Below are 57,671 nucleotides of genomic sequence, written 5' to 3' on the forward strand. Positions count from 1 at the left end.
TGACGTTTTCTTAAACTAAACGCATAATTTTGGTAGGTATAGGCCACCTCAGACATATAGCCTTGAAGTTGATATTTTTCAATGGTGTTTGAGTTCATGTCTGAGACTACATCAACCGTACCATTCTTATAGGCCTTGGAACGACGAGCGTAGGGCAAGTAAATTTTTTCAATTTCATAACCTAAAGGAGTCATTGCCGAATCAAAAATATCGATAATGATACCTGTGTTCGTATCCGCGAGTACCCATGGAGCTAATATTTCACCAAAGGCAACAGTGATTTTTTCCTTGGCTTGTAAGCGAGCGCTGTAAAACAAAGTGACGAAAATGACTAAAGCGCTAATTTGCATAAAAGAATTCAATGGATACCTGCTGTTATTTAGTCACAGTTTGCCTATTATCGGCATTCGCATAAAGCAACAAGACTGAGGCAGAATAGAGCGTAGTAGCTGCCTAACCTGTTTTATCAGTCCCTACCTATATTGGCAGGTTAACGAGTGGATCGCTAACCTGTATTCGACGTAATGTTCTTACTTAATAAACTTAATGGTAAAGTCTTGTGCACTGTGGCGCTCGGGCAGTTGTTCACTTTCTTCGCCCCACACTCGGTTAACGCGACGTCCTCTTTGCACTGCTGGTCGCAGTAAGATGGCCTTAGCCCAACGCTTTACATGAGGGTAAGAGTCAGCATCAAGATACTCAGCGGCCTCGTATACTAAATTAAGTACTAGCGCCCCGTACCAAGGCCAAATCGCAATGTCAGCAATTGAATAATCGTCACCCGCAATGTAGGTGTTATTAGCAAGTTGGCGGTTTAATACATCGAGTTGGCGTTTTACTTCCATGGTAAAACGTTCAATCGGGTATTCCATTTTACTGGGTGCGTAAGCGTAAAAATGACCAAATCCGCCACCAAGATAAGGCGCAGAGCCCATTTGCCAAAAGAGCCAGTTCATGACTTTTGTGCGCTGTATTGTGTCTTTGGGGAGCAGTTGCCCAAATTTTTCAGCGAGGTAAACAAGTATTGAACCTGATTCAAATACATTAATTGCTTGCTCGCCAGACAAATCCAATAAGGCTGGAATTTTAGAGTTGGGGTTAATGTCCACAAAGCCACTTGAAAACTGCTCACCCTCAGAAATTTTGATTAAATACGCATCGTATTCTGCTTCTTTGACACCAAGAGCCAGTAGCTCTTCGAGCATGATGGTGACTTTTTGTCCGTTTGGTGTTGCCATAGAGTACAGTTGCAGAGGATGTTGGCCTCTGGGTAGCGTTTTATCGTGGGTAGGCCCTGCTATGGGGCGATTTATACTGGCCCAATTGCCGCCATTTTTGCTTTTCCATTCCCAGACTTTTGGGGGAACGTAATCTTCTTTATCAGTCATTTTGAGTCTCAACTTGTTGGGATTGCCATCATAAGGGCGCCGCTCACTGCACCCTGAACGTCTATTATTGAGCGCTTGATGGCGCAGTAATCATTGCATCTGAAAAGCTCTGATAAGCGCCTTGAATTTGTTTAGCCATGGCGTCAGGGAACAGGTGAAACTTACCGTCGGCAAGCGCTTTTACAATACCTTCAGATACACTTTCAACGGTATCTGAGGTTTCAAAGCCGGCTTTACTGGCCATGTCGGTGTTAATGGGGCCTGGATGCACGCTAAGTACCTGAACACCAAAGGGCGACAACTCGTCTCTCAAGCCTTGAGTCACAGAATAAGAGGCCGCTTTTGACGCCGAATAGGTGGTGAAAGGCGTGAAGTTAACGATTGATGCCACAGAGTTTAATTGCACAAAGGCGGCAGACTCTTTCGTTTTTAATGCAGGGGCAAAAGCGTTAGCCACGCGGATTAGGCCGAGAACGTTTACCTTAAACTCATGGGCCAAGGCCTCTTCAACGTTATCTGATAAGGGACTTGCAACTTCTAAAACACCCGCATTGTTAACCACAACATCAACATCTGTTGCTTGAGAAGCGGCTAATGTGATTGACTCGGCGTCTCCTGCATCGAGGGTCAATGTCACGACTTTATTGCCATACTGCTCTGATAACTCAGCAGTACTTTTAGGATCCCGGACCGCCAAATATACTTTTTTAGCACCATGGCTAATAAATGACTCCACAATAGCCTTGCCAATACCACGATTAGCACCTGTTACTAGTGCCACTTTGTCTTTGATTAAAAAGCGCATAAGATTTCCTTTTTTACTATTAAGTTAATTAAATTTACTTTGTACCGATCGGTAAAGTTGCGGTGATTGTACCGATCGGTATAATGCTGTCAACTGCTATTTTTAGTGGACACTTAGTATTGTGTTAGTAGAACAGTGGTAAGTTTGACCGGAGTAAGTCACGTGGAGCAGGTAAGTGCCAAGTAACAGCAAGATTAAGTTTGACCGAAGTCAGGCTCTCAAAGCAGCAATGATGGTTTTTTGGAAAAAAGGTTACGGAGGCGCGTCTTTAAGTGACTTGACCGAAGCAATGGGAATTAACAAACCCAGCATGTATGCCACTTTTGGCAATAAAGAAGTCTTGTTTGTGAAGGCAACCGAGCATTATGTTGAAAGTGTTGATCTTGTGCATCGTCAGCAATTATTTGCCGTTGAAAGTGATTTATCAACTCGTCTAAAAGCTTATTTGAGCTCGGTGATTAGTGGCCAATGTTGTGAAAATACCCCGAAAGGGTGTTACATTTCGCTCTGCGTCTCTGAGGCGGAAGGAGAGTGTATCCCTCAAACGGCGGTGGCAAAAATTAAAGAAGTTAGCCAGTTTGCCTATCAAGCGCTAGTCGATGTGTTCACTCATGACGAAGAAGCGAAACAGCGAAACCTTCATGTGGATGCACAACTACATGCTCGATTTTTAATAACGTTTTTAAGTGGCACAGCTGCCATGGCCAGAGCTGGCGCTGGGCAAGAAGCGTTGCTTCCGCTCGTAACCCAGGCCATGAAAGGAATTGGTCTGTGATGAATTGCTGCCACTAATAATGTAGTGTGATGTCACTTGTTTGAGTTTGGACACTATCTGCCTGCATGCGCCAAATAAGGAGCACGCAAATCAGCGAACACGCCCCTTGCGCCAACACGATGGACAAAATCCCTTCAGGTAATAGGGTCGATGCCGCTGAAATGAGGCCAGCTACTGAAAACTGAGTTGCGCCCATGAGCGCCGCTGCTGTACCTCCATTTTTTTCAAAGTAGTCCATATAACATGCTTGAATATTGGGGGATGTAGCACCTAAGGCTCCAATGGTAAATACCATGGCCAGAACAAAAAGAATCAATACTGGCTGGAAGAGGCTAATAGTGATCAACAATAAGATCGCGCCTGCTTGTAAGGTTAAACTTCCTCTTAATATCTGAAAGGCAGAATAGTGATTAAGTAAAAAACGATTACTTAAATTGGCAACTAACATCAGAACAACATTGGCTGAAAATAACAAAGAAAAAGTGCCAGGTGTTACCTCAAAATGCCCCTGATAAATATATGAGGCATGGGCAATAAACAGCATTAAAATTGATGACGTTAAAGAGCCAATAACGATAAATCTCAGGGCTGGTCGATTGGCTATAACCTGTTTATAGCGTTTAATGATATCGATTTTTTCTTTGACTACCGTAGGCGCTTTTTGTTTAAACACGGTTTGGCTCAGTAGCAGCATAGCTACCAAGGCGTAGGCTCCCAGAAAAACAAAAATGTAATGCCACTCGGCCATTACTAAAATTAAACTACCAATATTAGGCGCTACCGCGGGTGCTAATGCCATAAACAAGCCAATCAGGCCAAAAAATTTGGCGGCCTCGGTACCAGATAAACGGTCTCTTACCAGTGCGGGCACGGTCACTGTGGCCGCGCCACCCCCTAATGCTTGCAAGACCCTCAGCAGTAAAAATTCGCTTAGGCTGTTTGCAAACGATAAGAAAATACTGGCAATAGCAAAGAGCGCGATGCCGCTTAGCATGACTTTACTGCGACCAAAACGGTCAGAGAGCGGCCCGCCAAATAATTGCCCTAAGGCTAATACAAAAATATACAGAGAAATCGACAGCGACACTTGGTGCACTGAAACATCAAGGCTTTGCGCGATGACGGGAAAAGCCGGAAGATAGGTGTCAAGGGCGAATGGCCCAAGGGCCATTGCCATCGCGAGCACCGTGGCGGTTTTTACTGAAAGTGTTTTTACTTGCAAAATAGCGGCCTCAAATTAGCATGCTGGTGATTACAGTGGATTACGTTTTTTATCTGCGCCAAAGCGATCTGCATCCATACCTTGTTTCCAATATCCGGTGGCATGCATGGTAAGACGATTAACGTTATATTCAGTTAATAATAAACCTTTTACGGCACGCACTTGGCTTGCTTCTAAGCCCAAAAATACCTGAGTGTCGCTTGGTATATTAGCCACCCATTTTTCTACAAATTCAGTCAGCGTGAGGGACGTTTCATCTTCAACATGCCAGTGCACGTTGAGATGCTTACCAGCGTCCATCTCAATGATGTCTTCCCGAGTAGGGACCGTAACGATGGCCGTTAATTGTGCGCTGGCCGGAATAAATTTTGCGTAGCCATTGACTGCATTCACTGAGGTAAGATCTCCCACTAATAAATAACTGTTCGCGCTAAAATCAGTAAGTTTTGGCTCACCCGGTCCGGCAATACCAATATAATCACCCACTTTAGCTTGGGCTGCCCAATTGGTGGCTGGGCCTGAATGACGATTAATCACAAAATCCAGCACGAGGTGTTTGTTCACGGGGTCAAATTCACGGATGGTATACGAGCGTTTCGTCGCTTCTCGCCAGCTATTATCGCTAAAAGGCTTGCCGTCAGGTGAGAGCACTGCTTTTACATGAATACCATCTTGCTGTAAGGGGAAGTCATGTAGATCATCACCGGTCAAGACAATGCGTTTTAAATGTGGGCTCAGGGTAGTCACTGAAGCCACTGTCGTTGAACGAAATTTTCTAGTAGGGCGTTGTTGCATAATTATTAGCCTCTTGTGTTTGATTGAGTACTGCAAATGCAAGGACAACTTGCATGAAGATAATTTAGTTGATAAAGTCAATTATAAATAAATTGTTGATAAAGTCAACCAATGTGGGTGAATTAACGTGATGGGATTACGAGAAACAATTTTTGGTCTGGCGCAGATTTACCGTGGCCATATTAAAACGGCGGTGAATGCTAATGAGTTGGGCTTAAATGGCATGCATGTGCGTTGTTTACACATTATTGCTAATCAGTCGCACTGCACTGCAAATGCTCTCGTGCAATTACTGGGCAAAGATAAGGCGCAAATCGCTCGTTTAGTGAAGGATATGATTGAGAAAGGATGGTTAGTTAAACAAGCCAGCCCCAGTGATAAACGCAGTCAAATATTAACTTTGTCGGGCAGTGGCTTAGCACTCTTACAAAAAATAAGTCAGCTTGAAAAAGAAATCGAAGCGTCTTTACTCGCGGGTCTATCCAGTCAAGATGTGGCTGATTTCAAACGAATAGCTGGTTTGATGTTAAATAACTTAGCTGCATCATAAGCGAATAATTTGCGTGCTTACACGCACCAACATTGACCACAAAGTAGTACATTGGGTGCGCGAGTTACTTGCCATGCAGGCTAAGGGCATTGTTTTAGGCGCATCGTGACAGGCATAAGTTTTGCTGATTGCTCAGCACATCCTTTTGTTTCGTTACCTTGGAGTTACCCATGCAAGCATTTATCGAAAACATGCCTAAGGCAGAATTACACGTTCACCTTGAGGGCACCCTTGAACCAGAACTCAGTTTCCAGTTGGCGCAAAAAAACAATATTACCTTGGCCTACGCGACACCTGAAGCCCTTGTGGCGGCCTATGACTTCCATGATCTCCCCTCATTTTTGACTATTTATTATGCTGGGATGGGAGTATTGATGACTGAGGAAGATTTTTATCAACTGACGTGGGACTACCTCGCCAAAGCACGCTCACAGCAAACCTTATATGCAGAGTTGTTTTTTGATCCACAAGCGCACACTACCCGAGGAGTGAGCTTTGTAACAGTGATCACCGGTATTCATGAAGCGCAAATAGCGGCCAAAGCACAGCTCGGTATCGACAGCCAGCTTATCATGTGTTTTTTGCGGGACATGAGCGCGGAATCCGCGATGCAGCATTTAACGATGGCCAAGCCTTATGTTGATTGGTTGGTGGGCGTTGGTCTTGATTCAGATGAAAAAAATAATCCTCCTTCAAAGTTTAAAGCGGTATTTGCCGAGGCTCGAGCCATGGGTTTAAAACTCACCATGCATTGTGATGTAAATCAAGACAACACCCTCATTCATATGGCTCAATGCATTGATGAAATTGAGGTTGATCGAATAGACCATGGTATTAACTCTTTAGAAGATCCGGTATTGATTGGCAAAATCAAAGACAAAAAACTCGGATTGACCGTTTGCCCAGTGTCTAATCGCTTTGTGGTGCAATCTCTTACCGCTAAAGAAGTTCAAACGATGCTGGACAATCACATGTTAGTCACTATCAACTCTGATGATCCAGCGTACTTTCGTGCCTATTTGAATGAAAACTTAATAGAGTTACAAAATGAAGGGCAATTTAGCAAAGCGGATATGGCGACCCTCATTGCTAATGCTTTTAACGTAGCGTGGTTACCCTTAGAGCAAAAACAGGCCTACTTATCAATTTTAGCGGATTACGTTGAAAATAATTAAGGCTTTAATGTTGGTCAGTTTATATACAATGAGGGTGGTTAAATAAACAGCTATTGTTCTAGCGGTTTTGGGCAATTAGCTAGGAGGAACTACCATGGTACAAGCGACTACGTTAAGCTCCGCTCCTTCACGATCCTCTGGGTTTCTGTCGTTGACTGTATTGGGCGAATGGTTTATTGCTCACTTTGAAATTGTGGTACTGATACTGTGTGTGATTGGTTATCAGTATTTTGAATTTCAGCGCAGTCAACAGGCGTCCTTAATAGTCCAAGACCCTCAGCATAATGATTTCTTTTTTGTAGACTATTTTGCATTGGACAAGTCATCTGATCCAAAACACCGCTTTATTCCTTTAAAGGTGGTAGACGTTAAGGGGGACAGCGTAACATTTAAAATTGGTAATATTGCGCATTCCACGGCTGTTTCGCCTCGTGACCATATGAAATTTGACCAGGCGATGCAACGGAATTTTTATCGTCAAGGCACACTCACTTACAACAAAAATAGACTGCTTAATTTATTTAAGTCTGGCGTGATATACGATGCTAAACGGCCAAAAAATATCTATATGGACGGCTGGATTGTATTGTCGTTACGAGAGCTTAATAGCCAATAAAATAAGATAAAACCTGGCAATCGTTTAGCCAGCAGTAGCCTGTTTTGTTTGATTGTTACCTCATAAAAAAGGGCGAAGTAATCAAGTTACTTCGCCCTTTTAGTTTTACTTAGTGCATTAAGCGTTATTTAACTTTCATGCCAGGTTTAGCACCGGCGTGCGGCTCAAGTATAAACAAATCTTTTCCACCCGGGCCTGCCGCCAAAACCATGCCTTCTGATAAGCCAAAACGCATTTTACGCGGTGCAAGGTTAGCTACCATCACTGTGTGTTTACCAACCAAGTCTTCTGGCTGATAGGCCGATTTAATGCCTGCAAACACTTGTTTGCTTTCGCCGCCTAAATCAAGCTCTAAACGAAGTAATTTTTCTGCGCCTTCAACGTGTTCCGCTTTGGCAATTAAGGCTACTCGCAAGTCCACTTTAGCAAAGTCTTCAAAACTAATGGTTTCACCAATCGGGTCTTTGGCTAAAGGGCTATTGGGATCCACAGTTTTGGTCGGCTCTAGGTTTTCTTTAGAATCTTCAACCATGGCTGTAATCTTATCCATCTCTACGCGCTGCATCAGGGCTTTAAAGGGGCTAACGCTATGATCGCTCAATACGTTATTTAGGCTATCCCACGTTAGGCTGTCATTCAAAAAGACTTCAGATTGTGCGGCTAAGGTGGGCAATACTGGCTTTAAATACACCACGAGTAGGCGGAATAAATTAATGCCTAATGAACAAACGTCATGGGTAAATTGCAGTTTTTCAGGATCTTTTATCGTTACCCACGGTGCGTTGCTATCAATAAACTGATTAGCTTTATCTGCTAAAGCCATAATTTCACGGATGGCACGACTGAATTGACGTTTCTCAAACGCGTCGCTGATGCTGGTTTGCGCTTGTTGGAATTCTGCAACAAGTGCAGGCTCGAGCACATTGCTCGACAGTTTTCCGTCAAAACGTTTGTTGATAAAACTGGCACAGCGACTGGCAATATTCACTACTTTGCCCACTAAGTCAGAATTTACTTTTTGTGCAAAATCTTCAAAATTTAAATCAATGTCGCTGACTGCATCACTGGATTTAGACGCAAAGTAATAACGTAAATACTCAGGATTTAGATGGTCTAAGTAGGTACGTCCTTTAATGAAAGTCCCTTTTGACTTAGACATTTTTGCGCCGTTAACGGTCACAAAACCATGGACGTTTACGCCAGTTGGTTTTCTAAAACCAGCGCCTTCAAGCATGGCTGGCCAAAACAAACAGTGGAAATAAGTGATGTCTTTACCAATAAAATGATACAGCTCGGCGTCAGAGTCTTTGTTCCAAAACTCATCAAAATTTAAGCCTTCGGTGCGGTCACACAGGTTTTTAAAACTAGCCATATAACCCACTGGGGCATCCACCCACACGTAGAAAAACTTACCGGGGGCATTGGGTATTTCAAACCCAAAATAAGGTGCATCGCGGCTGATATCCCATTGCTGTAAGCCTTTTTCAAACCACTCTTGTAGTTTGTTAGCCATTTCAATTTGAATTGCACCGCTTTTTAACCAGTCTTGCAACATCCCTTCAAACTGTGGTAAATCAAAAAAGTAATGCTCTGAATCACGTAATACCGGTGTGGCTCCAGATACCACCGAGCGAGGATTAATCAGTTCTGTAGGATCATAAGTAGCACTGCATACGTCACAGCTATCCCCGTTTTGATCTTCTGCTTTACAGCTTGGACAGGTGCCCTTTACAAACCGGTCAGGTAAAAACATTTGTTTTTCAGGATCATATAACTGACTAATTGTACGTTGACTAATATAACCAGCGGCATTTAAGCGATTATAAACAAGCTCACACAGCTCTTTGTTTTCGTCTGAGTGAGTGACATAATAATTGTCATAATTAACATTAAAATCGAGCAAGTCTTGATGATGTTCAGCACGAGTTTGCGCCACCATCTGCTCAGGCGTAATACCAAGTTGTTGCGCTTTTAACATCACCGGCGTGCCGTGGGCATCATCAGCACACACGCTGTAACATGTATGACCGCGCATTCGTTGAAATCGGGTCCAAATGTCCGTTTGGATATGCTCTAACAAATGACCTAAGTGAATAGAGCCGTTTGCATAGGGCAAGGCACTGGTGACCAAAATTTTACGAGTGTGATGAGTTTTCGGTTGTGAAAGCATTGGTATAATTGTTTGTCTGTTAATTTAAAAGGTCGCAAATGGTAACGCTTCTACGGCATTATTGCATTACGAAAATCACGTTCTGTGGTTTAAAATCAAAGGTAGTCCATGTTTTTTAAGTCTAAATCTATTAGTGAATCTTTAAGTCAAAATATTCAGCTTTGCTTAACGACGTTTTTTAATTTACCTGATATTGATTTCTCAACGTGTTTAGCACTTGATAACAACACCTTGGTACTTACCTTGCCTTTTGCGGCAATGCAGCAACATTTGGCCCTCAAACAGCAACTTGAAGCTGTTTTGCTTGCTGACAACAGCGCTATTAAGCAGGTCGTTATTCAAACCTCTGTCACCAGTAGCCCAACCTTAGTGACTGGTATTGCCAACGTTAAAAACATCATTGCGGTCGCCTCGGGTAAAGGGGGGGTTGGTAAATCGACCACAACAGTGAATTTAGCCTTTGCGCTGCAAGCAGAGGGTGCCAAAGTAGGGATCTTAGATGCCGATATTTACGGCCCCTCGATTCCTTTGATGCTAGGTAATGCTGAGCTTAAGCCCACCAGCGAAGACCAAAAACGGGTTGACCCGTTAGCGGTACATGGCGTGGTGGCAACGTCTATTGGTTATTTTGTGCCAGCAGAAAATGCCACGGTGTGGCGGGGCCCTATGGCCAGTAAGGCGCTGTTGCAACTCCTTAATGAAACCAACTGGCCAGAACTGGATTACTTAATAGTTGATATGCCGCCCGGCACGGGTGATATTCAGTTAACCTTGGCGCAGCAAATGCCAGTGAGTGCGGCAGTCATTGTTACCACGCCACAAGATTTAGCGTTGGCCGATGCGACTAAAGGCATTGCCATGTTTAATAAAGTCAAAGTGCCAGTATTGGGCATTGTTGAAAACATGAGTTTTCATGTGTGCAGTCAATGTGGTCATCATGAAGCGATTTTTGCTGAACACGGCGCAGAAAAACTTGCCGCTGCATTTACCTTGCCTCTGTTGGGTCAGTTGCCCCTTGATATTAAAATTCGACAGCATGCTGATGGTGGCAAACCTTTGCAATTAAGTGAGCCGCAGCACGCCCTAAGCTTGGCTTATCAACAATTGGCACGAGAAACCACTAAAGCCCTATGGCTAAAGTCATTTAATCAGGTTTAAAGGCTTGAAGTTGGCTTGCTAAGTGGGGCTGAACAACGCAAACTTACGGCCAAAATAAAAGGTGCCGGACAGGTGCATATTTTAACTACAGTAAAACGAGCAACAAACTATGCGTTTATGTGACAAAGACATTTATCGGTACATGCAGGAGGGGAAAATCACCATCAGCCCTGAGCCTGGCTACAGTGAAATCAGCGGTGTGACTGTGGATATTCGTCTGGGTAATAAATTTCGTGTATTTGAAAGCCAGCACGCCCCTTATATCGATTTAAGTGGGCCAAAAGCTGAAGTGCAAGCAGCTTTGAACGATGTCATGAGTGATGAAATTGAAATTGCTGCGGATAAATCTTTTTTCTTGCATCCCGGTGAACTTGCTCTTGCGGTGACCTTAGAATCGGTCACGTTGCCTGCGAATATCGTTGGTTGGTTAGATGGACGATCATCCTTAGCTCGATTGGGCCTGATGGTGCATGTCACTGCACACCGGATTGACCCCGGCTGGTCGGGTAATATTGTACTTGAGTTTTATAACGGGGGCCGTTTACCGTTAGCGCTTAAACCAGGCATGAAAATTGGTGCACTTAGTTTTGAATTGATGTCAGATTTTGCCGATAAACCCTACAACGCAAGGGTTGATGCCAAATACAAAGGGCAATCTGGCGCCACGGCCAGTCGTATCAGTGCCGACGACAAAAGCGCCGATTAAGCGCTTTTAATTCGGTATTTCCAAGGCTTATCTTTTGTATCAACCTATGTTTGGCGACCTTGTTTTGTCATGTTTTCAGGAGTGAACCGTGCAGCCTCATTATTTTATTGGCATTGATGGTGGCGGTACAAAGTGCAAAGCATTACTGCAAAACAGTTCGGGCGACATTATCGGTCAAGGATTAGCGGGTTCGGCGAATCCTGCAACACATTATGGTCTCGCCATTGAATCGATTACTCAAGCCTGTGAGCGGGCTGTGTTAGATGCGCAATTGTCTGCAAGTGCTTTACGCTATTGCCACGTAGCAATGGGCTTAGCCGGGGTGAGTTTGCCTAGCGTCAAAGATAAAATGCTCTTATGGCAACATCCTTTTGCCACGATCAAAATCACCAGCGATTTACATATTGCCTGTTTAGGTGCGCACAACAGCGAAGAGGGCGCTGTCATTATTTGTGGCACAGGGTCTTCTGCATTTATGGTTCATCAGGGCAAACACGTTCAGTTAGGAGGTCACGGTTTTACCACTGGCGATAAAGGTGGCGGTGCTTGGATTGGAGTAAGCGCTACTCGTCTGTGTTTAGAAGCCATGGACGGCTTGTCTGAATCCAGCCCTTTGGTTGATGATTTGAAACAGCAATTGGGCTGTCAAACAAGCAGCGCAGTAGTTGAACAGGTAAATGGTGCCCCTGCGGTATTTTTTGCGGGTTTAGCGCCTTTGGTAATTGCCGCACTTGAACAGCACGATGCCATAGCAGTAAGGGTTATACAGGAGGGGGCGGATTATGTGAGTCGATTGGCCCGACGTTTATTGAGTGAAGGCGCAAAAAAAGTCGCCCTTATTGGTGGTCTCGCACCCCATATCAGCCCATGGTTGGCTAACGATGTTCAACGCTGTTTAGTTCAGCCTTTGTACGAGCCTGCTTTTGGGGCATTGATACTCGCCAAAAAGCGCTAAGCCTTCACGGGCTTATTTTGAGTTTTGCTTAACTAGTAGTGCTTTATAAATCGAAAAATAACAAGGAAGTGCTAACGTAAAACGAAGATTTACTACTGGGAGAAGTTAATGGTCGGTGTGATAGGATTTGAACCTACGACCCCTTCACCCCCAGCGAAGTGCGCTACCAAGCTGCGCTACACACCGACCGAAGACGCGCAGTTTACTTAATTTTATCCGCAATGCAACGGCTAATCGCCTATCTAGGTTCAAATGTCTAAATGTTGAACAAAATACAGCACATTAAAGCTTATCAGAAAAGGATTCCTAGTTTGTATGCCGCGTAAATTAAGCTCAGCTTGTTGTTTTGCAGGACAAATGTTAAAAATCATTCATAAGTCGATTTAGGGTATCCCTATGAAATCTGAGCAACAAAGCCCTCATTTAAATCAAGAACAAGCCATGCGGTATAGTCGGCAAATCATGCTGCCAGGATTTGATTTGGAGGGCCAAGAAAAACTTCTTGCTAGTCGTATCTTACTTATCGGTGCCGGTGGCTTGGGTTGCGCTGCGGCACAATACTTGGCAGCCGCTGGCATAGGGCATATCACCATCGTTGATGATGATAAGGTAGAGCTCAGTAATTTACAGCGACAAGTCTTGCATTCAGAAGCGACCCTTGGGGTCAATAAAAGTAAGTCAGCGCAAGCCGCCCTTAAACGTCTGAATCCGCTGTTATCAGTCGATACTTTCGTTAAACGTATGGATGATGCAAAACTCAGTGAGCAAATTAATCTGCACGACCTTGTGTTGGATTGTTGCGACAACCTCGAGACCCGCCAGCAGTTAAACCAACTGTGTTTCACCGCTAAAGTGCCACTGGTATCGGGCGCAGCGATTCGTATGGAAGGGCAGGTGTGTAGCTTTACCCAGCGCGCAGAACACGCTTGTTATCAATGTCTAAGTGCCAGCTTTGGTGAGCAGAACTTAAGCTGCATGGAAGCGGGAATAATGTCGCCGGTGGTGGGCATCATTGGCGCCATGCAAGCGCTTGAAGGGATCAAAATTCTAAGTGGTTTTGGTGAGGCTTTAACCAATAAATTATTAATGTTTGACGCCATGACCAGTGAATGGCGCAGGTTCACGCTAATGAAACATCCTCGCTGTGCGGTATGTGCTGCTACATAAGCTACAAGCCTAACGAAATTGATTTAGGCTTGCTTGGTACGCGTAGTGTGCTTTATTCAATTTGCTTTCTAGCAGTGTTTGATTCAGCTCAAAAGACTGACATAAACGTGGTAGCGAAGTGAAATCATTACGTAACTTCATATTCACGATACTGAGTAAAATATGCACATCCATAGACTGTATTTGTTGATTTGTAAGCATCAAGCACCCTTAAACGGTCTGCACGTCATCATGTATTTTTAGGTTTTTATCCGCCCAAATTTTTTCGTGAATAACGTATGCTACGGTGTTAATGGCTGGCTCAACCATGGCAATTAAACCGCCAATAAGTGGGCTGCCAGTCAGCAGCCATGCCACCGAAAAAGCCACGGTAAAATGGGTGATTGCGAAAGTCAGTGTCTTCATTCCAATTTGCATGTTGCTTTTTGCGCCTCTTGATCATGTATCTGAAGTAAGCAGTGTAGCGTGTTGGGATTAGAAATAAATTGAATAGATTAGATTTTTCTAATCGTTTTTATTGATTTATCAATGGATACTGGATGTAGAAGCTGAAATACGATTATAAAAAATACACTCTCAAGTAGCAGGTAAAGCGCGTTTACTCACCCAAACAGAACAGCAAGAAGCGTCGACCTGATAGCTGTTCTGTACCTTATCAGGTCGACTTTTTCTGCGTTTAAACCTTATTTACTACGTTGTAATTTCTCAAATAAATAAGTGTGTTGCAGGGCTAAGCGTTTAGCCGTTTCTTTTAAATTAGCCGCGGCTGAATGGCCACCGTCGATGTTTTCATAATACAAAAAGGCATGGCCTTGGTCTTCCATGCGCTTTGCTGCTTTACGAGCATGGGCAGGATGGACGCGGTCGTCTTTGGTTGATGTGATAAAAAACACCTCAGGGTAGTTCGCCTCAGGATCAATATTATGATAAGGCGAGATACTGCGTAAAAAGGCCCCTTCAATTGCATCATCTGGATCGCCATATTCGCCCATCCATGAAGCACCAGCTAACAAGGTGTGATAGCGCATCATATCAAGTAGAGGCACGGCACAAACCACAGCATTAAAAAGGTCAGGGCGCTGGGTATACATAACTCCCATCAACAAGCCGCCGTTTGAGCCACCTTCAATACCAAGATGTTGAGGTGAAGTGACGTTTTTAGCGATAAGATCTTCCGCTACAGCAATAAAATCATCGTAGATGTTTTGACGTTTGGTTTTTAAACCCGCTTGATGCCACTTAGGTCCGTATTCACCACCACCACGAATATTCGACAGCACGAAAACGCCGCCACGCTCTACCCATAATTTACCGCGAGTTGCAGAATAAGTGGGGTTGAGTGATACCTCAAAACCACCATAGCCATACAATAGGGTAGGATTAGTGCCATCGAACTTGATGTCTTTTTGACGCACAACAAAATACGGCACTTTGATGCCATCGGTAGACGTCGCAAAAAACTGTTCGCTGACCATGGTGCTGGCATCAAACCAATTAGGTAGCGACTTAGCTTTGGTTTTTTCACCTGTTTGCGTATTGTAAACATACAGCGTATCCGGTGTTAAAAAGCTCTCTGAAGAGATAAAAGCAATGTCCTCCTTTTCATTGGTACTGCCAATTGACACTGAACCATTCACTGGGAAATCCAATTTTTTAGATGTCCATTGTTCACCATTGAAATCAAATTCGTAGGCGGCACCGGTTACATCGCGGTATATACTCAGCAATACCTTAGATTTGGTGGTACCAATATTTTCGATAGAGGATTTTTCGTCTGGCTGATATACGAGGTTGACGTTCTCAATCTTGCCGTCTGCCATGAAGTCGTCAATGGCAAAACTGACCAATGTACCGGACGCAAAGTCACGCCAGTCTTCAGCTAATTTGACGATGATTTGCCCTTTAAATTCGCCCGAAATGGAAGACTGCAGGGGTAAGGGAAGTTTTTTGCCAGGCGCGATCGTACCATCTGGATTTTGCGCAAACCAATAGGTTTCACTGTCGTAAAAGGTAATGGCACGAGTGGTAAATATCTCATGACGACCGTCAGAGAGTTCCCATACACTGGCCCAGTAACCTACGTCAGTTTGTTCTCCGCGGCCAATTTCGGTTGCGCTATCCATACTTGTGCCGCGCTGCCACAATTTAGCAAGCATTGGGTAGCCAGAATCAGTCATCGTACCTTGACCAAAATCCACGCCCACCACCATGGTATTTTCGTTCAACCACGTCATGCCACCTTTTGACTCAGCGGTAACAAAGCCCTTGTCGATAAATTTGCCCGTACTGGTATTAAACTCTCGGCGCACAACGGCATCTTTACCGCCGTCAGATAAGTTAACCATACATCGCACATAGTCAGGAGCTAAGCAGTCAACACCTTTATAGACCCAGTTTTTTTCTTCAGCTGCCGCGAGGGCATCGATGTCTAGTATGGTTTGCCATTGGGTGTTAGCGCTTAAGTAACTTTCTAAGCTTGATTTACGCCAAATACCGCGCACGTGTTCAGCATCTTGCCAAAAATTAAAGACCTCGCCCGCGCGATAAGACACATAGGGGATTTTGTCTTTGCTTTGTAAAATGGATAATGCTTCACTTTGCAATTGCGTAAACAACGGATCGGCCATCAGTTTATCAAGGGTACGGGTATTCCAATCTTTTACCTCAGCGAGAGCTTTGTCACCCAATACTTCTTCAAGGTAAAGGTGGTCGGCATCGGTTTGGCCGGGTGTGTTGTATTCAAGCATGTTAGTTTGAGGTATTTGGGTCATTGTTGTTTCACTTGTCGCATTATTATCGGTAGCTGGGGTGCAAGCACTTAGCGCAATGGCGGAGACTAAAAACAACGCTTTTTTATTATTAATGGTGAGCATAAATTCTTATATAGCAGTTAAACACAGGCCTTATATAAACAAAGAATTATGACCTTAGCAAGAGTTCGCCCTACTCACTGGGACACCCTCTGTAAACTTATTTAAGCGCCTACGATATTTTAGGTTCACGGGCTATTGGCGTACTGACATCCATGCAATCCGAAAAACCGCAATGTATTGCAATGAGCAAAGGAGTGCTTTGTCGCGAAGCAGTGCTTTTGTCATTTTTAAAAGCAGTTTTCAGCTAATCACTCCTTTACAAAGCGGCTCCACAGACGTCGTATCAACTTGGAGGATACCTTTTAGCAAAGCGATGACATCACTGCACGTAACGCACTGTCAGCCCTGGTGTTTATTTTTTGCCAACATGATATTACGGTAGGTATCCACCCAATATTTATCTTTGTTAGCCGCTAAATAATCCAAAAACTTGGCATGTTCTTCGGTTGTGGTGACCAGATGATCTCCCCCTATGCCGTGGAACAATACGTTGATTAATTTGATGTTTTTAGGCTGTTTTTCAATAAACGCAATAATCTCCTCAGCACTTATTTCACTGGGACCGATTAAGGTGGCAAAGCTCGGATCTTCTGCGCTTTTTATCCCAATAAACTGCTCTTTGACCGCTTCAATATAATTGCCGTCTCTGGCTTGTTGGTCGAAGCAAGGTGGGGTTAGGGTATGCACACTGTGTCCGTCCATTGCCGTAAGAAGGGTGTTGGCCACGCTTATTTCGTTGATCATGGCTTTGACGCTTTTATCTTCTAGGGCATTTGCTGGGTCTACCCACTGCCGACCAGGCTGTGAGCGGATACAAGAGTGAAACAACGTATGATTACCCAGTTCATGCCCTTGTTGGGCTAACGCCTTCCACTCGTCAATTCGATTTTTAAACGCCTCCGATAGTGGAACGACGTAAAACGAAGCTTTTAATCCTCGGCTATTTAGGGCGGGTAGGGCGTTGTCAAGTTGGCTATTTAGGGCATCGTCGTAAGATAAACTAATGGCTACCTTGTTACCTTCTGGCCATGAATTCGCGGCGTTTAAGTTGCAAGCGAAGAAGCTGAGCAAGGTAACGTTGACCAGTAATACTTTGGTGGTAAGGCGCGTGAATATCATAGTAACTCGTTGACTCATTAATAAAAAAACGGCACCAGTGTGCCGTAATTTTATTTTACTCAACAGTGCTTATTTTATCATGGGACTTATTATTTCTCCTGGCACTAAACCTGATACCACTTCCACTTTGTCACCCACGGTTTCACCTAATCTGATAAAACGTCGACTGAGTTGATTGTCGTTAACAACCCAGACGCGGTCTAGTTGTCCAAAACTTTCTACCCAAGCCTGCGGCACAAGGATGACGCTTTCATCTTCTAGGGGAATTTGCAAACGGGCAAACATGCCGGGACGTAATTGTTCATTGAATTGAATATCCGCCTTCACTATAAAACTATGGGCGTTAGGATCGGCCGCTGGGACAAGCTCCGAAATAGTGGCCGGAATTTGCATATCTACACTGTCAATATACACACTGAGTTGTTGGCCTAGGCTTAACTTAATGGCTACCGCTTCACGCACATCGGCTTCAATAAGTAATGTCATGGGATTGTATAATGCGAGTAAGGGCTGACCTGGAGTCGCCATATTGCCGGGTTCAGCTTTTCTATCGACAATTCGACCTGAAATTGGCGCGACGATATTGCTATAGCCCAAAGCCGCTTCTGCCTCTTTTTGCCCTTGTATGGCGGTTTGCACCTCACCGCTTAATCGGGTAAACACGGCTTGCGCTTGGTCTAAATCAGCATTTGAAGCCAAGCCCTGTTGCTTGAGGTTTTGCACCCGCCCAAGTGCATTTTTTGCTTCATTCATTGAACCTTGTAAAGAGCTTAGTCGAGATTTTGACTGGGCAACTTGACTCATTAAACTGCTGTTTTCCAAAACAATCAGCGGCATGCCTTGCGTAACGTGATCACCTGCACGCACATTAATTTTTTCAATGCGCGCCAAAATTCGGCTTGAAATCAAGGTGGTTTCACGAGCCTTTAAACTGGCCGGAGCCGATTCCATTTTACTTATTTTGCTGACAGCAACCTGCCATGTGTTGTTAGGAGCACTAGCCGCTGAATCGTTGTTCTTGACCTCATGTGGCGCGACTTTGTCAGAAAACAAACCCGCCATCCAGGCAATAGACAGGGTTAAAACAACGATGGCGCCAAGGGGAGCAACGACTTTGCCCAGTGTTGATGAGTTCATGCTGGATTCTCCTGTGTTGAAGTTAATGGGAGTGAGTTTGAATGAGTGCCAATAGTGGGTGTATTGGTATTGTTGTCAGTTGAATGATCGTCTTTGTCAAATACCAAGAAGTACACCATTGGGACGACTAATAGCGAAAAGAACGTTGAAGCGATGATGCCAAAGATGATGGCCAGCGCTAAGCCACTAAATACTGGGTCGAGAATAATCACCACATTGCCCAATAAAGTTGTGCCAGCGGTCAGCAGCACAGGGCGCATGCGTACAGTGCCAGCGGCCAACAAAGCTTGCTTGATGTTATACCCTTGCGTGCGAGCCAGAGTAATAAATTCGACCAAAATGAGCGAGTTTCTGACTACGATACCAGCGAGGGCAATCATGCCTATCATGGCGGTTGCGGTAAATAATACCGGATCAGGTGCGCCGCCTATCCAGCGCTCACCAAATTGATTCATCAACCAAAAGCCCGGCATGATACCGATAACGGTTAAGGGAATGGCAGACATAATAATCAGGGCCAAACCACTGCTGGCGGTTTGCCAGCGCAGTACAAAAAAGATCCCCACTAAGGCGAACGCAAAGGCGATACCCATATCGCGAAATACATCGATGGTAATCAGCCATTCACCTTCACCGCCAAAATTAATGGTGACGCCTTGCGGTACCGCCCAGTTAACATCGGCCCCAGAATTCAGATAGCTGCGTTCTTGCCAATCACTAGAAGGAGTTTGGTTTAGCATGGCCTGATTAATATCAGCCACGCTCATGGGGTCAGTAGCGAGTAAGCGGTCTGACGTCACATCAGCAATGATTTCTGCCGGCGTACGCCCCGATAGTTCTGCTGTGACATAAATTACCGGACGTAAGTCTTTGTGCAAAATCGGCTGGCTGACTTCGACGGTTTGCCATTGCCCCAGCTCGGCCAAATTCACAATGGGTTGCGGTGCGGGCTGTAAACCCACTCCAGCATCTTGTTGGGCAATGCCTAACATGCCTTTGAGGGGCAGAGCATCAAAATCACTTGCTTGATTGGCCGTGACAAAAGGGAGCTTTAATTCAATATCAAGAGGCACGGCTTCGTTTTCTCGCTGAAATACACCTGCGCTGATACCTTGCACAGCTAAATCTAAGGTACGGTTAATATCCGCTGTTGAAATGCCAGATAATGCCGCTTTTTGTTTATCTACCACAAAGCGCGCAATCTCTTGTGTGGCCGTCATGCTGGAATCTATTTCAAGCACATGCGGCTCTTTAGCTAGGCGTTGCATTAACACGTGTGCCGCTTGTTGTTGGGTGGCTAAATCTACAAAGGGCTCGGCGTATACTTCAGCTACAAGCGTACTCAGTACTGGTGGGCCGGGCGGCACTTCTACCACTTTGATATGAGTATTGGGGCCTTGAAAATGCGCTAATTGCTCACGTAAGCGCAACACCACACCATGGGACTGATGTTCACGCAGCGCCTTATCAATCAATATCAAGCGCACTTCAGCTTGATAAGGTGCATTACGTTGATAGTACTGGCGTACCATGCCATTAAAGTCCATGGGCGACGCTTCGCCTACGTAGGCAGCCAGCAGACTAACTTCAGGAAAGGTTTTGGCGATTTCCATGACCTGCTGGGTCAGGGCGGCGCTGTTTTCTAAGGTCGACGATTCAGGTAAGTCAATAAGTAGCTGAATTTCATTTTTATTGTCAAACGGCAATAATTTTAAAGGTACGCTGCGAAACATCGGTAACAAACAGGCAGCGATAAATAAGACCAGGACTAACCACAGCCCTAGTTTTGCGCGCTTCTTATTGGCAATTAAAGGGCTGAGCATTCGGTCGTAAAAAGACGGGCCATGTGCTTCGGCGACTGCTTCTTTTTTAAGAATTTTTGCGGCTAACCACGGCGTGATCAAAAACGCGACAAAGCCCGATATGCTAACGCTAATTGGCACATTAAAGGCCATCGGTGCCATGTATGGGCCCATCATACCTGTTATAAACGCCAAGGGTACGAAGGCTAAAATAATGGTCACGGTTGACATGATCAAGGGGGAGCGAATTTCGGCCATAGCGGCAACAATACGTTCACCCTTTGGATTGTTGTCTTTGCTCTTTGGTAGGTTTAAAAAGCGGCTGATGTTATCGATACCTGTGATGGGATCGTCTACCAATAAACCTAGGGATAAAATGAGGGCAAACAAGGTCACTCGGTTAATACTGTAACCTAACATCAAATCTAACATTAAGGTCAGGCCGTAACAAACCGGTATGGCTAAACCCACCACGATAGCGGCGCGCCAGCCTAAGAAAATAGCAATAAACACCACCACAGTGAAAATAGCAAAGGCTAAACTGGAAGTCAGGTCGTTAACTTTTTCGTTGGCGGTTTGACCGTAATCACGAAGTACTTTGTAATGCACCTCAGGGGGTAAAAAATCCTGTTTCAGCTCCGCCATTTTAGCCAATACAGCGTCGGCTACACTGACGGCATTGGTGCCTTTTTGTTTGGCCACGCTAATGGTAACAAGTGGGTTGGCTTGCTGACTGAGGGCTTTATCTTCGCTAGTTTGACTGTCCTGTTTGGCTTGGTGGCTGTACTCTAACCATTGATAGGCTTTGACTGTTTCTTGGGCGTCAATGATCTGGGCAACGTCTTGCAATAAAACGGCTTTGCCATTGACCATATTCACCACTAAGTTATTGAGTTCAGCTAAACTGCGCAGTACATCACCTGATTCAATAAGCACTGCTTTTGCACCCATGACCACCGCAGATGAGGTTTCTATTTGATTAGACTGACGGATGGCATCATAAACATTCAATGCGCTGGTTTGATGAGCGGCTAGGGCAGTCATGTCTAACTCAACCTGAATTTTTCGTTCACGGCCACCAATGACTTTGACTTCACTGGTATCTTCAATGCCTTGTAAGAGGGTTGATACTTCTTGTGCAATGCGATGTAAAGCCACATCGTTGTAACGTTGCTCGTTACTGCTGACTAAACCAATCATTACAATTGGGACATCGTCCACTTCCACCGGTTTAAGCTGCCAGTTGGCAACAACGGGCGGAATTAAGTTTTGGTTTGCATAAAGTTTGTTGTAGGTATTAAGTAGGGCATCTTCACGGTTTTCACCGACAAAAAAGCGTAATACCACAGACAATCTGCCGTCTAAGGAGCTGGAGTAAACATGCTCAACCCCTGATATTTGGGTTAGTAGCTTTTCGAGAGACGTTGTGACTTGTCGCTCAACTTGTCGCGCGGTTAAATTGGGGACATCAACCATCACCTCAATCATCGGAACCACAATTTGGGGCTCTTCTTCACGTGGGGTGATTTGCAACGCAATAATGCCTGCCACGATGGCAAACATAAATAAAAATAGCGGTAAGCCACCCTTCAGCGAGTATCGAACTGCTTTGTCAATGGGGGTGGAATTGAGATGTTCAGTCACGGGCTATCTCCAGTGAAGTTAGATTAGGCACCACAAAAAAACTCGTAGAGTTTTTCAATGATTTGTTTAACCCGCGGATCGCTGACCGAGTAATAAATACTCTGGGCATCGCGGCGCGTATCCACCAACTTATGCTCACGCAGTGCGGCAAGATGCTGTGATAAGGCTGATTGGCCTAACGGCACATTAGCATTGAGCTGGGACACGCTGCACTCTTGGTTTAATAGCGTACACAAAATCATTAAGCGATTTTTATTCGCCAGTATTTTCATAAAGGCCTCAGCTTGACTCGCATTGTTGGCTAATTGTTCTAATTCCACCTTGTTCAACCTATGGGTTATTAACAAACTTAGCGCATTATAAGCGTTATATTAGAAATTGCTAATATTAGTTGCTTCTAATATTAGGAGGGTCTAATATAGATGCCTATTCACAGTGGAGAGTTAAAATGAAATTACATGCGGCCTTGCGTTTAGTTGCTGGAGTGATGCTATTGTTGTCATTGGCATTAACTTATTGGGTTCACCCTAATTGGATTTTTTTTAGTGCTTTTATCGGGCTTAACCTGTTGCAGTCAGCGTTTACCCGTTGGTGTCCGATGATTACTATTTTGAAAAAACTAGGTTTCGAGGAGTAATTTATGTTGTTACCTGTTGGTGATTTAATAAAAGAAGTAAAACAAAATATCCGCTGTATTGATGCTAAAACCGCTACTGCTGAAAGAGAGGCGAACAAAGGCTTATTGATTGATGTACGTGAGCCTGCCGAACACGTCGCTAAGCCTGCCGAGGGGGCCATTAATATCCCTCGTGGTTTGCTTGAGATGAAAATGATGGAAATCGAAAAAGATCCCAGCCGTGCAATTTATCTACACTGTGCCACTTCAGCCAGAGCGGCATTAGGCGCAGAGCAGTTGAAAAGAGTTGGCTATGAAAATGTCAGTGTGATTACCTGCGGTATGGATGAAATTCAGCGCTGCTGCCAGGGCGAATAAATTGCTTTTAGCGCGATGTGAATGTGTGCTGCCAATTAAAAACTCACCTACAAGTGCATGTACTTGAAGTGAGTTTTTTTATTATAAGCCCTCAATAAAGGTCACTATTCCTGTCTTCAATGAATATTCAGCACCGATGATAGTCAGTTTACCTTCTTGCACCAGTTGTTCTAAGCGCGCTGAGCCATGCCTGAGTTGGTTAGTAGAAGCAAGAATATTAGCGTGAACTGAAGCATCTAATAACTTATCGTCTTGATGGCGTAATTCAGTGTGAAATAGCGGCTCAACGGTGGGCATGATTCGATTCACTATTGACAGCAAATTGAATGAATGGGCTCCTTTTGGATTTTTTAACTCTTCGATAGCCGCTTTTACTGCGCCGCATTGTGAATGCCCCAAAACCACCACCAACGCGGTACCGAAGGTATCAGTAGCAAATTCAATGCTGCCTACTTGAGATGGTGCAACAATATTGCCCGCTACACGAATAACAAATAAGTCGCCTAAACCTTGGTCAAACACAATTTCTGCTGGCACCCGCGAGTCAGCACAACCTAAAATAATAGCAAAAGGCGCTTGGCCTTCTACAAACTCTTCACGTTGGGATTGCTTTATCATGTTATCAATACTGCGCACACCAGACACAAACCGTTTATTACCGTCTTTTAAACGTTGAATTGCCTCGATGCCTGATACCATGAGTTGTGCCACAAATTGCTTCCTTGATGTTTGGATAAATAAAACGATGTTATACCATTTATTAAGTTGGTTTGTGAGCTGGCATGAGGGCCTTACCTAGATGAATAGTGAATATGTTGTGCGCCAACTAAATAAACAGGCAAGCGCTGAATACGCTGAAAAAATGCAAGGTTATTTTAAAACCGGCCAAGGGCAATATGGTCATGGGGATGTGTTTTGGGGATTGCGTATGCCTGTATTGCGGGATGCGGTAAAGCAATTTCATGCCTTAGCCCTTGAACACACCTTAAGCTTACTCGTTTCAGAAGTGCATGAGTTACGCTTATTTGCTTTACTGTTGCTGGTGAAACAATACCAAACAGGGCCGCCTGCCAGCAAAAAACGTATATTTGATAGTTATTTAGCTCATACAACTTATATCAATAATTGGGATTTAGTAGATTGTTCCGCCCACTTAATTGTTGGACCACAGTTACAGAGCCAAGCTCGCGACACCTTATATCAGCTTGCCCAATCATCATTATTATGGGAAAGGCGTATCGCAATAATGGCCACCTTGCATTTTATTAGAGCCAAAGATTATCAGGATACTTTGCAGCTTGGGGCGGTATTATTGAATGATCCCCACGACTTGATCCATAAGGCAGTAGGGTGGATGTTAAGAGAGGTAGGGAATCGAAATAAACCCATAGAAGAGGCATTTTTAAAAACGCATTATAAAGTGATGCCAAGGACGATGTTAAGATATGCCATCGAAAAGTTTCCTGAAAACGAACGGCAAGCGTATTTAAAAGGGCGAATTTAGTACCTGATTTGAAGGCTGTAATGGGATAATAGAAGTATGAGCGATATAACAAAAGGGTGGGCCACTGAAGGTAAAATGTGGTGGCACTGCGTCAATGCGGGTATAGCCACAGACACAGAATTTAGGGCGTGGGCGACTAACTGCTGCATGCCTGATAGGGCGTTAACCAGCCAACTGCAAGCTATTGCATCGGGTGCTAGGATAGCCCCTGAAGAACTGTTATTAGTCTTAGCCAAGTGTATTCCTGAACCAGATGATGACAGCTGGTGGATCTTAACTAAGCAGCGAGTGTCTGAGGCCTTAGTGTCTCAAAAGATAAGTGCTGAATATATCGCTGGGTACTTTCATCACTTTGCTTTGAGCGCTGAGATCCCAGCTTGCGACCGGGAGGCGTTGTACCAATTTGAATTAGAATACGCCTGTTTGAATGAAGGATTCGCTACCCAAGCTGAGGTAGATAGCAAGGTAATGCGTTTCTTTACTATGCCTTAGCGCTCAAGCGAGTTGATTTTTTGACTCACACGAAATAAGCGATTGTTGCCCACCGGTGTTTCGACATTGCGCATGTTTTGAGCACTCCCCGCCGTATTTACTCTGTCTTGGCTACTAACCAAACGGAGTGCTTAAAAATTAAACTCAAAAGATAAACGCGCCTTAGTCGCCTTGTTGTAAAACGCCTAGCACCTCAAAAAATTTGGCTTCACATAGCCGTAAAAATCAAAAAAGTTGATGTAAATCAAAGTCAGCTTTTTCGATTCCTCTGACAATATTTACATTCTCTTATTTTACTTCATTAGGAATAGTTGTGTTTAAACGCTGGCGGAATGTTTTTCCTGAGGATTCGATCTTTCGAATCCCTTTGGTATGTGAAATCAGTGTCGTTGTGGTTTTAAAAATAATCCTACTCATTGTTTTATGGCACGTCGCCTTTAAACCGCTTAAACCTACTGAAGCCCCAGATATGACGACACAATTAATATCTAAACCCACTTCGATTACCCACACTAAGGAAATACAGCATGACTGACTTTGCAGTGGATCTCTCGCGGCTGCAATTTGCGTTAACCGCGATGTACCACTTTATTTTTGTACCATTGACCTTGGGCCTCAGTTTTATTTTGGCCATTATGGAGTCGGTTTACGTGATGACCGGCAAACAAGTTTATAAAGATATGGTGAAATTTTGGGGTAAGTTATTTGGCATCAACTTTGCTCTAGGTGTGACTACCGGTTTAACCATGGAATTTCAGTTTGGCACGAATTGGTCTTATTACTCGCATTATGTAGGAGATATATTTGGCGCGCCCTTAGCCATCGAAGGATTAATGGCTTTTTTTCTTGAATCCACTTTCGTTGGTTTGTTCTTTTTTGGTTGGGACCGGCTCACTCGAGTGCAGCATTTAACGGTGACGTGGTTAGTGGCTATCGGCAGCAACTTATCTGCTTTATGGATTTTGATAGCCAATGGCTGGATGCAAAATCCGGTGGGTTCAGAATTTAACTACGAAACCATGCGCATGGAAGTGACAAACTTTGCTGAAGTGATATTTAATCCGGTGGCTCAAGTTAAATTTGTGCACACGGTTTCAGCGGGTTACGTGACCGGCGCGATGTTTGTTTTGTCTTTGTCTGCTTACTATTTGCTAAAACGCCAAGACGTAAACTTCGCCAAACGCTCCTTTGCGATTGCTGCAGCTTTTGGTTTGGCTTCCGTGATTTCTGTGATCATCCTCGGTGATGAAAGCGGCTATGAAATTGGCGATGTGCAAAAAATGAAACTAGCCGCTATTGAAGCTGAGTGGGAAACCCAACCAGCACCTGCTGACTTCACCTTAATTGGTTTTCCAAGCCAAGAAAAACAAGAAACCCTCGGCGCAGTAAAAATTCCCTATGCACTGGGTATTATTGCCACCCGCTCTCTGTCTGAAGAAGTTGAAGGTATTCATGAACTACAACAAAAAGCCCGGTTGCGCATTGTTAATGGTATGAAAGCCTACGGTTTATTAACGCAACTAAAAGCAGGCCAAGATACACCACAAGTGCGCGCTGCCTTTGAAGAGGTCAAACAAGACTTAGGTTACGGCTTGTTATTAAAACGCTATACCGACGAGGTGGTGGATGCCACTGACGCCCAAATTGACCAAGCTGCCAAAGATACGACGCCTAAAGTTGCCCCTATATTTTGGTCGTTCAGAGTGATGGTAGCGTGTGGCTTTTTTATGTTGTTTATCTTTGCTTTTGCATTTTGGTTAAGCACAAAACATCAGATTGAAAAACCTCGTTGGTTTTTACGTCTGGCGCTTTGGTCTTTGCCTCTGCCATGGATTGCCTGTGAAACCGGTTGGTTTGTGGCCGAATATGGCCGTCAACCTTGGTCAATTGCTGAAATATTGCCTACCAGGCTGGCGGCATCAAGCTTAACAACAGGGCAGGTGTGGACGTCGATGATTGGCATTATTTTGTTCTACACCGTGCTACTTATTATCGAAATGTATTTGATGATTCGATTCTCAAAACAAGGACCGAGTTCTCTACATACGGGTAAATATGATCTTGAAAAACAATTAGTCGGGGAGCATGCCTAATGGACTACGAAACGTTACGTATTATTTGGTGGGTGTTAATTGGTGTATTACTCATTGGCTTTGCCGTCACCGATGGATTTGATTTAGGAGTAGGGGCTTTATTGCGCATCATTGGCCACACAGACAGTGAGCGCCGGGTGATGATTAATACCATAGGGCCTCATTGGGATGGTAATCAGGTTTGGTTTATCACCGCCGGCGGTGCCTTGTTTGCCGCTTACCCCTTGATTTATGCCGCCTCTTTTTCTGGGTTTTATTTTGCTTTGCTTATTACCTTGGCGGCCTTATGGATGCGTCCTGTAGGATTTGACTATCGCAGTAAAATTGACAGCCCGAGGTGGCGTAATAATTGGGATTGGGCAATTTTTGCCAGTGGAATTGTGCCATCGTTAATATTTGGAGTGGCCTTAGGCAATCTCTTTTTGGGTGTACCCCTTAACTACGATGTGATGTTACGCCCTAGTTACGACGGTGGTTTATTGGGTCTGTTACGTCCTTTTGCCCTACTTGCCGGTTTGGTCAGCGTCAGTATGTTATTGATGCATGGGGCAGTGTGGTTACAAATGAAAACAGATGGCTTTATTTATCGCCGCTCTGTGAATACTGCCGTCATTCTAGGAATAGCCACTACTGTGATGTTTGGCGTGGCGGGCATCTGGGTGGGACAGTTAGATGGCTATCACCTAAGCAGTGTGATGGATCATAATGGACCCTCAAATCCCCTTAACAAAACCGTTGAGTTGGTTGAAGGTGGCTGGTTAAGTAATTATCACGAGTATCCACTAATGGTGTTAGCGCCAATATTAGGTTTAGTAAGTCCCTTGTTGGTGGCATTTTTAAGTGTCAAAGGACGAGCAGGTTGGGCTTTTACCGCCTCTAGCTTAGCTATTTCAGGCATTATACTGACCACGGGCTTTTCATTGTTTCCGTTCTTGATGCCCAGCAGTACCCAACTAAACGCATCATTAACTGTGTGGGATGCCACTTCTAGTGAAACAACACTCATGATTATGTTTGGCGTCGCCTGTGTCTTCGTCCCTCTTATTTTACTTTACACAGCGTGGGGCTATTGGGTTATGCGTGGACGCGTTACTGAAAAAGACATTGCAGCAGACTCTCATCAACTTTATTAAGGAATAGTACTATGTGGTATTTTACGTGGATATTAGGCGTGTTATTGGCCTGTGCCTTTGGCATCATCAATGTTATGTGGTTAGAAAACAGCATGGACTTTGAAGATGAGTAAGCACCTCAAGTTGAACATGGAGGAGCCAAGGGAAAATCCCCTTGGCTTTTTAAACATTTTGGTATTTTGCTTGTCATTGGCGGTGATGATAATCATCACCGCTTGGCCACATGTATTTGGCACTTCGGCAGATAGCATGGCGCATGATGCTGCGATGTTAAGTATGGTTGGGATGAGTTGTGGCTTTATTTATGGCATTGGTTTTACGCCAAAAATGCGAGTTTTTAAGCTTTTATTCTCAGCCCCAGTGGCCTTGATATTAATGCTCGCGGGTTTCTTTTTAGCCTTGGTATAAAGAATTAAAACAGCTTATTAGCGAGAAATCGTGCAGCTTTTTATCTACCTGTCGCTTAATTATTTAGTTGCTTGCTGTTAATAAACATTGCACTGTTTTGAGTACGTTCGCCATATGAGCGTAGTCAAACGGGCTTTGTTTCCTCGAATTTTCAGTGAAATCTGACAAGATGATATGCCAAGTAGGGGCGATCTGACTTAGATTTAAAGCCTTTTTCACACAGTGTAAGTCACACCCGTCGATTGCCATGACTCGTGGGGTATCGGTGATGCCTACCGTGGCCTGCTTCATTGCTTGGCTAAGTTGGCTCACTGAGGTTCGTTCAGCCAGTCCTTCAATATCCATGACTTTCGCCAGATCATTGGCAAACTTAGCGTTTTCGCATTGTCCGCTACATGTAACAATAAGGGGAAGCTCAGTGTGATAGGGCGCGTTCATCGAATACCTGCTTATGCCATGGGCAAAAATAACCCGTAAAATAATGGCATAAGCATAAGATTAATATGGTCTATTTGACTTGATGTGAATCAACGTTCGGTTCTTTGCACTAAGATTTATTCAGCACCTTTGGCCAACTGTTGTAAACCCGCAATATCGTTAATGCTCACTTCTTTTTTATCTACCGAGATAACCCGTGCTTTTTGTAAGCGGGCAAACGTTCTGCTTACCGTTTCAATCGTCAGACCAAGATAGTTGCCGATATCAGTGCGTGACATAGGCAGTAAAAACTGAGTGGAAGATAAACTTCGGCTACTATTTCGTGTTGATATACTGAGTAACAGTGATGCTATACGAGCTTCAGCGCTACTCTTACCCAACAAGCTAATAATTTGCTGCTCTTGGGTGATTTCTCGGCTCATTAACTGCAAAAAGTGACGTTGCAGCTTGGGTAATTGCATGCTCACTTCTTCGAGTCGATTAAAAGGGATTTCGCAAATAGACGAGGTTTCTAAGGCAATAACAGAGTTGGTATGAGTATTGTTTGCTAATCCATCTAAACCAACGACTTCACCAGGTAGGTAAAACCCCGTGACTTGTTCATTTCCGCTATCACTGATCGTTAGCGCTTTTACTGCACCTGAGCGGATAGCATATACAGCAGTAAAGGGGTCGCCAGCCCGATACAAATATTCGCCTTTGTGAAGGGGGCGGCCGCGTTGAATAATTTTATTGAGCTGGTCAATATCATCAATGTGCAAACTAACAGGCATACATATTGTGTTTAAACGACAACTCCCACAACTGACTTTTATATCGTGTGTGCAGTGTTTGTCACTTGTTTGTGCGATTATTTGACTATTTTCCATCAGTATTATTAACCACCGTTTTTACTCAACTCAGATACTGTCAATATTTTACTATGAGCCTAAATTTAAATAACAGGTTTTGTTCATTATTTTGGCTCAATACCATAGTACGCTACCCTTAGTTAGGATGATAGGCACTTGCTACTTGCGCTATTTGTTCGCGCATCCACATGTGCGCATAATCCATATCTGCACTTACATGCCAGTATAAAAAATACTCCAAGGCGGGTAAGTCAAACGGCAATTCGTATAGCGATATCTCGTAATGTTTAGCTAAGTGGTAAGGTAAGCAAGCAATCAAATCGGTTTTGACGATGGTACTGGGCACTGTTAAAAAATGTTGACTGCGCATGACTACATTTCGCTTTGCTCCTAGCTTATCAATGGCAACGTCAATCGGCCCTGCACCACTGCGACGGTGGCTGATGTTTATGTGACCTAAACGTAAGAACGTTTCCATGTTCATGCCTTGCGCTAAGTCAGGGTGATTTTTGCGTGCAACGACTACGAGTCTGTCTTGCGCAATTTTTTGTTTACACAGATGGGGATCGCTAAAAGACGAGGCATCGGCATAAAAGTCTAAGTGACCACTGGCCATCGCTGAAACAATATTATTGCGCTCTAAATCATAGTTAGTCAGCGATATTTTTGGTGCACTGCTTTGAAGTAGGGCGGTTAGCCTTGGCATGATGCTCACTTCAAGCAAATCTCTGGAAGCAAAGTGAAAGGTTTTTTCAGCTTTGAGTGGGTCGAAAATATGGCTTTGCTGCACACTTTTACGCAGCAAGCCGAGAGCTTCTCTGGCGGGGCCAATAATATTTTGGGCAACCGGGGTGGGTGTCATGCTGTGACCGGTGCGAACAAATAGTGGATCGTTTAACATTTCTCGCAGTCTGGCGAGTGAATTACTGACAGCGGGTTGTGTTATGCAAAGTACATCTGCGGCTTTGGTCAAACTTCCTGCTGTGTAAATAGCGTCAAAAACAGCAAATAAATTGAGGTCAATTCGATTTAAGTTCATATTACGTACCTAGAAAAGATGTTAATACGATATTAACGTTTTATTATTAGTTAAATCAATATATCAATATACAGAACATTCATTTTGTTGATAGTTCTTGCTTTGTTATGCTGGTAGAAATGAAGCTTACAAGGACAAAATGATGCATAAAACACTGCTAGAATTAGCGATTGATGAACAGTTAGCCCCGAGTGAATGGATAAAAATCACGCAAGCGGATATCGATTTATTTGCAGAGGCGACCGGCGACCATCAATGGATCCACGTTGACGCGCAGCGCTGTGCAAAAGAAAGCCCTTTTAAAACAACCATCGCTCATGGCTATCTTACTGTGACGCTCATGCCTAATGCCTTTTATGCTATGTTTGCCGCTGATCCTCACTATAAGACAATTTTAAATTACGGTGTTGACAAAATCCGTTTTTTGGAACCCGTTCGCGTTAACGATAGTATTCGTTTCGTATCTACCTTGATAAAAGTTGAACAAAAACAATCGGGTTGCTTGTTTTACTTTGACACTGAAGCACAAATTGATGGAAGGACGAAGCCCGCAATGAAAGGGACCTTTTTGATGTTGTTGGCTGGTGCAACCTTGCCTCAGTCTTAATCTCGCTATTTTAACTATGAGCAATGGCTGCTCTGTTTTATTAATCAATTTTGTTTATAGATTATTAGACTACAGTACAATTTGGGGGGCGATGGATTGTGATGACTGTCATGATGATGATACGCCCTCGTTATAAGTTAAGTATTTAAAAATTAAAGATAATGTTTCTCCTGTTGCAAACTAATTTTCCCCCTTGCTTTCTGGTCTGACCATTGTTGAAATTGATGTTTACATATCAATAACAATTTATTTACATACTCGCTCTACACGCCTACTATCAATACAGCGATAAATCGCGAAAGCGTATTTATGGTTACAAACTCAGTGACATAAAAATATTGTTAGAGTTAGAACGTTTGATTAGCGTGTCGAGATGCCACACAGAAGCTTAACGCTTGTTACTGAAAACGCTTTTAATATCTGATAATTCACGTATTGGGACACATCATGAAACTAAAAACTAAGTTAAGCTTGCTTTCAGTAGCAATCGCCTCGCAAATGTTGGTTGGACAAGCCAGTGTTCTCGCTCAAGAACAGACCGTTAAAGAAAGCGAAGTTGAACTCATTATGGTTACCGGCAGCTTTGTGCGCCGTAGCGAAAATTTTGAATCTCCTTCACCTCTAGCTGTTATCGACGCCGTTTCTATCGATTCGATTGGCGCTAAAAATATCAGTGATATTACGCAAACATTGACCATCAATACTGGTGCACAAAACAATCCAGATGCCTTTACACAGAATGCAACGGCTGGGACGTCAAATATAAATTTAAGAGGACTAGGGGTTGCGTCAACCTTAGTCTTACTTAACAACAAAAGACAAGTCGTCAACGCCCAGCCCACTAATGATGGCCTAAATTTTGTGGATACCAGCTCCTTAGTTCCAATGATTGCAATTGGTCGTATGGAAGTGGTTAAAGACGGCGCGTCGGCCTTATATGGTTCAGATGCAGTTGCAGGTGTTGTTAACTTTATTACCAAACAAGATTACAACGGCGCCAAGATAACCGCAGATTATCAAGACGGTGCACACGGTAATAACAAAGAATATGTCCTGCAAGGTCTGTGGGGCGCAACCAGCGAAGACAGCAGCGTGCTGGCTGCAATTAGTTACACCAACCGTTCGCCGTTATTCATCTCTGACCGTCGTTTGAGTCGTCCTCAAGATGATACAAGTGCACTGGGTAATCCTGGTTCATTTTTTGTGCCTGCGTTTGGCAATATTCCGGTAGTCGACCCTGGATGTGAAGCCTACGGCGGTACCTTGGACAGAAGGGCGCCGGCCGGTACCTTACCTGGTGGTTTGGAAATTGGTTTATGTGGCTTTGACTTTGGACCTTATTATTCATACGTTGCCGATGAAACTCGGGTTAACGCTTACGTCAAAGCAGACTATGACTTAAGTGATGACATTACGTGGACCACTGAAGTGAGTTTTGCTCGTAATCGTGCAGAGCGCGGCGGGGCACCTAGTTTCCCAATCTTAACGTCTCCGGTAGTGCCTGCTGATCACCCAGAAAACTTTCTTGGATTGCCGATGGCCTTTTTTGGTCGAGCTGAAGGTAACGGGTTTCAAGGTGATGCGGCAAATACTGAATCAGATACCTTTAGATTCAGTACCATGTTGCAAGGTGAATTAGATAATGGATTTTGGGAAGCCAGTTATACCACCGGTGTCAATGACTTTTTGTTTAAAGTACCAGATGTACTCAATACCGAATTTAACTTGGCGTTGAATGGTTTAGGTGGTTCTGACTGTAACCCACTTACCGGCACACCAGGTGTTGGTTCTTGTGAATATTTCAACCCATTCTCAACGTCCTATTCAACTGCACCAAACTCACAGTACGTTGTAGATTCGTTTACCGGTGAAGAAGTCATCGATTCCAAAGCCGAAATGCAAGTGTTTGAAGCTTTCGCTTCCTTAGATGTTTTTGATATGGATGGCGGCACCGCGGGCTTAGCGCTTGGTGTGCAATATCGCGAAGAAAAATTATCTCAGGACTACGACGCTTTAGCGAACCAAGACAGTTTCACCTTTGTTATTGGTAACCCTGACTTTGACGGTAAACTCGATGTTTACGCACTGTTTGGTGAATTAGCTTTGCCTGTTAGCACTGACTTAGATGTACAACTTGCCTTACGTTATGAAAATTACGGCGGCAACATTGGTGACACCATTGATCCAAAACTAGCTTTGTCTTGGCGCGCTAACGACGATTTTTCTGTAAGAGCGTCCATTTCAACCTCATTCAGAGCCCCCACAGTATTTTTGAGAAATGGTGGCGCAACCTCTTTGCAACAGTTAACGGATCCAATTCAACAGGCTAGTGCCTTTGCTGCTGTAAGAACGGCGGGTAATGAAAATTTGAAACCTGAAGAATCAACAGCTTATAACATTGGTTTTTCTTATGAGCCTGTGACAGATTGGTCAATTGAGGTCGATTATTGGAATTTCCAATTTGAAGACTTGATCATACAAGAAAACGCTCAGGCAGTACTGACCGCAAACCCTCAAGACCCTGATCGTATTATCAGAGCGGGTGATCCATTGACTGGGCCGTTGTTGCAAGTAAACAATACTTATGTGAATGCGAGTTCACTTGAAACCTCTGGTTTAGACTTTGTGACCAGTTATAAAATCCGTACTGACATGGGTGACTTCACGCCAAACATTAATGCGACCTATATTACCCAATATGATCTTGTTGATCCTCAAGCAGGTAAAGTTGAAGCCGCTGGACGCAGAAACTTCACCAATATCGGGGTTTCTTCTCCAGAATTGCGTATGAACTTGGGTCTTAACTGGCAACATGAAGCCCATTCAGCGAACATTTTTGTACGTTATGTTAGCAGCTACGACGATGATCAAAACTGCTCAGACGGCACATTGAGTGTGGGTGGCTGTGCTGACGGCTTCAAACAAATCGACAGCCATGTGACCATCGATGCACAATATAATGTCAACTTAGGTGATATTATGGGTACTGATACCAGCTATTTATTAACGGTAGGTGGCATTAACATCACGGATGAAGATCCACCCCAAGTATTCACAAACAGCGGTTTTGATTCAAAAGTACATGATCCTCGTGGACGTCAACTCTATGTGCGTCTAGCGGTTGAGTTTTAACACTTTATAATCACACGATGTAAATCCCCAGAAAGGTTGTGCCGCCACATGGTGTAGCCAATCTGGGGATTTTAATTTGTAGGTGGCTAAGAATGATTCGTTTTCGCTGCCCAACTAGCCACAAAATAGTCTTGCTTAAAGCGATACGCTACAAATAACTCGCTCGTATAATCAATAAACTTAAAGCCTTTAAGATGAATCCGCCATAGCATCCCTGTAGTTAAATCTCTACACCTTACTTGTGAAACGTTATTACTTTGACGCTGTTGTGCGAGTTACAAATCCAGCATACTCAAGGCTTTATGACCTAGCATAGTTGAACTCTTACGCTTCGCTGGGCTCAAATCTGAACCCTTCACAGACATTGCATTTGGAGAAAAACGCGTATGCAAAAATACACAGCTGAACAAATCGATCATGCTTTAAAAGAATTGAACGCAAATTTAGAAGACTCTCAACAATGGCAAATTGCTGAGGACAAACTTGTTAAAACGTTTAAGTTCAAAAGTTTTATCCGCGCTTTCGGTTGGATGTCACAAATTGCCATTTGTGCAGAAAAACTAAATCATCATCCTGAATGGTTTAATGTTTATAACAAAGTAGAGGTTAAATTGACCACCCATGACGTGGACGGGATCAGTGAATTAGATTTTAAATTAGCGTCTAAAATGGAATTGTTTTATTAAAAACGGATAAAGTTGTGCGTTATTAATACGTTATGGTTATTTAATAATCAAACAAACGTTATTAAGAGATTTTATATGATTCAGGCCTTGCGCCCAGCTAATGCCTATGTATAATACGCCCTCCTTCGAAAGGGGCTTATTTGAAAAGCAACTTTCAAAGTGAAAATTCAGGCGCGGGATGGAGCAGTCTGGTAGCTCGTCGGGCTCATAACCCGAAGGTCGTAGGTTCAAATCCTGCTCCCGCAACCATATATTTAAGCCCTGTTATTACAGGGCTTTTTTATGCCTGTTTAAAAGTGACTGATACATGTTTATTGGTTTGTTTTACTCCTGTTATCAAATGTTTTGTAGAAACAAAGTGCTAAGTTAGGACGACATTGTGCCTCTAGCACGAACGAAATTGTTTTTGTTGATGGGCTCATCACTATCTTCTTTCTTCCGCGTTTTTTGGCTTGATACATCGCTTGTTCATCGAAACCGATTACGGGGCTACTATCGAGACATTAGCCAAAAGAATAAACGGGGTACTAGATCAAGCGCTCTTACTCTATCAGTGCAATACACTTGTTGAGCTACAAATAGTGGTCAGGGAATCGATGAGCACCTATAACCAGATGAGGCCGCACCTGAGTTTAGATATGAAATCACTTAGTGAAGCGCATATAATCAGAAGCCAGCGAAAAACGCGGGCTTAACACCGTCAATTTATTTTAGAACGGAACAATGAAGCGATCAAAATATATTAATTTACTTTTTTGACAGAGTCTCTAACGACTAATTCGGGTGTGAATAAGTGTTGGACATCTTCTTTACGATCAACATATAGATTGTTCAGTACCCAGCTGGCAGCGGTTTTACCGATTGCTGAGATAGGATAATTAATGGTTGAAAGTTTAGGGTAGGTGTAACGACTGAAAATAAGATTGTCGAAGCCCATAACCGATATATCGTCAGGAATATGACGGCCTTTTTCACGTAAGGCACTCATGGCTCCAGCGGCCATCTCATCATTTGCACAAGCAATGGCACTAAAATATAAGCCTGTTTCTAGTAAGTATTGAACGCCTTTTTGCCCTCCTTCTTCTTGAAAGTTACCTTCAAACATAAGCCTTGGATGAGGCTGTACATCAAATTCAGCTAAGGCACGTAAATGCCCCTTATAACGATCATTGGCATCTATTTTCCATAAAGGCCCTGCGATGTAGGCAATATCACGATGGCCTTGTTGGAGTAAAAAATGGGTAGCGATGTAACCACCTAGTTCGTTATCTAGGCAAATACAATTTGAGGCTATTTCTGGGATGTAGCGGTTTACTGTAACAAAAGGGATATTGCGTTTTTTAAGGTCAATTAGATAGTCATCAGACACCGCTTCTACATGCAAAATAAGTGCATCGCAGCTGCGGCTAATTAGAAACTCAACCCCTTCTTTTTCGCTTTTTTCATCACTGTGGCCGGCGGTGATAACCGCATGTTTGCCAAATTCACGTAGGGCAAGTTCAATGTCACTCATCATGGTGCCGTAAAATGAACCGTGTAATTCTGAAACTAAAATTCCAACACTATTTGAGCGGTTTGATGCAAGGGATTGCGCCATAGTATTGGGACGGTAATCCAACGTTTTCATGGCTGATAAGACTTTGTTTTTGGTTTTCTCACTGACAATAGAGTTATTGTTAATAACTCTCGATACGGTTGCCAATGATACACCCGCGAGTTCTGAGACTTGATAAATTGTTGCCATAGTGTAGCTAATATTCCATTAACACTGCTGCCTTAAAGGCATTAAGTTGTGCTTAGGTCACCTTACTCAACTCTTTTTGAATGTTGCTGACCTTTGTTTCGGTTAGCCGATAGTAGCGCATTATAAAAGCAACTAACAAGGAGGCAATGCCAGGATAAATAGCAAATGAAAATACGATGCCTTGTTTCACGCTATCACTTTGCTCTGCTCCTGCTTCATAGCCATAAAAAGCTAATAACCAACCTGCAAAAGCACCACCAAGAGCAAGACCAAGTTTAATAAAAAATACCACTGATGAGTATACAATGCCGGTTATTCTGATCCCCGTTAGCCACTGTCCATAATCTACCGTGTCCGCCATTTTTGCCCATAGAAGTGGAGTCGCCATTTGAATAAAGAAACTCCACAGAAAATACGCAATAAATGCTAAGAACAGTTGCTCTGCGCCAATAAAATAGCTCAACATACTGATAATCGCAGCCACAACTTGCAATCCGATATAGGCTTTCACTTTACCGATTTTTCGGGCGATATAAGGTGAACATAAACAGCCCACTATATTGCCTATCATGCCTAAGGTGATAAACGCAGTGATGAGCTCTTCGCGCTGTAAGTAGTATTTCACATAATAAATCGCCAGTGTTGAGCGCAGCACCATGCCAATTAATAAAAACAGAGCAGCCCCGCATAACACGCGCCATTGGTCATTTTTCAGCAGTGATTTAAAGTCTTGTTTGAGAGTGGTTTTAACATCACTCGGTGCAATTACTCTTTCTTTGGTGCCAAAAAAGCATAATAAAAATAATCCAATGCCCAAGATACTCATCGCGCCAATAGTCAGTTGGTAGCCCTTGGCTTTGTCTCCAGCTCCAAACCAATCAACCAGGGGCAACGTCAATGATGTGACGAGTAAACCACCAAGCATGGCGCAAACAAAGCGATAAGATTGTAGAGATACTCGTTCACCGGGGTCGCTGGTCATCACCGCACCCAAAGCAGAGTAGGGAATGTTGATTGAGGTGTAGGCAATCATCAACAAGCTATAAGTCACAAAGGCATAAATAATTTTACCCTGAACCGACAAATCAGGTGTGGTGAAGGCGAGTACACTGATCGCGGCAAAAGGAACGCAGAGCCAGAGTAGGTAGGGACGAAATTTACCATGGCGACTTTGAGTGCGATCCGTTATCGCGCCCATCAGTGGGTCGGTGACCGCATCCAAAATTCTTACGGCTAAAAACATAGTGCCGACTATTGCAGGCGAAATACCAAAAATATCCGTATAGAAAAAAGACAAAAACAACATGACCGTCTGAAAAACGATGTTGCTGGCAGTGTCACCAAGTCCGTAGGCAATTTTTTCTCGAGTATGTAGCATAGATAAATTAACCTATTAAATGACTTACACGATGAGGTCTGCTGTTTAATAAATTTCGATACGCTAAACCACTGGCCTTAATTGTTCGTTTCATCGTTGCGTAATCAACATACACAATACCAAAACGTTTGGCATAACCTTCTGCCCATTCAAAATTATCCATTAAACTCCAGGCGAAATACCCTCTTATATCAACGCCCTGTCTTATTGCGTCATCTACTGCCAATAAGTGACTTTGATAATAGTCTACACGTTGTCGGTCATTAACGGTGTTGTTGATAATTTTGTCCGGCATGGCCGCACCATTTTCAGTGATTAAAATGGGAGGCAGCTTATAAGTACGGTGCAAGTCGAGTAAAAGTTCTGATAAACCTTGCGGATATATTTCCCAACCCATGTCGGTTAGGGGCAGCGGTTTATCCATGACTTTTTGAAACCCTTGTTGAGTTTCTGCCTGATAGATTTCGCGGGTGTAATAGTTAACGCCAATATAGTCTAAGGGCGCCGAGATAATCGCTAAATCGCCTTCAACAATATCAGGTCTATGGGCATGGGGTAGCTGATTGATTAAATCGGGATAAGCCCCTTCTAAAACAGGTCTGATATACCATTGATTAAAATGTTGATCGGCCAATTTAGCGGCTGCTAGGTCAGCGGGATTTTCGGTGAGACTATGACAAGGACTGAAATTCAACACAATACCGTTTAAGGCAGTCGGACAGTTTTTTTGTAGAACTTGCATGGCCAAACCGTGAGCCAAAAGTAAATGATGAGCTGCTTTTTTTCCATACTCGGGGCCGATTAAGCCCGGCGCATGCACACCAATTTCGTAACCTAAATAGGCACTGCAAAACGGCTCATTGAGAGTGGCATAAGAGAATACTTTGTCGCCAAAGGCCTTGCTGATTAAGTCGACATAATTTTGAAATAAATACGCTGTTTGACGGTTGAGCCATCCACCCATGTCTTCGATATGTTGAGGTAGATCCCAGTGATAGAGAGTGACATAGGCTTTGATATTTTTGGCCTGTAATTTATCCAGTATATTGTTGTAAAAATCTACCCCGTCTTTGACTAATTGTCCCTGTTTATCAATCACCCGTGGCCATGATATCGAAAAGCGGTAAGCGTCAACGCCTAATGAAGCGATTAAATCGATATCTTGTTCCCACAAGGAGAAGTGATCGCAGGCAGTCAAGCCATTTGAGTGGTCTTTAATTGTGCCGGGTTTGTCGCAAAAGGTATCCCATATATTTTTTAATCTTGAAGTTGCCCCACCTTCAATTTGAAACGCCGCAGTGGCCACGCCAAAAGTAAAATCGCTCGACAACAAACGCGAGTCGCTGGGTAGTTGCAGAGAATGGGTAAGAAGGGCAGGTTGCTTTAGCATGGTAGTTCTCTTTTTATACGACATATTTCGGGAAGGCTTGCATAGCTTCACAACAATAAAAAACTAGACATTTTTATTTGTTGCAATTATTGTAAGCGCTTACATAAATGTTATATCGATGTTAATGTTGCGTCAATTAGAAATGTTACAGTGAAGCGCTATCCACTCAATTTATTCTTATTTATCAATGGTATAAAGCCTAATAAAGATAAATAAAATGGGTTCGCGATAGGCTTTTTTGTTCAATTATTGTTACTAAGGGTTAAAAATGGCTCAAATACCAATGGCTGAGGTAGGCAATGCTCATGCTCAGCTTGCACCTGAACAGAAACATGGCTTTGCGCTAGTTTCGCTAACTTCGTTGTTTTTTATGTGGGGTTTCATTACCGCCCTCAATGACATTTTGATCCCTCATTTAAAAGACATCTTTGTTTTAAATTATGCCCAAGCTAATTTGATTCAATTCTGTTTTTTTGGTGCTTATTTCATTATTTCAGTTCCTGCAGGCAATCTTGTTAAAAAGATTGGTTACCAAAAAGGCATTGCTTCTGGATTATTCACGGCGGCATTGGGCTGCCTTCTTTTTATCCCTGCGGCGGTATTAGAAATATATTGGATGTTTCTAGGGGCCTTATTTGTATTGGCCTCAGGTATTACGGTGTTACAAGTTGCGGCTAATCCATTAGTGACACTACTAGGCAGCGCGAGCAAGGCGAGTAGCCGTCTAACCATGACTCAGGCTTTCAATTCTTTAGGCACCACAATTGCGCCGATTATTGGCGGGTATTTACTTTTTAGCACTGTGCAATCAAATGTCGAAAGTGAAGCACAAAAGGTCATCGTTCCTTATATTGTGCTGGCATCAATGCTGGTCGCGCTCGCGGTTTATTTTTTGAACGTAAAGTTGTCAGGCACTCAGCCTCAGCAAGTTGATACGACGCAAATCTCATCCATGAAATCTTTATTTAAACATCGACATTTAACGTTAGGCGCCTTAGGGATATTTGCTTATGTTGGCGCAGAAGTGTCAATCGGTGGCTTATTGATTAACTTCTTAGGCGAAAAGCACATCGCAGATATGCCTCAAGCAGTTGCTGCTAATTATATTGCCTACTATTGGGGGGGCGCCATGGTAGGACGTTTTATCGGTGCGGTGCTAATGCAGAAAGTGTCACCCAAACTTTTACTGAGCGTTAATTGTTTGATTTCAGTCTGTTTGTTAATGATCGCTATTTTAGGCTCAGGCCCATTGGCCATGTGGTCAATACTGTTGATTGGCCTATTCAACTCGATCATGTTTCCTACCATTTTTAGTCTGAGTTTGTTTGGTTTAGGGGCTAACACCAGTCAGGGCTCTGGATTACTGTGTTTAGCGATTGTAGGCGGTGCCATTGTACCGGTTGTCCAGGGCTTATTGGCCGACCAAATTGGCTTGCAACTTTCATTTTTATTACCCGTACTTTGTTATGCATATATCGCGTATTTTGCATTGTTTGGTTCAAATCCTCGCCAGAATGATGCTCAAGTTAACTCATCAGGAGTGCCCCTTTAATGAAATTTACCCCTTTACACACTGCGTTGCTACTCTCTTTGGTTGCTGTTGGAGGCTGCAGTCAAGCACCAGACAACAATACGACAGTAGAAAATAAAGCGACAACAACGAAAGTGCCAGATTTCTGGCCTGCGTTAGATATTCAGATTAAGTCGGATCCTACTGTTGAAGCCCAGGTGGCTGACTTATTGAGTTCAATGACGATCGAACAAAAGGTCGCACAAACTATTCAACCGGAAATCCGAGATATCACGGTGGCAGACATGCGCCGTTATGGTTTTGGCTCGTACCTGAATGGGGGAGGTGCTTTTCCAAATAATGATAAACATGCCACGCCACAAGATTGGATAGCCCTAGCACAAAAAATGTATTTAGCATCCATAGATGACAGTGAAGACGGCTCTACCATTCCCACAATGTGGGGTACCGATGCTGTGCATGGTCACAACAATGTTATCGGCGCGACGTTGTTTCCACACAATATTGGTTTGGGAGCAGCCCATAACCCAGACTTAATGAAACAAGTTGCAAAAATTACCGCTAAAGAAGTGATGGCCACAGGTATTGATTGGATTTTTGCTCCTACCGTGGCCACCGTCCAGGACGATCGTTGGGGGCGAACTTACGAAAGTTATTCAGAAGATCCCGCAATAATTCGAGAATACTCTCATGCATTTGTGGAAGGTTTACAGGGTGATCCTCGTAGTGGCTATTTCAATGACGACAATGTTATTTCTACGGTAAAACATTTTGTTGGTGATGGCGGTACTGTTAATGGTGATGACCAAGGTGACAACGTATCAAGCGAACAACATTTGTTCGAGCGCCATGCACAAGGTTATGTGGGGGGCTTAAGCGCAGGAGCTCAATCGGTAATGGCCTCGTTTAATAGTTGGCATGGCGAAAAAGTACATGGTAGTCGTTACTTATTGACTGAAGTGTTAAAAGAAAGAATGGGTTTTGATGGTTTTGTGGTGGGCGACTGGAATGGTCATGGACAGGTGCCGGGATGCAGTAATGAGAGCTGTCCACAAGCAATGAATGCTGGTCTTGATATCTACATGGTGGCGACGCCAGCATGGAAGCCACTATATGAAAATACCTTAGAGCAAGTAAAAACCGGCGTTATTTCGATGTCGCGACTGGACGACGCTGTAAGCCGTATCCTGCGCGTTAAAGTGCGTGCAGGTTTATTTACTAAGCCTGCACCAGCCGATAGAAAATTCGCAAACTTAGACAATGTTATCGGTAACGAAGCCCATCGAGCAGTGGCCCGTCAGGCAGTGAGAGAGTCTTTAGTATTGCTTAAAAATAACAAGCAATTGCTCCCGATTAGGCCGCAGCAATCGATTTTAATCGCAGGTGATGGCGCTGATAATATCGGCAAGCAGTCCGGCGGTTGGACGATTACATGGCAAGGTACAGGTAATAACAACCAAGACTTCCCCGGTGGTCATTCTATTTATCAAGGTATAAAAGAAAAAGTCGATGCCGCTGGCGGCACCATTGTGCTTTCGGAAACCGGAGAATATACCGATAAACCTGATGTTGCTATTGTAGTATTTGGTGAAGAGCCTTATGCCGAAGGTAATGGTGATATCGATAACCTTGAATACCAGCGTGGCAATAAGCGAGATTTAGCGCTTTTGAAAAAATATAAAGCAGCTGGTATTCCCACTGTTAGCATCTTTTTAAGTGGTCGTCCTCTGTGGGTCAACCCTGAGCTCAACGCTTCAGATGCTTTTGTTGCAGCATGGTTGCCTGGCAGCCAAGGCGAGGGGGTGGCTGATGTCATCATGGCAAACGAAGCGGGTGACGCTAGCTATGACTTCACGGGGCGCTTGCCTTTTTCATGGCCCATGACCCCAAGCCAATCCCCGCTAAATTTTTATGATGAGGATTATCAGCCCTTATTCAAATTAGGATATGGCCTGAGTTATACCAGCCCTGCTGAACTAGCCAATGACTTAAATGAGGTTGTTGCTGAGGAGGCTTCAGGCACTCAAACTCGCGCATTGTTTGATAGGCGTGCGATTGCTCCTTGGTACGTTGCAACCCTTGATGACGGTAACGTGATGCAAATGAACAGCAGTACCTTAAGTACAGCTAGTTTGGCTATTCGTACTCAAGATAGACGGGTTCAAGAAGACTCATTGCAACTCACCTGGCTTGATAACAGTCAGGCTAAATTTTTATTAATGAGCAACTTTCCTGAAGATTTTCGTGCACTAAGCGACAGCCATTCAACTATTCAATTTGATATCAAATTATTGTCTGGCCTGCCTGAATCTATCTCGCTATCAATAGAGTGTGGTGAGCAATGTAAGGGCGAAACCTCGTTTGTCGACTTAATAGATGCAGATAACGACCAGTGGCAAACCATTACAATTGACCTACAGTGCTTTACGAATAAAGGTGTAAATTTTGCGTCAGTTATCGCGCCGTTCGTCTTACAAGCAAGTGAAAATACCAGCATTGTTATTTCAGACATCGTGCTAACGCCGCAAACAAAAGACCTTGCATTGTTAAAATGTGAATTGTAAAAATAGGCATGCACAGAAAGCACAGCGTTCTGTGCATGCCCCAATGTGTTGACGTCTTCAACACATACCTTGTTTATCATTTTTACCTTACCGTTTATTCTATTTATTAAATCAATTTAGTTTATGAATTGTAAGTGCTTTCATTTTTACGGTCGCGAATTGTAACTAAATTGTTTACCTTTGCAGTTCGCCGAATTGTTTGAAACCCATTAAAGACTGTTTTTATACGCATGCTACTGCGCAGTGTTACGCAGTTTCCGTGATTATCGCCATATTCAGCATATATATCATACAAATTGAAGGTGTTTATTTTGTAATAAAGCGCAATGTTTAATGTTAATTAAATGTTGACCTTTTAAGGATTTTGATTTAATTTTGATGAAAGCGCTTACATTATGTGGGTGTGGTTCCATTTGTTTTACTTTGCTACTAGGAATTCAATGCATGAACACAATTAGTACACAAATTCAAAGACTGACGGTAGTTGCGGCTGCTGTAAGTTTATTTAGTTGTGGGGGCGGCTCAGAATCAAATACTCAATTTGATGTAGTCAATCCTACTGAGCCCGTTAGTGATTGGGTCCTGGTGTGGAGCGACGAGTTTGACGGCGCTACTATTGATACCAAAAAGTGGACTCATGAAGTCAACTGTAATGGTGGTGGTAACAACGAACAACAATGTTACACCGACGCTGCTGACAACTCATTTGTATCAGACGGAACCTTAAAAATAGTAGCTAAACCTGCAGAAGAGGGCGCAGCACTGCCTTATACCTCTGCACGGCTAAATACCCGATACAAAGCGGATTTTAAATATGGTCGCTTTGAAATGCGTGCAAAATTACCTGAAGGGCAAGGCTCTTGGCCTGCATTTTGGATGTTACCCACCGACTATGTTTATGGCGGGTGGCCTAAGTCAGGTGAAATCGACATCATCGAAGCGGTAAATTTAAAAACCGTAGATGCTGACGGTAATGTTGAAGGATATGTGCACGGTACTCTGCACTACGGTCAAGAATGGCCAGCAAATAAGTCATCTGGAAAGGCTTATGCTTTGCCTGATATGGCAAACCCTGCAGACGATTTTCATACCTATGCCTTAGAGTGGCAAGAAGGTGAAATTCGTTGGTACGTTGATGGTTATTTATATGCAACGCAAATGGCATCTGAAATCAAATATAACGGTAAGGGCGAAGCGGTTGGCTTGAACCACCGGGGTTGGTTTGCGGAATATTTTGACATTTCTACCGGTGAGCTTGAAACACATTGGGATGCTGCTCCCTTTGATCAAGAATTTCATATGTTACTTAATTTAGCTGTTGGTGGCGATTGGCCTTCAAATGTGAATAACACTGGCATTGATGAAACAGCCTTTGCCAATGGTCAAACCTTTGAAATTGACTATGTCCATGTTTATGAATGTTCCGTTAACCCAGATACGGGTAAAGGTTGTGAAACCATTCGTAAAGGCTACAAAGTTGAGGCAAGTGAAGCAAATCCAGATGGGGCGCTTGTTATTGGTGAAGCGCCAATTCCTGTTCCGCCAAGTACTGGTGGTCCAGCACCATTAACCATGCTTTATGATGATGCTTTAGGTGCCGGTTTGAGCTTTGATAGTTACAACCCTGATAGCGCGATATCTTATTCTCAAGTAGAAGAAGCGGGCCGAGGTAATGTGCTTGAAGTGATCAAAACGGGCGCAACCGGAAATGTCTATTTCACTGCCGCTATACCCTTTGATTTAACAGGTTATAGCCCAAATGCCGAATTGGTTTTCGACGTTAACGTGGCGAGTTTTGAAGCTGGAGCTGAGTTGTTAGTTAAGCTTGATAGTGGCTGGCCAAACGTCAGTGACTACACTGTCGTGCTGCCAGCATTAGGCGAGTGGGCAGAAGTCAGAATCAATATTGCGGAACTACTTGCCAGCGGAAACCGCTTTGCACCTGGTAGCTTTGCTAAGCCAGAAAGCGTAACGAATATCTTTGTTGTTGAACCAACAGGCCCCATGAGTGTTAAGTTTGATAATATACGTTTAGAAAACCCTGTTGGGACTGAAATCATCACCCTTTACAGCGATGCGCCAGCATCAGATTTAGTGTTTGATAGTTATAACCCTGATAGTTTTGTTACCTACGCTCAGATCGAAGAGGACGGGCGCGGAAATGTACTTGAGTTAGTAAAAACAGGTGCTACCGGTAATGTTTATTTAACCGCTTCACCTGCCTACGACCTAAGCAACTGGAGTGATGCTGCAGAGATTGTTTTTGACATGTATCTCACTAGCGTTGATTCAGGGGTGGAGTTATTGGTTAAGCTTGATAGTGGTTGGCCCGCAGTTAGTGATTATTCTGTCGCTCTACCTGCACCAGGCGAATGGGTTGAAGTACGCATCAATATTGCTGAACTATTAGCCAATGGAAATCGTTTTGCGCCGGGTAATGCGGCAGACAGTGCCAACATTCCCAATATTTTTGTTCTGGAGCCCACAGGTGCCTTATCTGCTAAGTTCGACAACATCCGTTTAGAAAACCCACCTGAGCCGACTGTTACCACTTTATACGATGATGCCTTATCTACTGACCTGGTTTTTGATAGCTACAATCCAGACAGCGCCATTAGTTACAGTGAAGTTGCAGAAGATGAGCGTGGCAGCGTACTTGAAGTGGTGAAAACTGGTGCTGTGGGTAATGTGTACTTTAATGCCAGTGTGCCCTTTGATGTTAGCTCTTGGGGAGCATCAAGCGCCTTAGTATTTGATGTGAACGTGGCAAGTCTGGATTCGGGCGTTGAATTGTTAATCAAGTTTGACAGTGGATGGCCAAAAGTCAGTGATACCTCAGTGGCTATTCCAACACTAGGAGAATGGACAACAGTTAGGATCAATATTGCTGAGCTGTTGGCAAATGGTAACCGATTTGCGCCTGGTAACTTTGCTGACGAGACATCAATTGCAAACATTTTTGTTATCGAGCCTACCGGACCAATGAGTGTGAAGTTTGACAACGTTCGTTTGGAAGAAAGTCAATGATAATGCGGCTCTCTGACGGGTCGCCATACACCCTAAATGGCCAAAAAACGAATATAGCTAACACTAATAGCACATTGATAACAATTGAGTAGGTCGATTATGAATCAACAAACATTTAATAAAAAACGCCTAGCCGCTTCTATTGCGATGTTGTTAGGTACTGCGATGACCCTGCCGGTTTTCGCGCAAGAAGAAGCGCCAGCAGATGACGTTGAAGTGATCCAAGTTAAAGGGATACGCGGCAGTTTAGCCCGTTCCATGGACATTAAACGCGAAGCCAGTGGTGTTGTCGACGCGATTTCAGCTGAGGACATGGGTAAATTTCCTGACACTAACTTAGCCGAATCGTTGCAGCGCATTACCGGTGTTACTGTAAGCCGTTCAAATGGGGAAGGTAGCCAAATAACCGTGCGTGGTTTTGGTCCTGACAAAAACTTAGTCACCCTAAACGGCCGTCAAATGCCAGGAACGGGATATACGCGTTCTTACAGTTTGGAAAACTTAGCTTCAGAAGGCGTCAGTGCTTTAGAAGTAGTGAAAACTGCACGAGCTGAAAACCCAAGCGGTGGTTTAGGTGCAACGGTAAATATTGTTACGGCAAAACCCCTTAATTCGCCGGGCCTAAAATATTCCGTATCGGGTAAGGGCATTTATGATACGTCTACGGTTGCAGGTGATGAGGTCACGCCACAAATCGCTGCTTTGTACAGCAATACCTTTGCCGACAATACCTTTGGTGTTGCCTTGTCGCTATCTATGCAGCAACGTGATTTTCAACAACAAAGTGCTAACATTCCTGGCTGGCAAGCCGACCAAGGTTTAGGCAATGCTACTGGTGATGACGCAATAGATTTGCGGGCTACAGATGCTGATGGCGAAAAAGTAGGGCATACCTACTTTCCTCGTCAAATTTCTTACAATATTAATGATGTAGAACGTTCACGTTTAAACGGTCAGTTAACACTACAATATGCCCCGCGTGACGACATGACCTTCACTTTAGATTACGTGCGCTCTGAAGCGGAAACCTCAGTGGATGGTCGTGGCTTTGGTGTGTGGTTTAACTTTGGCGGTAACATTACCTCTTACCAGCTAGATGAAAATGGAACCGCGGTTAACTTTACTGAAACCGCTAACGATTTCGCTCATTCAGCCAATAGAAGCACCACTTTAGTAGAGGCAGAGTCCATCGGCTTTAATTTTGAATGGCAATTAACTAGTGATATCAATATTGAGTTTGATTACCACGATTCCAGTAATGCTTCAGATAACGGCGCAGATAAAGGTAGTCGCCATGCTGGTAATGTGATTCTTGCTCCCAATAATATCGTTGATAAAACCTATGATTACACCACTGGAGAAGTGCCTCAGTTTACTATGACGTGGCCTGATGGTGCTGCTGAAGCTTCGCCAGGTGATTTTGACCCATTATTTGCACAGTTCGGTCGTGGTCAAGGTGAGTCAACGGTTAAGCAAGCACAGTTGCACTCAGAATGGGTTAACCCTGATGATAGCTTCTTAACTAATGTAAAAGTAGGTTTGGCGCATACTAAACAAACCTTTGGTGGATACAGCGCGAACAATGGTAACGTTGGGCCAAACGGCTACAACGGCAACATGGCTGTTTTTCCTGACAGCATGTTTACCCGTCAAGACACTGGGGATTTGTTAGATGCCCTTGCCGGTGGAGGCAGTAATTTAAGTACTAATTATTATTACAGTTTTGATTATGCTGAAGCCGTTGCTCGTATGGCAGCGTATTTTGATAACTTCCCACTTGACCCACTCAATCCAGATTTTGGTGTGTATAACACCAGTGATGTAGAAGAGAAAACATCAAGTGCTTACGTGTCTGCATCCATGTATTTTGAATTGGCCGATATGCCAGTTGATGTCAATGTTGGCTTGCGCTACGAAAAAAGTGATGTGGTGAGTAACGTATTGCAAAACGTAGAAGATTACATCGTATGGTCAAACCCCACAGAGTGGCAAACACGCTACAAAACAGGCGATCAAAACTTCTTAGAGGGCACCGGTGATTACAACGTTACCTTGCCTAATTTAGATCTTAAAATTGAATTAATGGAGGATTTATACGGACGTTTCTCGGTGGGTAAAACTATCGCTCGTGCTCCATTAGGTGACTTATTAGGCTCACGTTCACTGTCTGGTAGTCCAAAACCGGGCAGCCGTAATGGTAGTTCGGGTAACCCCAGCTTATTGCCGTTTGAATCGTCAAATATAGATTTAACATTCGAGTACTATTACGGCGAAGCCAGCTATGTATCGTTGGGGTATTTCCGTAAAAGTGTGAAAAACTTTATTACCCGCACCACCAGTACTATTACTGTGGACGGATTGCGCGATCCTTTAATAGGCCCTCGTGCAACGGCAGCAATTCAAGACTTGAAAGACGCTGCAGGGGATCAAAGTTTTGTACCAGCTGATGGTGATATCTGGACGCAAATCATCGCCAATGGCGGTGGTGAATTTGATGAACTAACCGGTAACGTTATCGTATTCCAAAACAATGACGATCCTTTAGTTGAGTGGCTAGTCACACAACCCACTAATGGCGATACTAAAAAGGTAGACGGAATAGAATTTGCCGTACAACACTTTTTTGGTGAATCAGGCTTTGGTGCGGGCGTAAACGCAACCTTGGTTGACGGTGACGTTAAATTTGACGTAGACAGTTTTGAAAGACAATCTCCCCTTGAAGGTTTGAGTGATTCTGCGAACTTCCAATTGTTTTATGAGAAGGACGGTTTATCGGTCAAAGTCACTTACGCCTGGCGTGACAATTACCTAATCGGTATTGGTCAAGAACAAGGTTCGGCAGAAAATCCACCGCAGTTTGGCAAAGAATACGCACAAACTGACATGAGTGTGAACTATGACGTGAATGATAATCTGACCGTGTTCTTTGAAGGTTTAAACATTACCAACGAGACCGAACAAGGTTATGGTCGTTATGAAGAGCAGTTCTTGTTTGCTCGCCAATATGGACCACGTTATACATTAGGTGCGCGTTATACTTTTTAATTAGTATCTATATACGGAGTAAAGCCGCTAATTTAGCGGCTTTTCACTTTAAATAAGCGTGCTATATTAAACAAACTTTTTAGCGCCTAGAGTCGTATTTATTGCTGTCAAAACGTACAAATGAGGGTGATACACGTGGTCGATAATTCTATTCGCGTCATTACTATAATTGGTGGCGGCACTGCGGGATGGTTAACCGCAGGTGTGATTGCTGCAGAGCATTTAGCTAATAGCGAGCAGGGTATAGAAGTCAGATTGATTGAGTCTCCCGATGTTAATCCTGTTGGTGTGGGCGAAGGGACGTGGCCGACTATGCGAGGCACACTGAAAAAGATGGGCATCAGTGAAACGGAATTTTTTCGCGAATGTGATGCTTCTTTTAAGCAAGGGGCAAAATTTGCCAAGTGGGTAACAGGCGCTGAAAACGACGCGTATTATCATCCTTTAGTTTTGCCGCAAGGTTATAGCGATATAAATTTAGTGCCGTTTTGGCAGCAACACGCTGACAAAGTTTCTTTTGCTGATGCGGTCAGTTTTCAAGGTTATTTATGTGAGCGCGGTCTTGCTCCTAAACAAAATACCACCCCCGAGTATGCTCATGTAGCGAACTATGCTTATCATTTAGATGCGGGCAAGTTTTCGCATTTTCTGCAAAAACATTGCACACAAAAATTAGGTGTTAAACATTTTCTTGATCATGTCACTGGGGTAAATAGCCATGAAAATGGTGATATTGCGTCGGTGAGCACCAAACAAAATGGCGATATTAGTGGTGATTTATTTATCGATTGCAGTGGTTTTCACGCATTGCTTATTGGTAAACATTACAATGTGCCTTTTATCAGTAAAAAGCATATTTTATTTAATGATACCGCGCTAGCATGTCATGTGCCTTATACTGATGAGCAAAGCGCCATTGCCTCTCATACCATTTCAACCGGTCAGTCGAGTGGTTGGATATGGGATATTGGGTTGCCTTCTCGCCGAGGCGTGGGTCATGTGTTTTCAAGTAAACATACCACAGTTGAAAAAGCCGAAGTTGAGTTGCGCGACTATTTACGCTTGAGTCGTCCTGATATCGCTGATGAGCTAAAAATTCGTCAACTGGATATTAATCCTGGCCATCGTCAGGTGTTTTGGAAAAATAATTGTGTAGCAGTAGGCTTGGCGGCCGGATTTTTAGAGCCTTTAGAAGCATCAGCTTTAGTGTTGGTTGAGTTGTCCGCAGCGATGATCAGCGAGCAATTACCAGCAACACGCGGTGTGATGAATATCGTAGCAAAACGTTTTAATGAAAAGTTTCTGTATCGCTGGGATAGAATCATTGATTTTTTAAAACTGCACTATGTATTAACTAAACGCACAGACAGTCAGTATTGGATTGATAATTGCCGTCCAGAGACTATCCCTGAAGGATTGCAAGAACTCTTAACGTTGTGGCGTCATGAATCACCTTGGCACCAAGACTTTACTCAAGTAGATGAAATATTTCCCTCTGCTAGTTACCAATATGTACTCTATGGAATGGGTTTTGAAACACAAAAAAGAGCAACGCAAAGACGGTCCGAAAACGCTCAGTTGGCCGATATGCAGTTTCGTAAAAACAGCGAAATGGCGCAAAAATTACTGGCAGGCTTGCCTACAAACAGAGACCTAATCAATAAAATTCGTCAATTTGGTCTGCAAAAAATTTAGTTTTTTGTACGGATTAAATACAATAATTAATAGTTGGATACTTCATGCCTAATCATCAACAGCTCGATAACATCACTCACAAAAACTTAAGAGTACTGACTCACCATCATCCAAATTTTGGTGATACCACCAGTTACAGCCGTTTATTTACCTCCGAGTTTAGGCATGCCCAAGGTGATTATCCGATATTGTTTCGTAAAAATAGTGAAACAGGCCAATTCGAAGCCATCGCTTTGTTTGGTTTTGCTGTAGAAGAAAACTTGTTTTTAGATGACCACGGGTGGCATGCGAATTACATTCCACTGGCTATCCAGCGCCGTCCTTTTTTAATTGGCTTTGAGCCTGGCAGTCAAGAATCGCAAGGTGAGCCCAAGGCGGTGGTGCATATCGACATGGATAGTCCACGAATAAGTGAGTCAGAAGGTGAGGCGGTGTTTTTAGAGCAAGGCGGCCAAAGCCACTACTTACAGCAAGTGAGCTCTGTCCTCAATGCTATACATCAAGGCGATACTGAAACCAGAGCCTTTATAGACACCTTGTTACACTATGAGCTGATAGAATCGGTGTCGATCAAGGTGAAGTTGCAAGACGGCTCAAATAATGAATTAAGTAGTTTATACAGCATTAATGAAGAAAAACTTACAAGCTTGGCCGCAGATGCCGTGTACAGTCTTTATCAAAGAGGCTACATGCAGCATATCTATATGGTAATGGCGTCAATGGCAGCCATGTCCCATTTAATTGAATTAAAAAATAAGCAAATATCATCAACTGATGTATAGCGCCTTAGACTCCGTTAAAAGCATCGTTTGTGAGGATTACTCGGCACTTTCAGAATCCATATTAAGGGCGACTGAACCTGTTATTTTAAAAGGGTTAGTTAAAGCATGGCCCTTAGTGCAACACAGTCAGTCTTCGATTGTAGATTCCGCCAACTATCTACGCCGCTTTTATAATGATAAACCCGTGTTTGCCATGGTTGCTGATGCCAAAGAAAAAGGGCGTTTTTTTTATAATGAAGACTTAACGGGTTTTAATTTTGCCCGTCAGCAGATGAATTTCAGGGATTTGCTGGATGCTTTGATTGCAGATGAGCCAAGCCAGCGCAAAGGGTTTTATGTCGGTTCGACATCGGTTGATCAGATATTACCTGGTCTGCGTGATGCTCAAAACGATATACCGCAACTGTCAGATAAACCCTTAGTGAGTATTTGGGTCGGTAATCAATCACGTATTGCCGCACATTATGATGTGACTGATAACGTGGCGTGCGTGGCAGCAGGTAAGCGACGCTTTACCTTATTTGGGCCTGAGCAGTTGGATAATCTTTATATTGGACCATTGGATTTTACCCCCGCTGGGCAACCGGCGAGCTTGGTGGATTTTCATCAGCCAGATTTTATACGTTTTCCTAAGTTCAAAACGGCCCTAGAGCATGCATTGGTTGCAGAACTTGAAGCAGGCGATGGGATTTTTATCCCTAGTATGTGGTGGCATCACGTAGAAGCGCTGTCTGATTTTAATATTTTAGTTAATTATTGGTGGCGCCAAGTGCCTAATTATGTGGGTGTACCAAGTGATGCATTAAACCATGCTATGTTGGCAATAAAATCTTTACCCCTTGAGCAACGAGAAGCGTGGCGGCATCTTTTTGACCACTATGTTTTTAGGCCCGCAGAGCAGGAGCATATCCCGGCGCATGCTCGGGGTATGCTAGATGCCATTGATGAAAATAGCGCCAGAAAACTACGCGCCGTGTTATTAAATAAGTTAAACCGTTAAGGGCGTAAAGAGCCTGCCTAAGAAAAGGCTTTTGCCTATTTCAGCAGTTGCTAATAGCTGTTTTACTCTATATAATGCGGCCATCTTTTGAGACGGGCTCCCTCTGATTTGGATAGTAACGTTTCGCAAAAAGGCGGAAGATTAACGAGTTTTACTGTAGCAATCGCTTCACATACAACGACCTAACACTTCTGCAACCACTGCCTAAAATGCACATTGTTTTACATTTTAGTGAAATAAGTGGATTAGGGTCCAGAACCAAATAGCCCCGTTTGTTAGGGGCTTTTTGTTATCCGTTTTGTCGTAATTTGTAAACATACTCTGGGCATTAGCCCTTTTTTTGTTTTTGGAGCAAAAATTTGTCACAGCTTGAAAAAAAATTAACTGACATGTTAGTCGCACCAGTTGAAGCATTAAACTTCGAATTGGTTGGTATCGAATTTGTTCGTGCCGGTAAACATTCTACTCTACGTGTTTATATCGATCATCCAGATGGTATCACGGTAGAAAATTGTGCTGATGTGAGCCATCAGGTCAGCGCGGTATTAGATGTAGAAGATCCAATCAGCGTTGAATATAACCTAGAAGTGTCATCACCAGGCATGGATCGTCCATTATTCAAAGAACAGCATTATGTAAGTTGCGTGGGTGAAGTCGTGTCAGTGCGTTTACGGATGCCATTGAACGACAGACGTAACTTTAAAGGTAAGCTTCTTGCCTGTGAAAATGGCAATTTAACCGTACAAGTTGATAACCAAACCTTTGTGTTGGCTATTGTGAATATTGAGAAAGGAAACCTTGTCCCTACTTATAAATAAGCAGGTGATAAGGCATGCTCTGGTAAGAACATAATCAGTGAGGCAACAATGAATAAAGAAATTCTATTAGTGGCTGAAGCCGTATCTAATGAAAAACAAGTACCACGTGAAAAAATCTTCGAAGCGTTAGAATTTGCTATCGCAAGTGCTACCAAAAAGAAAAATGAAGGCCATATCGAAGTTCGCGTCAATATCAATCGCGACACAGGGGATTTTGATACTTTCCGTCGTTGGTTAGTCGTTGAAGACGATCATAAACAAGAAAACCCTATGGCAGAGATGTCAATTTCTGCGGCTCAGATTGATGAGCCTGAAATTCAATTAGGTGATTTTGTTGAAGAACAAATTGAGTCAATTACCTTTGACCGAATTACGACCCAAACGGCTAAGCAAGTTATCGTACAAAAAGTACGTGAAGCAGAGCGTAATCAAGTTATTGCAGAATACGAAGAGCGTGTTGGTGAGTTAGTGACTGGCACGGTTAAAAAAGTGAATCGCGATAATATCGTGGTTGACCTAGGAAACAATGCTGAAGGCGTAATATATCGTGACGATATGTTACCGCGTGAAACGTTCCGTCCAGGCGACCGTGTACGCGGTTTATTGTATGTAATTCGTCCAGAAGCACGAGGCGCTCAGTTGTTTATCAGCCGTACGCACCCTGACATGTTGGTTGAATTGTTCCGTATTGAAGTGCCAGAAATTGCCGAAGAAACGCTAGAAATTAAAGCCGCAGCTCGTGATCCGGGTTCGCGTGCAAAAATCGCCGTTAAAACCAATGATAAGCGCCTTGACCCAGTCGGTGCGTGTGTGGGTATGCGTGGTTCACGAGTACAAGCCGTATCAGGTGAGTTAAACGGCGAGCGTGTTGATATCGTTTTGTGGGATGACAACCCCGCTCAATTCGTTATCAATGCAATGGCCCCAGCAGAAGTGGCATCAATTGTAGTCGATGAAGACAGACACGCTATGGATGTTGCTGTGCAGTCTGATAACTTGGCGCAAGCTATTGGTCGTAGTGGCCAGAACGTGCGTTTAGCAAGTCAATTGACTGGCTGGGAACTCAACGTTATGACGGTTGAGGATTTGAATGCTAAACATGCGGAAGAAAACGCCAAGGTACTGGCTGTCTTTACGGCAGGTTTAGACATCGATGAAGATTTTGCCAGCATTCTGGTAGATGAAGGTTTTACCACCTTAGAAGAAATTGCTTATGTACCTATCAACGAATTATTAGACATTGAAGGTCTAGACGAGGATATGGTCGAAGAATTGCGCAGTCGAGCGCGTGCAACCTTAACCACCCGAGCATTAGCAAACGAAGAAACCCTTGAAGCTGCAGAGCCAAAAGAAGAGTTACTTAACTTGGCCGGAATGGACAGGCACGTAGCGTATTTACTTGCCAGTCGCGGCATTACCGATCTCGAAAGTTTAGCCGAGCAGGGTGTTGACGAGATAGCAGATATAGAAGAATTAAACGAAGAAAAAGCCGGTGAGCTAATTATGGCTGCCAGAAATATCGTTTGGTTTAATGAAGAATAGGTCACCAGGAGGAATACCATTATGGCAGACGTATCCATAGAAAAACTCGCCACCGATATAGGCACTTCGGTAGACCGATTAATTACGCAGTTTAACAGTGCAGGCATCCAAAAAAGCGCTGGTGCAAATGTAACAGAAGAAGAAAAACGCCAATTACTTGATTTTTTAAGTAAGCAACATGGTGGGTTTGGTTCTGGTGCACCAAGTCGTATGACTTTGCAACGTAAAACCACCAGCACCTTGAGTGTTGGTAAGTCTAAAGCCGTCACTGTAGAAGTACGTAAAAAACGTACCTACGTTAAACGTACTGACTTAGAAGAACAAGTGCTTGCAGAAGAAGAAGCAAAGCGTTTAGCTGCTGAACAAGAAGCTAAGTTAAAAGCTGAGCAAGAAGCGGCAGAGCAAGCTAAAAAAGAAGCAGAAGAAAAAGCGCAAAAAGCGGCAGAAGCCAAAGCGAAAGCAGATGCTGAACGCATTGCTCGTGCTGAGAAAAGTAAAAAAGAAGCGGAAGCTCGACAAGCAGAAGAGTCAGCATTAAGTCCTGCTGAAAAAGCTGAGCAAGATAAAGCACGTGCAGATGCAGAAAAAATCCGTAAGGCGCAAGAAGAAGAAGCCCAACGTAAACTTGAAGAAGATGCGAAACGCGCTGCTGAAGAAGCTAAAAAATTAGCAGAAGAAAATTCTCGTCGCTGGAAAGAAGAAGAAGAGCGACGTAAGAAGCAAGAAACTGAAGAAGTGCATTTGCACTCAAATCGTTATGCACAAGAAGCAGAAGATGCTGACGATATTAAATCTGAGCGTAATTCTAAACGACGTAAAAAGTCTAAGAAAAATGCCGGTTCTGATTTGAAACACGCTTTTAATAAACCGGCTCAACCAGTGGAGCGAAGTGTGCGAATTGGTGAAAGTATTACCGTTAGTGAACTAGCGGGTAAGATGGCTGTTAAAGCCACTGAAGTCATTAAAACCTTAATGAAAATGGGTGAAATGGTTACGATTAACCATGTCCTTGATCAAGAGACCGCGGTATTAGTGGTTGAAGAAATGGGCCATAAGTATGAATTAGTTAACGATAACGCGCTTGAAGATGAGTTGTTGGCAGACAATGAACAACACGCAGAAGAAACAAGAGCGCCGGTTGTTACTATTATGGGTCACGTTGACCATGGTAAAACCTCATTACTGGATTATATCCGTCGTGCCAAAGTGGCAGATGGTGAAGCGGGTGGTATTACTCAGCACATCGGTGCTTACAGTGTTGAAACTGACAAAGGCCGTATCGCATTTTTAGATACCCCTGGCCACGCTGCGTTTACCGCAATGCGTGCTCGTGGTGCGACAGCAACTGATATCGTTGTCTTGGTTGTTGCTGCTGACGATGGCGTAATGCCACAGACCAAAGAAGCAATTCAGCATGCGAAAGCGGCTGGCGTTCCGTTAATCGTTGCTGTTAACAAAATGGACAAAGATTCGGTTGATGTTGACAGAGTAAAACAAGAGTTGTCACAACTTGAAGTTATCTCTGAAGAATGGGGTGGTGAAAACCAATTCCTGTACGTATCGGCTAAAACTGGTATGGGCATCGATGATTTACTTGACGCAATTATTGTTCAAGCTGAAATGTTAGATTTAAAAGCGGCACCGTTTGGTCCAGCTAAAGGGATTGTTATTGAATCTCGTTTAGATAAAGGACGTGGCCCAGTTGCTTCTGTACTTGTTCA

At 43.6% G+C, this 57,671-nt stretch carries 49 protein-coding genes and 2 tRNA genes (2 of these 51 running past the window's edge); 30 read left to right on the top strand and 21 right to left on the bottom strand.

The genetic code is table 11. The features are described 5' to 3' along the window. The 3 genes from ACEN2L_RS09055 to ACEN2L_RS09065 form a co-directional block, all read right to left on the bottom strand. On the bottom strand, positions 1-350 hold the 5' end (the start) of the coding sequence (locus tag ACEN2L_RS09055; protein WP_441743355.1) for a substrate-binding periplasmic protein. It extends 403 nt beyond the left edge of the window; the window shows 350 of its 753 coding nt (coding positions 1-350); the start codon lies at positions 348-350; its stop codon lies beyond the left edge, outside the window. Between the two features lie 180 nt (positions 351-530). Continuing rightward, complete coding sequence (gene yghU, locus ACEN2L_RS09060) at positions 531-1,388, bottom strand: glutathione-dependent disulfide-bond oxidoreductase (protein WP_306021037.1); 858 nt, start codon at positions 1,386-1,388, stop codon at positions 531-533. A 64-nt stretch (positions 1,389-1,452) separates the two neighbouring features. After that, the gene (locus ACEN2L_RS09065) at positions 1,453-2,193 is read right to left on the bottom strand and encodes an SDR family oxidoreductase (RefSeq protein ID WP_441743357.1); all 741 of its coding nucleotides are present in this window, start codon (positions 2,191-2,193) and stop codon (positions 1,453-1,455) included. Positions 2,194-2,368: 175 nt separating this feature from the next. Here ACEN2L_RS09065 and ACEN2L_RS09070 point away from each other — a divergent pair, with 175 nt between their 5' ends. After that, positions 2,369-2,968 (top strand): TetR/AcrR family transcriptional regulator, encoded by a 600-nt coding sequence (locus ACEN2L_RS09070; RefSeq protein WP_441743359.1) that lies wholly within the window; start codon positions 2,369-2,371, stop codon positions 2,966-2,968. 13 nt (positions 2,969-2,981) lie between these two features. Here the strand turns inward: ACEN2L_RS09070 and ACEN2L_RS09075 are convergent, their stop codons facing one another. Together ACEN2L_RS09075 and ACEN2L_RS09080 are read right to left on the bottom strand one after the other, a co-directional pair. Continuing rightward, complete coding sequence (locus ACEN2L_RS09075) at positions 2,982-4,190, bottom strand: multidrug effflux MFS transporter (RefSeq protein WP_441743360.1); 1,209 nt, start codon at positions 4,188-4,190, stop codon at positions 2,982-2,984. 30 nt (positions 4,191-4,220) lie between these two features. After that, positions 4,221-4,985, bottom strand: coding sequence for a siderophore-interacting protein (locus ACEN2L_RS09080; protein ID WP_441743361.1), 765 nt, complete (start codon positions 4,983-4,985; stop codon positions 4,221-4,223). A 130-nt stretch (positions 4,986-5,115) separates the two neighbouring features. Between ACEN2L_RS09080 and ACEN2L_RS09085 the strand changes: the two genes are divergently transcribed. From ACEN2L_RS09085 to ACEN2L_RS09095, 3 genes are all read left to right on the top strand, one after another. Then, the gene (locus ACEN2L_RS09085; protein ID WP_306021051.1) at positions 5,116-5,535 is read left to right on the top strand and encodes a MarR family winged helix-turn-helix transcriptional regulator; all 420 of its coding nucleotides are present in this window, start codon (positions 5,116-5,118) and stop codon (positions 5,533-5,535) included. Positions 5,536-5,705: 170 nt separating this feature from the next. Continuing rightward, positions 5,706-6,710 carry an adenosine deaminase gene (gene add, locus ACEN2L_RS09090; RefSeq protein ID WP_441743362.1) on the top strand — a complete coding sequence of 335 codons (1,005 nt, stop codon included), beginning with the start codon at positions 5,706-5,708 and terminating at the stop codon, positions 6,708-6,710. Positions 6,711-6,804: 94 nt separating this feature from the next. Continuing rightward, positions 6,805-7,326, top strand: a complete 522-nt coding sequence (locus tag ACEN2L_RS09095; protein ID WP_306021896.1) for a hypothetical protein — start codon at positions 6,805-6,807, stop codon at positions 7,324-7,326. 124 nt (positions 7,327-7,450) lie between these two features. Here ACEN2L_RS09095 and metG read toward each other — a convergent pair whose 3' ends face one another. After that, positions 7,451-9,496 (bottom strand): methionine--tRNA ligase, encoded by a 2,046-nt coding sequence (gene metG, locus ACEN2L_RS09100; protein ID WP_441743363.1) that lies wholly within the window; start codon positions 9,494-9,496, stop codon positions 7,451-7,453. A 108-nt stretch (positions 9,497-9,604) separates the two neighbouring features. Here metG and apbC point away from each other — a divergent pair, with 108 nt between their 5' ends. The 3 genes from apbC to ACEN2L_RS09115 all read left to right on the top strand — a co-directional run bounded on the left by apbC (position 9,605) and on the right by ACEN2L_RS09115 (position 12,315). Continuing rightward, positions 9,605-10,654, top strand: coding sequence for an iron-sulfur cluster carrier protein ApbC (apbC, locus tag ACEN2L_RS09105; RefSeq protein ID WP_441743364.1), 1,050 nt, complete (start codon positions 9,605-9,607; stop codon positions 10,652-10,654). A 109-nt stretch (positions 10,655-10,763) separates the two neighbouring features. After that, positions 10,764-11,360: a dCTP deaminase gene (dcd, locus tag ACEN2L_RS09110; RefSeq protein WP_306021899.1), complete on the top strand. Its 597-nt coding sequence runs from the start codon at positions 10,764-10,766 to the stop codon at positions 11,358-11,360. A gap of 88 nt (positions 11,361-11,448) precedes the next feature. After that, entirely contained in the window at positions 11,449-12,315 is an 867-nt protein-coding gene (locus tag ACEN2L_RS09115; protein ID WP_441743365.1) for a BadF/BadG/BcrA/BcrD ATPase family protein, read from the top strand. Between the two features lie 109 nt (positions 12,316-12,424). On the opposite strand, the gene ACEN2L_RS09120 is transcribed toward ACEN2L_RS09115, so the two are convergent. After that, positions 12,425-12,501 (bottom strand) — tRNA-Pro (locus tag ACEN2L_RS09120). A gap of 210 nt (positions 12,502-12,711) precedes the next feature. Here ACEN2L_RS09120 and moeB point away from each other — a divergent pair. Continuing rightward, positions 12,712-13,482, top strand: coding sequence for a molybdopterin-synthase adenylyltransferase MoeB (gene moeB / locus ACEN2L_RS09125; protein WP_441743366.1), 771 nt, complete (start codon positions 12,712-12,714; stop codon positions 13,480-13,482). A 9-nt stretch (positions 13,483-13,491) separates the two neighbouring features. On the opposite strand, the gene ACEN2L_RS09130 is transcribed toward moeB, so the two are convergent. The 7 genes from ACEN2L_RS09130 to ACEN2L_RS09160 all read right to left on the bottom strand — a co-directional run bounded on the left by ACEN2L_RS09130 (position 13,492) and on the right by ACEN2L_RS09160 (position 22,377). Then, positions 13,492-13,683 (bottom strand): DUF4250 domain-containing protein, encoded by a 192-nt coding sequence (locus ACEN2L_RS09130; protein WP_306021902.1) that lies wholly within the window; start codon positions 13,681-13,683, stop codon positions 13,492-13,494. A gap of 9 nt (positions 13,684-13,692) precedes the next feature. Beyond that, positions 13,693-13,899: a DUF2061 domain-containing protein gene (locus tag ACEN2L_RS09135; protein ID WP_441743367.1), complete on the bottom strand. Its 207-nt coding sequence runs from the start codon at positions 13,897-13,899 to the stop codon at positions 13,693-13,695. A 266-nt stretch (positions 13,900-14,165) separates the two neighbouring features. Continuing rightward, the gene (locus tag ACEN2L_RS09140; RefSeq protein ID WP_441743368.1) at positions 14,166-16,355 is read right to left on the bottom strand and encodes a prolyl oligopeptidase family serine peptidase; all 2,190 of its coding nucleotides are present in this window, start codon (positions 16,353-16,355) and stop codon (positions 14,166-14,168) included. 339 nt (positions 16,356-16,694) lie between these two features. Then, on the bottom strand, positions 16,695-17,474 hold the full coding sequence (locus ACEN2L_RS09145) for a polysaccharide deacetylase family protein (protein WP_441743369.1): 780 nt from the start codon (positions 17,472-17,474) through the stop codon (positions 16,695-16,697). Between the two features lie 69 nt (positions 17,475-17,543). Next, complete coding sequence (locus ACEN2L_RS09150) at positions 17,544-18,611, bottom strand: efflux RND transporter periplasmic adaptor subunit (protein ID WP_441743370.1); 1,068 nt, start codon at positions 18,609-18,611, stop codon at positions 17,544-17,546. After that, positions 18,608-22,057, bottom strand: a complete 3,450-nt coding sequence (locus ACEN2L_RS09155; RefSeq protein WP_441743371.1) for an efflux RND transporter permease subunit — start codon at positions 22,055-22,057, stop codon at positions 18,608-18,610. Before ACEN2L_RS09155 ends, ACEN2L_RS09150 begins: the two co-directional genes overlap by 4 nt. Before the next feature lie 23 nt (positions 22,058-22,080). After that, on the bottom strand, positions 22,081-22,377 hold the full coding sequence (locus tag ACEN2L_RS09160; RefSeq protein ID WP_441743372.1) for an ArsR/SmtB family transcription factor: 297 nt from the start codon (positions 22,375-22,377) through the stop codon (positions 22,081-22,083). A 128-nt stretch (positions 22,378-22,505) separates the two neighbouring features. On the opposite strand from ACEN2L_RS09160, the gene ACEN2L_RS09165 reads away from it, so the two are divergent. Together ACEN2L_RS09165 and ACEN2L_RS09170 are read left to right on the top strand one after the other, a co-directional pair. Beyond that, positions 22,506-22,694 carry a YgaP family membrane protein gene (locus ACEN2L_RS09165; protein ID WP_441743373.1) on the top strand — a complete coding sequence of 63 codons (189 nt, stop codon included), beginning with the start codon at positions 22,506-22,508 and terminating at the stop codon, positions 22,692-22,694. Between the two features lie 3 nt (positions 22,695-22,697). Then, entirely contained in the window at positions 22,698-23,051 is a 354-nt protein-coding gene (locus tag ACEN2L_RS09170) for a rhodanese-like domain-containing protein (RefSeq protein ID WP_441743374.1), read from the top strand. Between the two features lie 81 nt (positions 23,052-23,132). Here the strand turns inward: ACEN2L_RS09170 and ACEN2L_RS09175 are convergent, their stop codons facing one another. After that, a complete protein-coding gene (locus ACEN2L_RS09175) occupies positions 23,133-23,762 on the bottom strand; it encodes a carbonic anhydrase (protein WP_441743375.1) in 630 nt (209 codons plus the stop codon). A gap of 88 nt (positions 23,763-23,850) precedes the next feature. Here ACEN2L_RS09175 and ACEN2L_RS09180 point away from each other — a divergent pair, with 88 nt between their 5' ends. From ACEN2L_RS09180 to ACEN2L_RS09205, 6 genes are all read left to right on the top strand, one after another. Beyond that, positions 23,851-24,555 (top strand): DNA alkylation repair protein, encoded by a 705-nt coding sequence (locus tag ACEN2L_RS09180; RefSeq protein WP_441743376.1) that lies wholly within the window; start codon positions 23,851-23,853, stop codon positions 24,553-24,555. 36 nt (positions 24,556-24,591) lie between these two features. Beyond that, complete coding sequence (locus ACEN2L_RS09185; RefSeq protein ID WP_441743377.1) at positions 24,592-25,047, top strand: hypothetical protein; 456 nt, start codon at positions 24,592-24,594, stop codon at positions 25,045-25,047. Between the two features lie 527 nt (positions 25,048-25,574). Continuing rightward, the gene (locus ACEN2L_RS09190) at positions 25,575-27,140 is read left to right on the top strand and encodes a cytochrome ubiquinol oxidase subunit I (RefSeq protein WP_441743378.1); all 1,566 of its coding nucleotides are present in this window, start codon (positions 25,575-25,577) and stop codon (positions 27,138-27,140) included. Continuing rightward, a complete protein-coding gene (gene cydB, locus ACEN2L_RS09195; protein ID WP_441743379.1) occupies positions 27,140-28,273 on the top strand; it encodes a cytochrome d ubiquinol oxidase subunit II in 1,134 nt (377 codons plus the stop codon). Before ACEN2L_RS09190 ends, cydB begins: the two co-directional genes overlap by 1 nt. Positions 28,274-28,284: 11 nt before the next feature. Next, positions 28,285-28,386, top strand: coding sequence for a cytochrome bd-I oxidase subunit CydX (cydX, locus tag ACEN2L_RS09200; RefSeq protein WP_306022761.1), 102 nt, complete (start codon positions 28,285-28,287; stop codon positions 28,384-28,386). Then, entirely contained in the window at positions 28,379-28,681 is a 303-nt protein-coding gene (locus ACEN2L_RS09205; protein WP_441743380.1) for a cyd operon YbgE family protein, read from the top strand. Before cydX ends, ACEN2L_RS09205 begins: the two co-directional genes overlap by 8 nt. A 63-nt stretch (positions 28,682-28,744) precedes the next feature. Here ACEN2L_RS09205 and ACEN2L_RS09210 read toward each other — a convergent pair whose 3' ends face one another. The 3 genes from ACEN2L_RS09210 to ACEN2L_RS09220 all read right to left on the bottom strand — a co-directional run bounded on the left by ACEN2L_RS09210 (position 28,745) and on the right by ACEN2L_RS09220 (position 31,009). Continuing rightward, on the bottom strand, positions 28,745-29,119 hold the full coding sequence (locus ACEN2L_RS09210; RefSeq protein ID WP_306022763.1) for a putative zinc-binding protein: 375 nt from the start codon (positions 29,117-29,119) through the stop codon (positions 28,745-28,747). Between the two features lie 116 nt (positions 29,120-29,235). Then, positions 29,236-29,988: a fumarate/nitrate reduction transcriptional regulator Fnr gene (gene fnr, locus ACEN2L_RS09215; RefSeq protein WP_306022764.1), complete on the bottom strand. Its 753-nt coding sequence runs from the start codon at positions 29,986-29,988 to the stop codon at positions 29,236-29,238. Between the two features lie 118 nt (positions 29,989-30,106). Then, positions 30,107-31,009 carry a LysR family transcriptional regulator gene (locus ACEN2L_RS09220; protein WP_306022765.1) on the bottom strand — a complete coding sequence of 301 codons (903 nt, stop codon included), beginning with the start codon at positions 31,007-31,009 and terminating at the stop codon, positions 30,107-30,109. Between the two features lie 139 nt (positions 31,010-31,148). Here ACEN2L_RS09220 and ACEN2L_RS09225 point away from each other — a divergent pair, with 139 nt between their 5' ends. The 4 genes from ACEN2L_RS09225 to ACEN2L_RS09240 all read left to right on the top strand — a co-directional run bounded on the left by ACEN2L_RS09225 (position 31,149) and on the right by ACEN2L_RS09240 (position 35,683). Beyond that, a complete protein-coding gene (locus tag ACEN2L_RS09225) occupies positions 31,149-31,616 on the top strand; it encodes a MaoC family dehydratase (RefSeq protein ID WP_441743381.1) in 468 nt (155 codons plus the stop codon). Positions 31,617-32,063: 447 nt separating this feature from the next. After that, on the top strand, positions 32,064-34,748 hold the full coding sequence (locus ACEN2L_RS09230) for a TonB-dependent receptor plug domain-containing protein (protein WP_441743382.1): 2,685 nt from the start codon (positions 32,064-32,066) through the stop codon (positions 34,746-34,748). A 386-nt stretch (positions 34,749-35,134) separates the two neighbouring features. After that, positions 35,135-35,434, top strand: coding sequence for a 4a-hydroxytetrahydrobiopterin dehydratase (locus tag ACEN2L_RS09235; RefSeq protein WP_306022767.1), 300 nt, complete (start codon positions 35,135-35,137; stop codon positions 35,432-35,434). Positions 35,435-35,606: 172 nt separating this feature from the next. Next, a tRNA-Met gene (locus ACEN2L_RS09240) sits at positions 35,607-35,683 on the top strand. A gap of 493 nt (positions 35,684-36,176) precedes the next feature. Here ACEN2L_RS09240 and ACEN2L_RS09245 read toward each other — a convergent pair. From ACEN2L_RS09245 to ACEN2L_RS09255, 3 genes are read right to left on the bottom strand one after another with little or no spacing between them, the layout of a single operon-like run. Beyond that, positions 36,177-37,178, bottom strand: a complete 1,002-nt coding sequence (locus tag ACEN2L_RS09245; RefSeq protein WP_441743383.1) for a LacI family DNA-binding transcriptional regulator — start codon at positions 37,176-37,178, stop codon at positions 36,177-36,179. A 52-nt stretch (positions 37,179-37,230) separates the two neighbouring features. Next, entirely contained in the window at positions 37,231-38,556 is a 1,326-nt protein-coding gene (locus ACEN2L_RS09250) for a glycoside-pentoside-hexuronide (GPH):cation symporter (RefSeq protein ID WP_441743384.1), read from the bottom strand. A 7-nt stretch (positions 38,557-38,563) separates the two neighbouring features. Next, positions 38,564-39,946, bottom strand: a complete 1,383-nt coding sequence (locus ACEN2L_RS09255) for a GH1 family beta-glucosidase (protein ID WP_441743385.1) — start codon at positions 39,944-39,946, stop codon at positions 38,564-38,566. Between the two features lie 268 nt (positions 39,947-40,214). Here ACEN2L_RS09255 and ACEN2L_RS09260 point away from each other — a divergent pair, with 268 nt between their 5' ends. The 10 genes from ACEN2L_RS09260 to infB all read left to right on the top strand — a co-directional run. Continuing rightward, the gene (locus ACEN2L_RS09260) at positions 40,215-41,498 is read left to right on the top strand and encodes a sugar MFS transporter (protein WP_441743386.1); all 1,284 of its coding nucleotides are present in this window, start codon (positions 40,215-40,217) and stop codon (positions 41,496-41,498) included. After that, positions 41,498-44,041 (top strand): glycoside hydrolase family 3 protein, encoded by a 2,544-nt coding sequence (locus ACEN2L_RS09265; RefSeq protein WP_441743387.1) that lies wholly within the window; start codon positions 41,498-41,500, stop codon positions 44,039-44,041. The genes ACEN2L_RS09260 and ACEN2L_RS09265 overlap by 1 nt, the downstream gene beginning before the upstream one ends. Positions 44,042-44,485: 444 nt before the next feature. Then, a complete protein-coding gene (locus ACEN2L_RS09270) occupies positions 44,486-47,068 on the top strand; it encodes a family 16 glycosylhydrolase (RefSeq protein WP_441743388.1) in 2,583 nt (860 codons plus the stop codon). 99 nt (positions 47,069-47,167) lie between these two features. After that, positions 47,168-50,113, top strand: coding sequence for a TonB-dependent receptor (locus tag ACEN2L_RS09275; RefSeq protein ID WP_441743389.1), 2,946 nt, complete (start codon positions 47,168-47,170; stop codon positions 50,111-50,113). A 135-nt stretch (positions 50,114-50,248) separates the two neighbouring features. Further along, positions 50,249-51,808, top strand: coding sequence for a tryptophan halogenase family protein (locus ACEN2L_RS09280; RefSeq protein ID WP_441743390.1), 1,560 nt, complete (start codon positions 50,249-50,251; stop codon positions 51,806-51,808). Positions 51,809-51,852: 44 nt separating this feature from the next. Continuing rightward, a complete protein-coding gene (locus ACEN2L_RS09285; protein ID WP_441743391.1) occupies positions 51,853-52,590 on the top strand; it encodes a SapC family protein in 738 nt (245 codons plus the stop codon). Then, positions 52,583-53,590 (top strand): cupin-like domain-containing protein, encoded by a 1,008-nt coding sequence (locus tag ACEN2L_RS09290; RefSeq protein ID WP_441743392.1) that lies wholly within the window; start codon positions 52,583-52,585, stop codon positions 53,588-53,590. The genes ACEN2L_RS09285 and ACEN2L_RS09290 overlap by 8 nt, the downstream gene beginning before the upstream one ends. A gap of 359 nt (positions 53,591-53,949) precedes the next feature. Then, the gene (rimP, locus tag ACEN2L_RS09295; protein WP_306023484.1) at positions 53,950-54,408 is read left to right on the top strand and encodes a ribosome maturation factor RimP; all 459 of its coding nucleotides are present in this window, start codon (positions 53,950-53,952) and stop codon (positions 54,406-54,408) included. 48 nt (positions 54,409-54,456) lie between these two features. Further along, positions 54,457-55,950 (top strand): transcription termination factor NusA, encoded by a 1,494-nt coding sequence (gene nusA, locus ACEN2L_RS09300; protein ID WP_306023483.1) that lies wholly within the window; start codon positions 54,457-54,459, stop codon positions 55,948-55,950. Between the two features lie 21 nt (positions 55,951-55,971). Beyond that, positions 55,972-57,671 carry the 5' portion of a translation initiation factor IF-2 gene (gene infB / locus ACEN2L_RS09305; RefSeq protein WP_441743393.1) on the top strand. The gene runs 910 nt beyond the window's last position, so 1,700 of the gene's 2,610 nt are visible here — the first part of the coding sequence; it begins with the start codon at positions 55,972-55,974; its stop codon lies beyond the right edge, outside the window.

Source organism: Flavobacterium sp. W21_SRS_FM6 (assembly GCF_052119645.1).
Lineage (GTDB): Bacteria > Pseudomonadota > Gammaproteobacteria > Enterobacterales > Alteromonadaceae > Paraglaciecola.

Bases quoted from the DNA above. Each gene is read 5' to 3' on its own strand.
- ACEN2L_RS09190 (WP_441743378.1), top strand. From the start codon at position 25,575: ATGACTGACTTTGCAGTGGATCTCTCGCGGCTGCAATTTGCGTTAACC.
- metG (WP_441743363.1), bottom strand. From the start codon at position 9,496: ATGCTTTCACAACCGAAAACTCATCACACTCGTAAAATTTTGGTCACC.
- ACEN2L_RS09250 (WP_441743384.1), bottom strand. From the start codon at position 38,556: ATGCTACATACTCGAGAAAAAATTGCCTACGGACTTGGTGACACTGCC.
- nusA (WP_306023483.1), top strand. From the start codon at position 54,457: ATGAATAAAGAAATTCTATTAGTGGCTGAAGCCGTATCTAATGAAAAA.
- cydB (WP_441743379.1), top strand. From the start codon at position 27,140: ATGGACTACGAAACGTTACGTATTATTTGGTGGGTGTTAATTGGTGTA.
- ACEN2L_RS09225 (WP_441743381.1), top strand. From the start codon at position 31,149: ATGATGCATAAAACACTGCTAGAATTAGCGATTGATGAACAGTTAGCC.
- ACEN2L_RS09065 (WP_441743357.1), bottom strand. From the start codon at position 2,193: ATGCGCTTTTTAATCAAAGACAAAGTGGCACTAGTAACAGGTGCTAAT.
- yghU (WP_306021037.1), bottom strand. From the start codon at position 1,388: ATGACTGATAAAGAAGATTACGTTCCCCCAAAAGTCTGGGAATGGAAA.
- ACEN2L_RS09285 (WP_441743391.1), top strand. From the start codon at position 51,853: ATGCCTAATCATCAACAGCTCGATAACATCACTCACAAAAACTTAAGA.
- ACEN2L_RS09170 (WP_441743374.1), top strand. From the start codon at position 22,698: ATGTTGTTACCTGTTGGTGATTTAATAAAAGAAGTAAAACAAAATATC.
- ACEN2L_RS09150 (WP_441743370.1), bottom strand. From the start codon at position 18,611: ATGAACTCATCAACACTGGGCAAAGTCGTTGCTCCCCTTGGCGCCATC.
- ACEN2L_RS09210 (WP_306022763.1), bottom strand. From the start codon at position 29,119: ATGAACGCGCCCTATCACACTGAGCTTCCCCTTATTGTTACATGTAGC.
- ACEN2L_RS09205 (WP_441743380.1), top strand. From the start codon at position 28,379: ATGAGTAAGCACCTCAAGTTGAACATGGAGGAGCCAAGGGAAAATCCC.
- ACEN2L_RS09085 (WP_306021051.1), top strand. From the start codon at position 5,116: ATGGGATTACGAGAAACAATTTTTGGTCTGGCGCAGATTTACCGTGGC.
- ACEN2L_RS09255 (WP_441743385.1), bottom strand. From the start codon at position 39,946: ATGCTAAAGCAACCTGCCCTTCTTACCCATTCTCTGCAACTACCCAGC.
- ACEN2L_RS09235 (WP_306022767.1), top strand. From the start codon at position 35,135: ATGCAAAAATACACAGCTGAACAAATCGATCATGCTTTAAAAGAATTG.
- ACEN2L_RS09290 (WP_441743392.1), top strand. From the start codon at position 52,583: ATGTATAGCGCCTTAGACTCCGTTAAAAGCATCGTTTGTGAGGATTAC.
- ACEN2L_RS09245 (WP_441743383.1), bottom strand. From the start codon at position 37,178: ATGGCAACAATTTATCAAGTCTCAGAACTCGCGGGTGTATCATTGGCA.
- ACEN2L_RS09185 (WP_441743377.1), top strand. From the start codon at position 24,592: ATGAGCGATATAACAAAAGGGTGGGCCACTGAAGGTAAAATGTGGTGG.
- ACEN2L_RS09260 (WP_441743386.1), top strand. From the start codon at position 40,215: ATGGCTCAAATACCAATGGCTGAGGTAGGCAATGCTCATGCTCAGCTT.
- ACEN2L_RS09180 (WP_441743376.1), top strand. From the start codon at position 23,851: ATGAATAGTGAATATGTTGTGCGCCAACTAAATAAACAGGCAAGCGCT.
- cydX (WP_306022761.1), top strand. From the start codon at position 28,285: ATGTGGTATTTTACGTGGATATTAGGCGTGTTATTGGCCTGTGCCTTT.
- ACEN2L_RS09220 (WP_306022765.1), bottom strand. From the start codon at position 31,009: ATGAACTTAAATCGAATTGACCTCAATTTATTTGCTGTTTTTGACGCT.
- ACEN2L_RS09095 (WP_306021896.1), top strand. From the start codon at position 6,805: ATGGTACAAGCGACTACGTTAAGCTCCGCTCCTTCACGATCCTCTGGG.
- ACEN2L_RS09140 (WP_441743368.1), bottom strand. From the start codon at position 16,355: ATGCTCACCATTAATAATAAAAAAGCGTTGTTTTTAGTCTCCGCCATT.
- ACEN2L_RS09265 (WP_441743387.1), top strand. From the start codon at position 41,498: ATGAAATTTACCCCTTTACACACTGCGTTGCTACTCTCTTTGGTTGCT.
- add (WP_441743362.1), top strand. From the start codon at position 5,706: ATGCAAGCATTTATCGAAAACATGCCTAAGGCAGAATTACACGTTCAC.
- apbC (WP_441743364.1), top strand. From the start codon at position 9,605: ATGTTTTTTAAGTCTAAATCTATTAGTGAATCTTTAAGTCAAAATATT.
- ACEN2L_RS09130 (WP_306021902.1), bottom strand. From the start codon at position 13,683: ATGCTTACAAATCAACAAATACAGTCTATGGATGTGCATATTTTACTC.
- dcd (WP_306021899.1), top strand. From the start codon at position 10,764: ATGCGTTTATGTGACAAAGACATTTATCGGTACATGCAGGAGGGGAAA.
- ACEN2L_RS09135 (WP_441743367.1), bottom strand. From the start codon at position 13,899: ATGCAAATTGGAATGAAGACACTGACTTTCGCAATCACCCATTTTACC.
- ACEN2L_RS09275 (WP_441743389.1), top strand. From the start codon at position 47,168: ATGAATCAACAAACATTTAATAAAAAACGCCTAGCCGCTTCTATTGCG.
- ACEN2L_RS09145 (WP_441743369.1), bottom strand. From the start codon at position 17,474: ATGATATTCACGCGCCTTACCACCAAAGTATTACTGGTCAACGTTACC.
- fnr (WP_306022764.1), bottom strand. From the start codon at position 29,988: ATGGAAAATAGTCAAATAATCGCACAAACAAGTGACAAACACTGCACA.
- ACEN2L_RS09270 (WP_441743388.1), top strand. From the start codon at position 44,486: ATGAACACAATTAGTACACAAATTCAAAGACTGACGGTAGTTGCGGCT.
- ACEN2L_RS09080 (WP_441743361.1), bottom strand. From the start codon at position 4,985: ATGCAACAACGCCCTACTAGAAAATTTCGTTCAACGACAGTGGCTTCA.
- moeB (WP_441743366.1), top strand. From the start codon at position 12,712: ATGAAATCTGAGCAACAAAGCCCTCATTTAAATCAAGAACAAGCCATG.
- ACEN2L_RS09230 (WP_441743382.1), top strand. From the start codon at position 32,064: ATGAAACTAAAAACTAAGTTAAGCTTGCTTTCAGTAGCAATCGCCTCG.
- ACEN2L_RS09165 (WP_441743373.1), top strand. From the start codon at position 22,506: ATGAAATTACATGCGGCCTTGCGTTTAGTTGCTGGAGTGATGCTATTG.